General features: G+C 64.4%; 43 protein-coding genes and 2 pseudogenes (1 of these 45 only partly in view). 26 read left to right on the top strand and 19 right to left on the bottom strand.

Features of this window, described 5'->3' with window-relative positions; genetic code table 11:
• The first annotated feature begins 829 nt into the window (after positions 1-829).
• From HND55_15430 to HND55_15405, 6 genes and pseudogenes are all read left to right on the top strand, one after another.
• A pseudogene (locus tag HND55_15430) lies at positions 830-1597 on the top strand (ABC transporter permease subunit).
• 12 nt (positions 1598-1609) lie between these two features.
• Positions 1610-2591: pseudogene (locus tag HND55_15425) on the top strand (ATP-binding cassette domain-containing protein).
• Entirely contained in the window at positions 2591-3643 is a 1053-nt protein-coding gene (locus tag HND55_15420; protein ID QKK03920.1) for an ATP-binding cassette domain-containing protein, read from the top strand. Before HND55_15425 ends, HND55_15420 begins: the two are co-directional and overlap by 1 nt.
• On the top strand, positions 3640-4269 hold the full coding sequence (rsmG, locus tag HND55_15415) for a 16S rRNA (guanine(527)-N(7))-methyltransferase RsmG (protein QKK03919.1): 630 nt from the start codon (positions 3640-3642) through the stop codon (positions 4267-4269). The genes HND55_15420 and rsmG overlap by 4 nt, the downstream gene beginning before the upstream one ends.
• Entirely contained in the window at positions 4266-5048 is a 783-nt protein-coding gene (locus tag HND55_15410) for a ParA family protein (protein QKK03918.1), read from the top strand. Before rsmG ends, HND55_15410 begins: the two co-directional genes overlap by 4 nt.
• A 2-nt stretch (positions 5049-5050) precedes the next feature.
• Positions 5051-5938: a ParB/RepB/Spo0J family partition protein gene (locus tag HND55_15405; protein ID QKK03917.1), complete on the top strand. Its 888-nt coding sequence runs from the start codon at positions 5051-5053 to the stop codon at positions 5936-5938.
• 96 nt (positions 5939-6034) lie between these two features.
• Here HND55_15405 and HND55_15400 read toward each other — a convergent pair whose 3' ends face one another.
• From HND55_15400 to HND55_15390, 3 genes are read right to left on the bottom strand one after another with little or no spacing between them, the layout of a single operon-like run.
• The gene (locus tag HND55_15400; protein QKK03916.1) at positions 6035-6490 is read right to left on the bottom strand and encodes a hypothetical protein; all 456 of its coding nucleotides are present in this window, start codon (positions 6488-6490) and stop codon (positions 6035-6037) included.
• Positions 6471-6809: a hypothetical protein gene (locus HND55_15395; GenBank protein QKK03915.1), complete on the bottom strand. Its 339-nt coding sequence runs from the start codon at positions 6807-6809 to the stop codon at positions 6471-6473. Before HND55_15395 ends, HND55_15400 begins: the two co-directional genes overlap by 20 nt.
• Complete coding sequence (locus HND55_15390) at positions 6802-7326, bottom strand: sigma-70 family RNA polymerase sigma factor (GenBank protein ID QKK03914.1); 525 nt, start codon at positions 7324-7326, stop codon at positions 6802-6804. Before HND55_15390 ends, HND55_15395 begins: the two co-directional genes overlap by 8 nt.
• A 188-nt stretch (positions 7327-7514) precedes the next feature.
• On the opposite strand from HND55_15390, the gene HND55_15385 reads away from it, so the two are divergent.
• Positions 7515-9011 (top strand): hypothetical protein, encoded by a 1497-nt coding sequence (locus HND55_15385; GenBank protein QKK03913.1) that lies wholly within the window; start codon positions 7515-7517, stop codon positions 9009-9011.
• Between the two features lie 62 nt (positions 9012-9073).
• Here the strand turns inward: HND55_15385 and HND55_15380 are convergent, their stop codons facing one another.
• The gene (locus HND55_15380; protein ID QKK04152.1) at positions 9074-9235 is read right to left on the bottom strand and encodes a helix-turn-helix transcriptional regulator; all 162 of its coding nucleotides are present in this window, start codon (positions 9233-9235) and stop codon (positions 9074-9076) included.
• A 55-nt stretch (positions 9236-9290) separates the two neighbouring features.
• Positions 9291-9743: a hypothetical protein gene (locus HND55_15375; protein ID QKK03912.1), complete on the bottom strand. Its 453-nt coding sequence runs from the start codon at positions 9741-9743 to the stop codon at positions 9291-9293.
• A 173-nt stretch (positions 9744-9916) separates the two neighbouring features.
• Here HND55_15375 and HND55_15370 point away from each other — a divergent pair, with 173 nt between their 5' ends.
• The 13 genes from HND55_15370 to HND55_15310 all read left to right on the top strand — a co-directional run bounded on the left by HND55_15370 (position 9917) and on the right by HND55_15310 (position 19806).
• Positions 9917-10459 carry a sigma-70 family RNA polymerase sigma factor gene (locus tag HND55_15370; protein QKK03911.1) on the top strand — a complete coding sequence of 181 codons (543 nt, stop codon included), beginning with the start codon at positions 9917-9919 and terminating at the stop codon, positions 10457-10459.
• Positions 10452-10931, top strand: a complete 480-nt coding sequence (locus tag HND55_15365) for a hypothetical protein (GenBank protein ID QKK03910.1) — start codon at positions 10452-10454, stop codon at positions 10929-10931. The genes HND55_15370 and HND55_15365 overlap by 8 nt, the downstream gene beginning before the upstream one ends.
• On the top strand, positions 10819-12000 hold the full coding sequence (locus HND55_15360) for a PDZ domain-containing protein (GenBank protein QKK03909.1): 1182 nt from the start codon (positions 10819-10821) through the stop codon (positions 11998-12000). Before HND55_15365 ends, HND55_15360 begins: the two co-directional genes overlap by 113 nt.
• Positions 12001-12161: 161 nt before the next feature.
• Positions 12162-12557 (top strand): hypothetical protein, encoded by a 396-nt coding sequence (locus HND55_15355; GenBank protein ID QKK03908.1) that lies wholly within the window; start codon positions 12162-12164, stop codon positions 12555-12557.
• A gap of 31 nt (positions 12558-12588) precedes the next feature.
• On the top strand, positions 12589-13374 hold the full coding sequence (gene atpB / locus HND55_15350) for a F0F1 ATP synthase subunit A (GenBank protein ID QKK03907.1): 786 nt from the start codon (positions 12589-12591) through the stop codon (positions 13372-13374).
• Between the two features lie 52 nt (positions 13375-13426).
• The gene (gene atpE, locus HND55_15345) at positions 13427-13693 is read left to right on the top strand and encodes a F0F1 ATP synthase subunit C (GenBank protein ID QKK03906.1); all 267 of its coding nucleotides are present in this window, start codon (positions 13427-13429) and stop codon (positions 13691-13693) included.
• Between the two features lie 56 nt (positions 13694-13749).
• Positions 13750-14223, top strand: a complete 474-nt coding sequence (locus HND55_15340; GenBank protein ID QKK03905.1) for a F0F1 ATP synthase subunit B — start codon at positions 13750-13752, stop codon at positions 14221-14223.
• Between the two features lie 3 nt (positions 14224-14226).
• Positions 14227-14763, top strand: coding sequence for a F0F1 ATP synthase subunit delta (locus HND55_15335; protein QKK03904.1), 537 nt, complete (start codon positions 14227-14229; stop codon positions 14761-14763).
• Positions 14764-14832: 69 nt separating this feature from the next.
• Positions 14833-16380 carry a F0F1 ATP synthase subunit alpha gene (locus tag HND55_15330; protein ID QKK03903.1) on the top strand — a complete coding sequence of 516 codons (1548 nt, stop codon included), beginning with the start codon at positions 14833-14835 and terminating at the stop codon, positions 16378-16380.
• Between the two features lie 36 nt (positions 16381-16416).
• Positions 16417-17280 (top strand): F0F1 ATP synthase subunit gamma, encoded by an 864-nt coding sequence (gene atpG, locus HND55_15325; GenBank protein QKK03902.1) that lies wholly within the window; start codon positions 16417-16419, stop codon positions 17278-17280.
• Between the two features lie 82 nt (positions 17281-17362).
• Positions 17363-18754, top strand: a complete 1392-nt coding sequence (gene atpD, locus HND55_15320; protein QKK03901.1) for a F0F1 ATP synthase subunit beta — start codon at positions 17363-17365, stop codon at positions 18752-18754.
• On the top strand, positions 18755-19180 hold the full coding sequence (locus HND55_15315) for a F0F1 ATP synthase subunit epsilon (GenBank protein QKK03900.1): 426 nt from the start codon (positions 18755-18757) through the stop codon (positions 19178-19180).
• A 209-nt stretch (positions 19181-19389) separates the two neighbouring features.
• Positions 19390-19806, top strand: coding sequence for a DUF3465 domain-containing protein (locus tag HND55_15310; protein ID QKK03899.1), 417 nt, complete (start codon positions 19390-19392; stop codon positions 19804-19806).
• 12 nt (positions 19807-19818) lie between these two features.
• Here the strand turns inward: HND55_15310 and HND55_15305 are convergent, their stop codons facing one another.
• Positions 19819-20562 (bottom strand): hypothetical protein, encoded by a 744-nt coding sequence (locus HND55_15305; GenBank protein ID QKK03898.1) that lies wholly within the window; start codon positions 20560-20562, stop codon positions 19819-19821.
• Positions 20563-20751: 189 nt separating this feature from the next.
• On the bottom strand, positions 20752-21594 hold the full coding sequence (gene ttcA / locus HND55_15300) for a tRNA 2-thiocytidine(32) synthetase TtcA (GenBank protein ID QKK03897.1): 843 nt from the start codon (positions 21592-21594) through the stop codon (positions 20752-20754).
• Between the two features lie 64 nt (positions 21595-21658).
• Here ttcA and HND55_15295 point away from each other — a divergent pair, with 64 nt between their 5' ends.
• Entirely contained in the window at positions 21659-21862 is a 204-nt protein-coding gene (locus HND55_15295; GenBank protein QKK03896.1) for a DUF465 domain-containing protein, read from the top strand.
• A gap of 118 nt (positions 21863-21980) precedes the next feature.
• On the opposite strand, the gene plsB is transcribed toward HND55_15295, so the two are convergent.
• The 4 genes from plsB to uvrD form a co-directional block, all read right to left on the bottom strand.
• A complete protein-coding gene (gene plsB / locus HND55_15290) occupies positions 21981-24518 on the bottom strand; it encodes a glycerol-3-phosphate 1-O-acyltransferase PlsB (GenBank protein QKK03895.1) in 2538 nt (845 codons plus the stop codon).
• 201 nt (positions 24519-24719) lie between these two features.
• Positions 24720-25388: an orotidine-5'-phosphate decarboxylase gene (gene pyrF / locus HND55_15285; GenBank protein QKK03894.1), complete on the bottom strand. Its 669-nt coding sequence runs from the start codon at positions 25386-25388 to the stop codon at positions 24720-24722.
• Positions 25389-25426: 38 nt separating this feature from the next.
• A complete protein-coding gene (locus HND55_15280) occupies positions 25427-26269 on the bottom strand; it encodes an alpha/beta hydrolase (protein ID QKK03893.1) in 843 nt (280 codons plus the stop codon).
• Positions 26266-28431 carry a DNA helicase II gene (uvrD, locus tag HND55_15275; protein ID QKK03892.1) on the bottom strand — a complete coding sequence of 722 codons (2166 nt, stop codon included), beginning with the start codon at positions 28429-28431 and terminating at the stop codon, positions 26266-26268. Before uvrD ends, HND55_15280 begins: the two co-directional genes overlap by 4 nt.
• 171 nt (positions 28432-28602) lie before the next feature.
• Here uvrD and HND55_15270 point away from each other — a divergent pair, with 171 nt between their 5' ends.
• Positions 28603-28932, top strand: a complete 330-nt coding sequence (locus HND55_15270; protein QKK03891.1) for a BlaI/MecI/CopY family transcriptional regulator — start codon at positions 28603-28605, stop codon at positions 28930-28932.
• Complete coding sequence (locus HND55_15265; GenBank protein ID QKK03890.1) at positions 28929-30260, top strand: TonB family protein; 1332 nt, start codon at positions 28929-28931, stop codon at positions 30258-30260. The genes HND55_15270 and HND55_15265 overlap by 4 nt, the downstream gene beginning before the upstream one ends.
• Positions 30261-30322: 62 nt before the next feature.
• On the opposite strand, the gene purD is transcribed toward HND55_15265, so the two are convergent.
• The 7 genes from purD to HND55_15230 form a co-directional block, all read right to left on the bottom strand.
• Entirely contained in the window at positions 30323-31615 is a 1293-nt protein-coding gene (gene purD / locus HND55_15260; protein ID QKK03889.1) for a phosphoribosylamine--glycine ligase, read from the bottom strand.
• A gap of 212 nt (positions 31616-31827) precedes the next feature.
• Positions 31828-33369: a bifunctional phosphoribosylaminoimidazolecarboxamide formyltransferase/IMP cyclohydrolase gene (gene purH, locus HND55_15255; GenBank protein ID QKK03888.1), complete on the bottom strand. Its 1542-nt coding sequence runs from the start codon at positions 33367-33369 to the stop codon at positions 31828-31830.
• A gap of 6 nt (positions 33370-33375) precedes the next feature.
• Positions 33376-33600, bottom strand: a complete 225-nt coding sequence (locus HND55_15250; GenBank protein ID QKK04151.1) for a Fis family transcriptional regulator — start codon at positions 33598-33600, stop codon at positions 33376-33378.
• Between the two features lie 135 nt (positions 33601-33735).
• A complete protein-coding gene (locus tag HND55_15245) occupies positions 33736-34482 on the bottom strand; it encodes a DUF3426 domain-containing protein (protein ID QKK03887.1) in 747 nt (248 codons plus the stop codon).
• Positions 34483-34492: 10 nt separating this feature from the next.
• A complete protein-coding gene (locus HND55_15240) occupies positions 34493-35110 on the bottom strand; it encodes a DUF4124 domain-containing protein (GenBank protein ID QKK03886.1) in 618 nt (205 codons plus the stop codon).
• A 5-nt stretch (positions 35111-35115) separates the two neighbouring features.
• Positions 35116-35754: an orotate phosphoribosyltransferase gene (gene pyrE / locus HND55_15235; GenBank protein QKK04150.1), complete on the bottom strand. Its 639-nt coding sequence runs from the start codon at positions 35752-35754 to the stop codon at positions 35116-35118.
• 146 nt (positions 35755-35900) lie between these two features.
• A complete protein-coding gene (locus HND55_15230) occupies positions 35901-36413 on the bottom strand; it encodes a hypothetical protein (protein ID QKK03885.1) in 513 nt (170 codons plus the stop codon).
• A gap of 455 nt (positions 36414-36868) precedes the next feature.
• On the opposite strand from HND55_15230, the gene xth reads away from it, so the two are divergent.
• Together xth and HND55_15220 are read left to right on the top strand one after the other, a co-directional pair.
• Positions 36869-37636 (top strand): exodeoxyribonuclease III, encoded by a 768-nt coding sequence (xth, locus tag HND55_15225; GenBank protein ID QKK03884.1) that lies wholly within the window; start codon positions 36869-36871, stop codon positions 37634-37636.
• The gene (locus HND55_15220) at positions 37626-38966 is read left to right on the top strand and encodes an AmpG family muropeptide MFS transporter (GenBank protein QKK03883.1); all 1341 of its coding nucleotides are present in this window, start codon (positions 37626-37628) and stop codon (positions 38964-38966) included. The genes xth and HND55_15220 overlap by 11 nt, the downstream gene beginning before the upstream one ends.
• 27 nt (positions 38967-38993) lie before the next feature.
• Here the strand turns inward: HND55_15220 and HND55_15215 are convergent, their stop codons facing one another.
• A complete protein-coding gene (locus HND55_15215; protein ID QKK03882.1) occupies positions 38994-41501 on the bottom strand; it encodes a hypothetical protein in 2508 nt (835 codons plus the stop codon).
• Positions 41502-41723: 222 nt separating this feature from the next.
• On the opposite strand from HND55_15215, the gene HND55_15210 reads away from it, so the two are divergent.
• Positions 41724-42447, top strand: partial view of a hypothetical protein gene (locus HND55_15210; protein ID QKK03881.1) — the 5' end (the start) only. Its footprint extends 1520 nt past the window's final position; the window shows 724 of its 2244 coding nt (coding positions 1-724); the start codon lies at positions 41724-41726; its stop codon lies off the right edge, out of view.

Below are 42447 nucleotides of genomic sequence, written 5' to 3'. Positions count from 1 at the left end.
TCTGGGGCTCATCTGCGCCAGATCGCTGCCCTTGCTGGCTGGTGTCGGCTTATTGCGTTCCTGGTCGTGCTGGCGACAGAACTGCCGTCGGATTTATGCGGTGATGGAGAGCGTGGCCATGATTTGCATTTTCCGGTGCCCTAATCCCCGTCACAGCACCTGCCGTTGATTCCCGGGTGCCTTTGCCATCACGCTGGGCTGAGCTACCGGCCGGCGGCTGGGCGTTCCAGCCCTCGATCGCAGCATGGTGCGGCCGGCAGTGGACCTTGGGCCTGCCGTTATGGTGGCCTATATCGCACATTGCCGCAGATCGATGATCAGGGTGCGCCAGATCGAGCTTTATCCGGCACGGTGCAGCGCCACGCGCGGCATGCCGGAAAGGTGGCCATTTTGACGGCATGCGCTCCGGCCTGCTTTTCTGCCGGTTCTCCCTACCTAGGCCCGGCCGCCGCCGCCATCGTGACCGGGCTCGGTCCTGGTCGGCACCCGCATCTTTACCATACCCAAGCCGGTTGGCTCCTATTTCGTTCAGGGCGCACTCAACCGCGACTACACCTGGTGATGGGCGTGGTCGGTCTTTACGGTGTGTTGATCAGGTCCTGTTCCGAACTTCATGGTCTGCTCATCTGCTCTATGCCTGGCTGGATCCGCGCATTCGCTGTATGACGACGAGCTGGAGTCCTGGACATGAACGAGGTGACCTGGGATGCCTTCGATCAGGCGCTGGACCGGCGCGAGAAAGTCAAGGGCCGTTCGCTGTATGTCGACGCCCTGGCACCGGCTGCTCAGGAACAAGGCGGCCGTGGCCGGGCTGGTTATCCTGATCGTCATGATCACACTGGTGAGTATTGGACCAGTGCTCAGCGACTGGGATCACGAGATTCCAGACTGGGAGCACTACTCGACGCCGCCGTCACTCGAAACCGGCCATGCATTCGGCACCGATGCGCTCGGCCGGGATCTGTTCGTGCGCACCATGATCGGCGGTCGCATCTCACTGCTGGTGGGCCTGATCGCGACCCTGGTCTCGCTGGTCATTGGCGTGAGCTGGGGTGCGTTTACCGGCTACGTCGGCGGGCGCGTCGACAACGTGATGATGCGGATCGTCGATGCTGTCTATGCGATGCCGTTCATGTTTTTCGTCATCTTGCTGATGGTGGTGTTCGGGCGCAATATCTTCCTGATCTTCATTGCCATCGGCGCAATCAACTGGCTGGATATGGCGCGCATTGTCAGGGGCCAGACGCTGAGCCTGAAAAACAAGGATTTTGTCGAGGCCGCGCGCGCTGCGGTGCCACGGAATGGCAGGTTATCCGCCGTCATATCGTGCCCAATCTGCTGGGTGTCGTGATCGTCTATGTGACCCTGACCATCCCGCAGGTGATCCTGGTCGAGAGCTTCCTGAGTTTTCTCGGCCTGGGCGTGCAGGAACCGCTGACGTCCTGGGGCGCGCTGGTCAACGAGGGCGCGCAGGAACTTGAAACCGCACCGTGGTCGCTGCTTTTCCCGGCCAGCTTTCTGGCGCTGACGCTGTTTGCCTTCAACTTCCTTGGCGATGGGCTCAGGGGACGCGCTCGACCCGAAGGATCGGCTATGAGGACGAGTTGTCATGGCGCTGCTTGAAGTCAGGAACCTCAGCGTTGCATTCGACACCCCCGACGGCGTGGTGCACGCCGTCAACGGCATCAGCTTCGATCTCGAACCCGGCGAAACGCTGGGCCTGGTCGGTGAGTCGGGCTCAGGCAAGACCCAGACGGCGCTGGCGTTAATAGGCCTGTTGGCCGAGAACGGCCATGCCAGCGGTTCGGTGAAGTTCCGTGGCCAGGAGCTCCTCGGCATGTCGCTGCAGGAATTCACGCGTGTGCGCGGCTCGAAGATCTCGATGATCTTCCAGGACCCGGTCAGTTCGCTCAATCCCTACATGTCGATAGGCGATCAGCTCGTCGAAGTGCTGACTCACCACCGCAATCTCAAACGCCGCGGCGCCCGGGAACGCGCCATCGAAATGCTGCGGCTGGTCCGGCTGAGCGATCCGGAACAGCGCATGCGCCAGTTCCCCCACGAGCTCTCGGGTGGTATGTGCCAGCGCGTGATGATCGCCATGGGGCTGCTGTGCCAGCCTGACCTGCTGATCGCCGATGAGCCGACCACGGCGCTGGATGTCACCGTGCAGTCGCAGATCAACTCGCTGATGGGTGAGCTGTCCGAGCAGTCGTCGACCGCCATCCTGCTGATCACTCACGACCTCGGCGTGGTCGCCGGGCTGTGTAATCGCGTGCTGGTGATGTACGCCGGCCAGGAAATGGAAATGGCCGACGTCGAGTCGCTGTTTGCTGATCCGCAACACCCCCTATACCGAGGGTCTGCTGGCGTCGGTGCCGCGTCTGGATCGCGATGACTCCGGCATACTGCACGCCATTCCAGGCAATCCGCCCAACCTGCTGGAAGTGCCTGACGGCTGCCCGTTTCGGGATCGCTGTGCCTACGCCTGGGACAAGTGCCGCGAGTTGCCCCCGTTCGAGCCAGTGTCCGACGGTCGTTTCAAGCGCTGCCATCTCGACACTTTGCCGACGAAGCAGGAGGCCGGCTGATGCGCAACCCCGTCTTGCAGGTGCGTGACCTGGCCGTTCACTTCCGTGCTGATGCCGGCGGCTGGCTCAGGCATGACTATCGCACCGTGCGAGCGGTTGACGGGATCGATTTCGAGGTGTTCCCCGCCGAGACCCTGGGCATCGTCGGCGAGTCGGGCTGCGGCAAATCAACGCTGGCCCGGGCGTTACTGGGGCTGCAGCGCCCGAAGCGCGGCGAGATCATCTGGCTGGGAGAGGATCTGGCGCAGATGAGCGAGGAGCAGTTCCGGCGCAAGCGGCGCGAGATACAGCTGATCTTTCAGGATCCGCAAGGCTCGCTCGATCCGCGAATGACCATTGGTGTCATTATTGCCGAGCCCCTGCGTACCTTCTATCCGTCGATGTCACGGCTGCAGGTGCGTGAGCGCGTGACCGGTATCATGAAGCTGGTTGGTCTGCGCTCCGACCAGATCAACCGCTACCCGCACGAGTTTTCCGGCGGCCAGTGCCAGCGCGTTGGCATCGCCCGGGCGCTGGTGGTCAACCCCCGTCTGGTGGTCTGCGACGAACCGGTCAGCGCACTGGATGTGTCGATACAGGCCCAGATCGTCAACCTGCTCAAAGACCTTCAGAAGAAGCTTCAGCTGTCGCTGATCTTCATTGCTCATGATCTGTCCATCGTGCGCCACGTTTCCGACCGGGTGCTGGTGATGTACATGGGCAAGGTGATGGAGCTGGCGGATCGCGAGCAGATTTACCATGAGCCGCGCCACCCCTACACCCGGGCGCTGATCGAGTCGGTGCCGATTCCCGATCCGGTGGCCGAGCGCGCGCGCGCCCGGCGCGCGCTTGCCGGCGACATCCCCTCGCCACTCGATCCGCCTTCCGGCTGCGTGTTTCGCACCCGCTGTCCCTACGCCACCCAGCGCTGCAGCGATGAGGTGCCTGAGCTCGAGACCCTCGAGGGCGGGCACCGGGTGGCCTGTCACCACCACCGCGAGCTGCCGCCGCCCAATCTGCCCGGCACCGGGCCGGCCTTGTCCGACGAGACCGGGAAGAGCGCCAAATCGTGAGTTCCATCGAGCTCGATGCGCGGCTCAGGCGCGGTCTGGCCGTTCTCGGGGTGATGCTGGAGACGGCCCAGCACAAGCATCTGCTCGACTACCTGGCTCTGCTTGCGCGCTGGAACCGGGCCTATAATCTGACCGCGGTCAGCGCGCTGCCGATGATGGTTGATCGCCATTTGCTCGACAGCCTGAGCATCCTGCCGTGGCTTCGCGGCAGCCGTGTGCTGGATGCCGGGACTGGTGCCGGCCTGCCGGGAGTGCCGCTGGCCATTGCCTGTCCGCAACGGCATTTCGTGCTGGTCGACAGCAGCGGCAAGAAGATCCGCTTTCTCAACCAGGTGCGCCGGGAATTGCGGCTGAATAACATCGAACCGATCCAGGCAAGACTGGAAACACTGTCGCTGGAGCCGCCGCCAGACTGCGTGGTGGCCCGTGCGCTGGCGCCGCTGCCGCGCCTGGTTGACCAGCTTGGCCATCTGCTTGATGCTGGCGCAACCCTGTTGGCGATGAAGGGTCGATTGCCGTTTGCCGAGTGCCAGGCCCTGTCCAACGCGTACAATGTCGAGCCTATTGAACTGGACGTTCCCGGCGCGGGTGGCGCCCGCAGCTTGATCATCGTGGACCAATCATGACCGAAAAACGGGCCCGTATCGTGGCCGTGACCAATCAGAAGGGCGGCGTGGGCAAGACCACCACGGCACTTAATCTGGCCGCTGGCCTGGCCGAACTCAAACGGCGGGTGCTGCTGATCGATATCGATCCGCAGGGCAACGCCACCACCGGTTCCGGCATCGAGCTGGGTGAACAGGATGACACCCTGTGTGACGTGCTGCTGGGAGACTGTCGCCTGGCCGAGGCGATCGTGCCGGTGCCCGCCATGGGTTTCGATCTGGTGCCGGCCAACGGCGACCTGACCGCTGCCGAAGTGGCGCTGATGGAGCGCGAGGATCGGGCGGGCGTTCTGCGCGAGGCGCTGGCCGGCGAGGCCGGCCGCTACCACCACGTCATCATCGACTGCCCGCCAGCCCTCAACGTGCTTACGCTCAACGCGCTGACGGCGGCCGACCGGGTGCTCATCCCGATGCAGTGCGAGTACTATGCGCTGGAAGGGCTGACCGCGCTGCTCAACACCATCGAGCAGATTCAGGGTTCGGTCAACCCGGGACTGGAAATCGAGGGGCTGGTACGCACCATGTACGACGTTCGCAACAATCTCTCCGGCGCAGTCTCGCGTCAGCTGCACGAGCATTTCGGCAGCAAGCTCTACGAGACGGTGGTGCCGCGAAACGTGCGCGTGGCCGAGGCGCCGAGCTATGGTCAGTCGGTCATCCAGTACGACCCCGACTCGCGCGGCGCCATCGCCTACCTGGGCCTGGCCGGCGAATACCTGCGGCGCCAGGGGGTGCAGTGACCATGGCTGCCTCGCGCAAGAAAAAACCGCTCGGTCGCGGGTTGGACTCCCTGCTTGGCAAGACCCGCGCTGCGGCCGAGAGTGCCAGCCTGGACGGCCAGCTTGAGGGGCTCAGGGAGCTGTCTCTCGACGTCATCGAGCCGGGGCGCTACCAGCCCCGGTCTGCCATGGACCCGGACCGGCTGCAGGAGCTGGCCGACTCGATCCGGGTGCAGGGGCTGGTCCAGCCGGTCGTCGTTCGTCCGTTGGCCCAGCCTGGCCGCTTTGAACTGATCGCGGGAGAACGGCGCTGGCGCGCTTCGCGCATGGCCGGACTGAACACCATTCCCGCGCTGGTGCGTGAGATCGCCGACGAGGCCACGCTGGCGCTGGCGCTCATCGAAAACATCCAGCGCGAGGATCTCAATCCGCTCGAAGAAGCCGGTGCGATCCGCCGCCTGATCGACGAGTTCGAACTGACCCATGAACAGGCGGCGCGTTCAGTCGGCCGCTCCCGTGCGGCGGTGACCAACCTGCTTCGGTTGCTGGAGCTGGCGCCGGAGGTTCGCGAGCTGGTCGACCGACGTGAGCTCGATATGGGACATGCGCGTGCCCTGCTCACCCTGGAGCGCGCCGACCAGATCCGCGCGGCGCGCGAGGTGGTCGACAAAGACCTGTCGGTACGCCAGACCGAGGCCCTGGTGCGGCGCATGCGCGAAGGCCAGCCCGAGGCGAAGAAATCGAAGCCCGAGCGCAAGTCGGCCGATATCGAACGCCTGGAACAGGAGCTGACCGAAACCCTCTGTGCGCCGGTCAGCGTCAAGCACTTGAGCTCGGGCAAGGGCCAGGTCACCATCCGCTACACCAGTCTCGACGAACTCGACGGCCTGCTGGAACGGTTTCGGCGGTAAGCCGCTGCGCCCCGCCGGCACGACTGATACACAGTGACACCGTCCCACCGCTGGCCGGTTCAGCCGGCGCTTCGCCGAGTGGTTCGTTGCGGCCGCTCAGTCAACGGCTTCGAGCAGCTGCTGGCGCTGTTTGTCGGTAAGCAGTTGGTTGACCCGAAGCCACATTGCGAAGTGTCGATGCTTGATGCGGCTTTCCAGTGACAGGACCCGGTCGAAATGCTCAAGAATCGCTGCTTCGTCTGACAGGCCGGACCGGATCGTCTCGATCAGCCGTTCCTGGGCGGCGATCAGGTCCAGCTCCAGGTCGGTGATGTCTGCGCGGGAGCGGCGCACGATTTCGCGCAAACGGGTTTGATGTGCCGGGGACAGATCGATGGCGTCCGCTTTCCGGACGACGGTCTCCGGCGCAGCCATGTGCATCCTGAGCGCCATTTCGAGACTGGACGATTGAGCGGGCTGCGTCACTGACAGCAACAGCAGCAGCGGCAGGGCCGAGAGGAGACGGGCACGGCGGGCGAGCCGAGGCCCGTCGTCAGAGGTCGGGCTGGTCATGGACTGTTTTCTCCGTATTGACAGTATGAATAGACGGTGTGCGCGACAGATCGTCTCGTCGGGCATCGGCCAGCAGAAAATCGGTCGGGCCGGAAAACGGGCCGGTTTCAAGTCGCAACGGCTCGGGCCCGGTGGTGGCCAGCCAGGCGATTGCCGCGAGCGCCATGGCCGCTGCCGTGGACCAGCTCAGACGCCAGGCCCGGCGATGCTGCGGCATTGACTGCGGTGTCAGCACGCGCTCCAGCGGCGCCACCAGGTGGTCGGTGTTGGTTCGAAGTGCCTGAAAATGGCGTTTGATCATCCGGCTGTTGTCATCCATCGGCGTAGCCTTTGAGCAGACGGGCGAGCTTTTGTTTTCCGCGTGCGTAGTGCGTCCGCGCGGTGCCAACCGGCAGCTGCATGACAGCGGCAGCCTGCGCGATGGTCATGTCGCAGTAAAAAACCAGGGTCAGGCATTCGCGCTGCCTTGCCGACAATTGCCACAGCGACTGGCGGACCAATCGCGCTGCCTGCCGGGTTGCGAGCTCGGCGTCGGGGTGATCGGAAACGTCTGGCGTCCGGTTTGCCGGATTCAGGACCCAGCGCTTGAGCCTGCGCAATGACTCGTTGGCGCAGTTCCGGATGACACCGAACAGCCAGGTGCGAAAAGTGCTCTGCCCGTTGAAACGCGCCTTGCCGTTGAGTACACGTTCATAAGCCGTATGCAGCACGTCCTCGGCCTCGTCCCGGTTCCAGTGACAGCATGCCAGCGCCCAGTGCATGGCGTCTTGGTGATGGCTGTTCAGCAGCGCACGAATCTCATCGGGCTCGGCGCCCTGCTTTGGGTCCATGTTCATGAGTGCTGCGGCCTCGTCGACGATAGGACAACGTGAGCGATGACTGAATCCGTGCTGGCCGGTGTTGCCGGCGCTGTCCTATCGATCATGGTCAGCGGTCACCCAAATCTGACCCCACCCGGAATGAGTTGATCATGATTGGATGTGTCCGTCGCTGCTGGTGTCGAGATTGCCTGCATGGACAAGTATTGTGGGCTCTGGTCCTGCTGCCAGTCTACTGTCTGGGCGGGCCGGCCCCCGAGCCGCCGTGCGGCGACCCTTACGGGTCCACTGCCGGGCGCGTGGCCATTCAGGGGGCCATGCTCAGTGGTGATCGAGATCGTGTTCAGCATGCGATCGATACCGCCAAGCGTGCCCGCGGCCAACGTGTAGGGTGCCCGGAAATCGCCTACGCCCAGGCCCGTTCCCGGCCGAATGTTCGTCCACCCGATGCTGCCGACATTGGCGCCGTATGGTATGCGCAATACCAAACCCGGCTGCCCGATCTGGCGCCGGGTTGTCCGTTGCCCGGACGGGCGCTGGCGCCGATTGCACTGGCGGCATGGCAAGCCGGGGCGCAGCATGCGCCAAGTCCGGAGGAAACGGCAAGTCTGATACGTATTGCCGATTTCTATCGCGATCAGCAGTACACGCCCGAGCATGCGCCTGAACCCCTGGTTGCTGATGCAGGCGTCTATGGCTACTACTTCTCTGAAGGCGACTACAGGTGCGAGCTGACCGGCGTGGCCGGTGAAATCACCGAACAGATGTGTGCCGGGTTTCCGAATAGCTGTCCGCGCTATGACGGCGGGCGCTTCGCCGGGTTGCGCTTCGCGGTTCGAGATCATGTCTGGATTGACGCCGACGGTGCAGTCGCCGTTCGCGGCGATATCGGCGGTTCAGCATTTGATACCGGATGGGTCGGCAGCATGATGATCGAGGCCGCAGTGCGGGTCGATGACACGGTCCGCGCGCTGGCCTACGCCGAATCCGCTCTGCTGGCCGGCGATTGGGCCGCCTCCCAGCCGCTGTCGGCCAACCACAACTACACGGCCAAGACCATCTGGTTGCTGGCCCAACTGTACGAATGGACCGGCCGCGCGGAATTTCGCGAGGCAATGGTTGACCGGCTGGAGCGAAACCTTGTCCCGGGTGTGTTGATGGATCAGGACGGCGATGGCGTCGTTGACGGAACGGACGGCATGCGCTTTGCCGACCTGGCGGCGGTTGCTCGCCGGCCTGGCCGGATGTGGGACGGGCACAATGCGCTGCCCTGGTATCACAGCATGAACGCCTGGGCAATGGTTGCTGCCTACACCGCCCTGCGGGATCGCGGCAATCGGCGACTTGCGGCGCGCTACCGGCCCTACGCCGTGGCCATGATCGACAACCTGGCTGCGGAATTCGTCGAGCTGGGGATTCCGGTCGGACAGCGCGTTGCCTGGAGTGACATTCCGTTCTCCCTGCTGATGGCGATCCATCGAATCGCTCAATATGAGGATGATCCGCATCCGCTGTGGGATCAGGCCGTGGCAGCAATCTGGAACGCTGGCGTGCTGGATGCGGAGCCGGGTTCGCACGGTTTCAATCTGACTTTCTACGAACAGGTGCTGCTCAGGGTGCCGTATCGGTCGCTGGTCGAACGCGCTGACATCGGTCGCCGCGACCGGACAAGACGCGGTTCCTTGGTCCCGGCGCCGCCGTGAACCGGCATCGCGCCCGATCTGGTGCGTGCAGCACCGGCGGCGATGAGTTCGGCACACGCCTGTCAGGCCTCACCGGTCAGCCAGAACGCCGATTCGACCGGCTGGCCGAAGATGCGAGCGATCTTCAGCGCCACTTCCAGCGACGGGTTGTAGCGCCCGGACTCGATGGCGATGATGGTCTGGCGCGAGACGCCGACCGCCTCGGCCAGCTGCTGCTGCGTCATGCCTTCCCCGCGCTGGCGCAGTTCGCGCACCCGGTTGGTAATGCTTCCGGCCACGTCAGATGCCCCGCCGGTGGAACCAGACGGTGAGCGCCAGCTCGACCACGGTCGACAGGAACACCGCGGCCATCAGGCCGTTGGCAATGATCACCGGCGCCTGCCAGAGCGGGTCCCCGACCATGCCGCCGCCAATGATCATGAACACGACCGAGACCACGGCGACACCGAGCACGATGCCGCTGATGTGGCCGGCCCGCCAGGCGATCAGGCGATCTCGCTCGTCTTCGTCCGCGGCCCTGCCTCCCGAGATGGCCGCGACGATGAGGTGAAAGCCCACCAGCACGACGGTCAGCAGGACGGTGAAGCCCACCGCCAGCCCGAACAGTGAGGCCATGTGCAGCTGCTCGGCGCGCCACAGATTGATCACGGAAGAAAAATACAGCGCGCCGATCACCAGCAGGCTGGCCAGGGTGCCCCAGGCGCTCTTTTCCTGAAACGACATCGAAGGCATGGTTTGCTCCATTGCATGAACCCGAAAAGGTTCGTTGATGTAAAGTATGCTTTACTTAATGTAATGCTGACTTTACTTTATGTCAAGCAGGCTTTACTTCTTCAGGTGGCTTCCCCGGCGTTACTGCCCGTCGGCTGCGACCTTTTCGACCGCCGGGACGTCTATAGACCGACATGAGCCTCTCCAGCCCCATCGACGACCTGGCCCTGGCGGCGCTCAAGCGGCGCTGTCGTCGCACGCAGGAGCGTGTCTACCGCCAGTACTCGCAGCCGGCCTGGACCCTGGCGGTTCGACTCAGCGGCTGCGAGGCGCGCGCCTGGGATGCGGTCCAGCAGGCTTTCGTGCTGGCCTTCGAGCGTGTCGGCCAGCTCAGGCAGGCCGAGCAGTTCGGTTTCTGGTTTCGCCGCATCCTGGTCAACCAGGTCATGGACCAGCATCGCCGGCAGGCCGGTGAGCAGCCGCAGGTCGAGGAGGCCTCGGTGTCCCGGGATCACGACTCGGTCCTCGATCTGGAACGGGCCTTCGGGATGCTCGATCCGCGCGACCGCCAGGTCGTCTGGCTGCACGACGCCGAAGGCATGAAGCACGCCGAGATCGCCGAGCTGGCCGGGCAGACCGTGTCCTGGTCGAAGTCGAGGTTGGCGCGTGCGCGCGAGAAGCTCAGGAATCGATTAGCGGCTGGCGAGGAGTCGGCCAGGAGCATGGAACATGGATGAACCCATTGATTTGACCCGGCTGGAGCGATCCGGTCCGCCTGACGACCTCTGGCCGGCTATTGCCGACGAGTTGGACCGGCGCGGGAAACGACGCCTGGTCCGGCGCCTCTCGGCGCTGGCCGCAGCCATTTCCGTGATCGTTCTGGCAAGCGTGTTTGTCGGTTTGCCGGCGCCCCCGGCCGGCGTGCAGCAGGCTGCGACGGGGTCGAGCAAGGTAACGCTGGCCCAATTGCAGGCCACCTCGGCCTGGCTAGAAGCCCGCCTGTCCGATCAGCGCCGGAGCGTGGTCGACGGTACCGAACTCGAGTCGCTGCTCTGGCTGGAGGCCGAGCTGGCCTGGCTGGACGAACAGCTGGCGCATGCCCCGACCGACCCTGAATTGTGGCGGCAGCGCATTGAACTGCTGGCCGAACTCAATCAGCGCTACGCCGACGGCGGCTGGCGACACGACATGCTGCTGGCCAGAATCTGAACCTAAATCCACTTCCACAGGAGTACTGACAATGCAGAAACGACTGATTGCCCTGACGTTCTTGATGCTGGTCTCGCCGGCCATGCTGATGGCACAGGTCGACGCCGACGCCGCCACGACCCCCGAGCAAGCCGCCGAGCAAGAGGACCTGAGGGCCGAGCTTGAGCAGGCCCGGCGCGACGTGGCCGAGGCCGCCCGGAAACTGGCACATCTCCAGCGCAAACTGGCCGACACGGAAGCCATTGATATCCGCGTCGAGCGGCTCAGAGCGCTCGACGACATGGAAGGCGAACTGGCCAGACTGGAAGAGCATATCCATCGCCGGGTCGTCCGGGGTCTGGGCATGGGGCGGGCTCGCCTGGGCGTGCTGCTGGGTGGTGAGGCCGATGCCAATCAAATCGTCGCGGTCACGCCCGGCAGCGGCGCCGACAAGGCCGGTATCCGGTCCGGTGACCGGCTGATCGCCATCAATGGCCAGGAGGTCGATGCATCGCGGCCCGACAGCTTGCGTGAACCGATGGAAGGCGTCGAGGCCGGCGACACCGTTCCGGTCGAGATCGAGCGCGATGGCGAACGCATCAGCCTGGACGTCACGGTCTCCTCTGCTGCCCGTGATATCCGCGTACTCACGCATGACATCAAAGGCCCGCCCCGCCCGGCAGCGCCGGGCGCGCCACAGATGGATCGGGAAGTGTGGGTGCTCGAAAGACAGGGTGATTTCATTCCCAAGCCACCGCTGCCCCCGGGCCTGCCCGGACGGGTCGGCCACAGCGACATGATTAGCAATCATGCCGGTCTCGAGCGCTACTTCGGCACGGCCGATGGCGTGGTGGTGCTGCGGATCGATTCCGGTAACGAGCTCGGCCTCGAAGATGGCGATGTCGTGCTCAGCATTGACGGCGAGGCGGTTTCGAGGCCGGTTGACATCGCCCTGGCGTTGCTGGGCCGCAGCGGTGAGACGGCGAGCCTGGAGGTGATGCGTGATGGTGAGCGGATCACGATTGAGGCCGAACTGACAGAGCCGCAGGCCGGGTTTCCCCTCACCCTCGAGATCATCCAGGGGCTCTGAGCCTCACCTGCGGCCGGCAATTGGCTTGCCGCCTGCTTTCTGACCCTGCTATAATCGACAGGATTTGTGGCCACCGGTGATGCTTCGGGCATCGGCGGTGGCTTTTTTGCCGAAGTGACGATCGTGGGTGGGTCCGGAGACGCGTCGGCGGAGCCGGTTGAATGTGGCAAAGGACCGGACTGGTGCAGGAGAGATTTGCCCACACCGTGGCCTGGCTGCTCCGCGTGCAGGCGATGCTCAGCGTGATCGGCGCGCTCATCTTCGGCCTGCTGGTCAGCGTCGAGCAGGGACTGGCCGTACTGGTCGGCGGTGGCATCGGCGTGATGCTGACAGCAGTCAGTGCGCTACGGGCCGGTGCGGGCTCGAGCAGTGCCGAGCCGTCGCGGATGATGGCAGCGTTCTATCGTGCCATGGCGCTCAAGCTGGTGCTGGCGGCGGTGCTGTTCATCGTCGTCGCCAAGTGGTTCGCCGGCTACTTTGTGCCGATACTGACTGGATACGTGGCCACCGTGCTGGCTTACTGGATTGCGCTGCTGCGCCTGGGGCGCACAGCCTGAGTGATGATTTGAGAGCAAGGACGACCTGATCGTGAGTTTTGCAGTCGCAGCAGCCGGAACTTCGCCGACCGAATACGTTTCGCACCACCTCGAGCATCTCAAGGTGGGCGAGGGGCTGTGGACTTTCCACGTCGACACGCTGTTCTTCTCGGTGGTTCTGGGCGCCGCCATGCTGTTGTTCATGTGGCTGGCTGCCCGCCGGGCCACGGCCGGCGTGCCAGGCAAGCTGCAGAATTTCGTCGAGGTGCTGGTCGATTTCGTCGACAACTCGGTCAAGGAAAGCTTCCACGGCCCGCGCCAGTTCGTCGCCCCGCTGGCGCTGACGATCTTCGTGTGGGTGTTCCTGTGGAACGTCATGGACCTGATCCCGGTCGACTACCTGCCGTTGCTCGCGAGCACGATGGGACTGGATTACCTGCGCGTGGTGCCGTCGGCCGACGTCAACGCGCCGTTCGCCCTGTCGCTGTCGGTACTGGCGCTGATCCTGATTTACTCGGTCAAGGGCAAGGGCCTGGCCGGCTTCGGCAAGGAAATGTTGTTCCATCCCTTCGGCAAGAACCCGCTGCTGTGGCCGGCCAACATCCTGCTCAACCTCGTCGAGCTGATCGCCAAGCCGGTTTCTCTGGCGCTGCGACTGTTCGGCAACCTGTATGCCGCCGAGCTGATCTTCATCCTGATTGCCATGCTGCCGTGGTGGATCCAGTTTATCCCCGGCGGCGCCTGGGCAGTGTTCCACATTCTCGTGGTGCCGCTGCAGGCCTTCATTTTCATGACGCTGACGATTGTCTATCTGTCGCTGGCGTATGAAGAACACTGATTCGATCATTACGCAACCCAAGCTCAAACAGCACTAAACCAGGAGAACGAAAGTGGAAGTAATTGCACAAATCCAGGCCAGCACCGCCATTGCCGTCGGTCTGATCTTTGCCTTTGCCGCCCTTGGTACCGGTATCGGCTTCGGCCTGCTTGGCGGCAAGTTTCTCGAAGGCGCCAGCCGCCAGCCGGAGCTGGCCGGTATGCTGCAGGTGCGCATGTTCATCATCGCCGGTCTGCTCGACGCCCTGTCGATCATCGGTGTGGCGTTTGCCGCCCTGCTGCTGTTCGCCAACCCGCTGCTGGCTGCCCTGGGCAGCTGATCGGCGCGAGTGACCATCGACCTCAAACCAATCGCGGATAACTGCAGGGGAACGCTATGGATGTCTCGCTAGGCACCCTGATCGGCCAGGCCGGCACCTTCCTGGTGCTGGTGCTGGTCACGATGAAGTACGTCTGGCCGCCGCTGACTCAGGCCATGGAAGAGCGCCGGCGCAAGATCGCCGAGGGTCTGGCGCATTCTGAAGAAGCCGAGCAGGCGCTGGACAAGGCCAACGCTGAGGCCGAGCAGATCATTCGCGAGGCGCGCCGTAAAGCAGGCGAAGTCATCGAACAGGCCAGTCAGCGCGGTAATCAGCTCATCGAACAGGCCAAGCAGGATGCCATTGCCGAGCGCGATCGGCAGGTGCAGGCGGCCGAGGCGGAAATTCGCCAGGCGACCAACCAGGCCCGGGAAGCGCTGCGCGAGCGCGTCGCCGAGCTGGCCATGGCCGGCGCTGGCCGCGTCATCGAGAAAGAGATTGACGACAAACAGCATCGCGAGATGCTCGACAAGCTGGCCGCGGAGCTGTAATTCATGCTCAATCGGACGACACTCGCCCGGCCCTATGCCCGTGCCGCCTTCGAGGCGGCGCGCAATGCCAATGCGATTGATCGCTGGAGCGAAGCGCTTGCGTTGGCCTCCGAGATTGCCGGTACGGACGAACTCCACTACCTCTCCGGTGACCCGCGAGTCGGTGGCGAACGACTCCTGGAACTGATCTCCAGCGTCGGCCAGGACAAGTTTGACGAGTCGTTTATCAACTTTCTGAAGGTGGTCATCGCCAACGGCCGCCTCGAGTTGATGCCTGATATCGCCTCGCAGTACGAGCAGTACCGGCGCGAGTCCGAGCATCGCATCAAGGTCGAGGTATTTTCGGCCAGGCCGATGGACTGCCCGGAATCGGACAAGCTCGCGGAGCGCCTCAAGGCGCGATTCGGACGAGAGGTGGAGTTGCATGTCGAAGTCGACGAGTCCCTGATCGGCGGCGCGGTCATCCGTGCCGGCGACAAGGTGATCGACGGCAGCGTACGCGGCCGTCTCGAGCAGCTGGGCCGGCGAATCAACGCCTGAAACGAATCGGTCGCGACCGCCTGACGGGTCGGTGACCGGAATGAATTGAATGTTCAAGGATTGCAAAAAATGCAGCAGACCCTAAACCCGACTGAAATTTCCGAACTGATTCGCAAGCGCGTCGAGCAGTTCGAAGTCTCCTCCGAAGCGCGCACCGAAGGTACGGTGGTGAGCGTGTCCGACGGCATCTGCCGCCTGCACGGCCTGGACGACGCCATGCAGGGCGAGATGATCGAGTTTCCGGGCGACACCTATGGCCTGGCGCTCAATCTCGAGCGCGATTCGGTCGGCGCCGTCGTGATGGGCAACTACACCCACATCAACGAAGGCGACACGGTCCGCTGCACCGGACGCATCCTCGAAGTGCCGGTGGGCGAAGCCCTGCTCGGCCGCGTGGTGGACTCGCTGGGCAACCCGATCGACGGCAACGGCCCGATCGACACCGACCACAGCGAGCCGATCGAGAAGATCGCGCCGGGCGTGATCGCCCGCCAGAGCGTCGACCAGCCGGTCCAGACCGGACTGAAGTCGATCGATTCGATGGTGCCGATCGGCCGCGGTCAGCGCGAGCTGATCATCGGTGACCGCCAGACCGGCAAGACGGCCGTGGCGATCGACGCGATCATCAACCAGAAGGGCAAGGGCATCAAGTGCGTGTACGTTGCCATTGGTCAGAAGGCGTCCTCGGTGGCCGCCGTGGTACGCAAGCTCGAAGAACACGGCGCGATGGAACACACCATCGTGGTGGCCGCCAACGCGTCCGACTCGGCCGCGCTGCAGTACATCGCCCCCTATGCCGGCTGCGCTATGGGCGAGTACTTCCGGGATCGCGGCGAAGACGCCCTGATCGTCTACGACGACCTGACCAAGCAGGCCTGGGCCTATCGCCAGGTTTCCCTGCTGTTGCGTCGTCCGCCGGGCCGTGAAGCCTACCCGGGCGACGTTTTCTATCTCCATTCGCGTCTGCTCGAGCGCGCCTCGCGCGTGAACGCCGATTTCGTCGAGAAGAAGACCAACGGCGAGGTCAAGGGCAAGACCGGTTCCCTGACCGCCCTGCCGATCATCGAGACCCAGGCCGGCGATGTGTCCGCGTTCGTGCCGACCAACGTCATCTCGATTACCGACGGCCAGATCTTTTTGGAGACCGACTTGTTCAACGCCGGCATCCGTCCGGCCATCAACGCCGGCCTGTCGGTCTCGCGCGTTGGTGGCTCGGCCCAGACCAAAGTCATCAAGAAGCTCGGCGGCGGTGTGCGCCTGGCGCTGGCCCAGTATCGCGAGCTGGCGGCCTTCTCGCAGTTCGCCTCCGATCTCGACGAGTCGACCCGCAAGCAGCTCGAGCGCGGCCAGCGCATCACCGAGCTGATGAAGCAGCCGCAGTACACGCCGCTGTCGGTGGCCGAAATGGCGGTCAGCCTGTTTGCCGGCAACGAGGGCTATCTCGATGATCTGCCGCTGAACAAGGTCACGGACTTCGAGGCCGCGCTGCGCGACTACATGAACAGCAGCCACGCAGACCTGATGAACAGGATCAACGACAAGGGCGACTGGAACGACGAGCTCAAGGACGAGCTCAAGGCCGCCTGCGACGAGTTCAAGAAGACGGGCAGCTGGTAAGCGGCTTCAAAGAGCCAACAGGACACTGAGAGTCATATGAGCGGATCAAGAGAAATCGTCGGCCAGATCAAGAGCGTCAAGAACACGCGCAAGGTCACCCGTGCGCTCGAGATGGTCTCGGCCAGCAAGATCCGCAAGGCCACCGATCGCATGGAGGCCTCGCGGCCCTACGCGCGCATGATGCGCCAGGTCATCGGCCACCTGGCCCATGCCAACCCCGAGTACCGCCACCCCTTCACGGTCGAGCGAGAAAACATCAAGCGTGTGGCCTATGTGGTGATCGCGACCGACCGTGGCCTGTGCGGCGGCCTGAACAACAACCTGTTCCGCACCCTGCTGGGCGAGTTCCGCCAGTGGCAGGAGCAGGACGTGGGCGTCACCACGGTGCTGATCGGTCGCAAGGCGGCGCAGTTCTTCCGGCGCCTGAAGGTGGACGTTTCGGCGGCCACCCAGGACCTGGGCGAGCGGCCGCGGCTCGAGGACCTGATCGGCTCGATCAAGGTGGTGCTTGACGGCTACCGGGAAGGCGAGATCGATCGCGTCTACCTGTGCTACAACCAGTTCATTAACACGATGACCCAGAAGTCCGTGGCCGAGCCGGTGCTGCCGCTGCCGCCGACCGAGGACGAGCCCATGTTGAAGTACTGGGACTACCTCTACGAGCCCGATGCCGAACAGCTGCTCGATGACGTGCTCACGCGCTACGTCGAGTCGCTGGTCTACCAGGCGGCGCTGGAGAACGTGGCCAGCGAACAGGCCGCGCGCATGGTCGCCATGAAAAGCGCGTCGGACAACGCCAGCGACCTGATCGACGATTTGCAGCTGGCCTACAACAAGGCGCGGCAGGCCTCGATCACGCAGGAGATTTCAGAGATTGTCGGCGGTGCCGCCGCGGTCTGACCGCGCGCCAGGCACTTGAGATAAATTGAAAATGCGGCTGGGTTCAAAACGGGCGCAGCCATCCAAACACTGAGGTTGAAGCATGAGTTCCGGAAAGATTGTTCAGATTATCGGCGCCGTCGTGGACGTGGAGTACCCGCGTGGCGAAGTGCCCAACGTCTACGACGCCCTGACCGTTGACGGCAAGGACTTGATGCTGGAAGTCCAGCAGCAGCTCGGCGACGGCGTGGTGCGCACCATCGCGCTGGGCTCGACCGACGGTCTGACCCGTCATCTGCCGGTCACCAACACGGGCAAGCCGATCAGCGTGCCGGTCGGCATGCAGACCCTGGGCCGGATCATGGACGTGATGGGCAACCCGATCGACGAGGCCGGCGAGATCGGCGAAGACGAGCGCTGGCCGATTCACCGCCAGGCGCCGGCCTTCGACGAGCAGGCGGCCAGCAACGAACTGCTCGAGACCGGCATCAAGGTCATCGACCTGATCTGCCCGTTCGCCAAGGGCGGCAAGGTCGGCCTGTTCGGCGGCGCCGGCGTGGGCAAGACGGTCAACATGCTCGAGCTCATCCGCAACATCGCCATCGAGCACTCCGGCTACTCGGTGTTCGCGGGCGTGGGTGAGCGCACCCGCGAGGGCAACGACTTCTACCACGAGATGAAGGACTCCAACGTCCTCGACAAGGTTGCGCTGGTGTTCGGTCAGATGAACGAGCCGCCGGGCAACCGTCTGCGCGTGGCCCTGTCGGGCCTGACCATCGCTGAATATTTTCGCGACGAAGGCCGCGACGTGCTGATGTTCATCGACAACATCTACCGCTACACCCTGGCCGGCACCGAGGTCTCCGCGCTGCTCGGCCGCATGCCCTCGGCAGTGGGTTACCAGCCGACCCTGGCCGAGGAAATGGGCGCCCTGCAGGAGCGCATCACCTCGACCAAGACCGGCTCGATCACCTCGATTCAGGCCGTCTATGTCCCGGCCGATGACCTCACCGACCCGTCGCCGGCCACGACCTTCGCCCACCTCGACGCGACCGTGGTGCTGTCGCGCCAGATCGCCGAGCTGGGCATCTACCCGGCCGTCGACCCGCTCGACTCGACTTCGCGCCAGCTCGACCCGCTGGTGGTCGGCCAGGAACACTACGACGTCGCGCGCAAGGTGCAGGGCACGCTGCAGCGCTACAAGGAACTCAAGGACATCATCGCCATCCTCGGCATGGACGAGCTGAGCGAAGAGGACAAACTGACCGTCGCCCGCGCGCGCAAGGTCGAGCGCTTCTTCTCGCAGCCGTTCTTCGTCGCCGAAGTGTTCACCGGCTCGCCGGGCGTCTACGTGTCGCTCAAGGACACGATCCGCGGCTTCAAGGGCATCGTCGACGGCGAGTACGACCACCTGCCCGAGCAGGCCTTCTACATGGTCGGCACCATCGAGGAGGCCGTGGAGAAGGGCGAGAAGATGGCCGAGAAGGCAGCATAAATGGCCTCCACGATTCACTGCGACATCGTCAGCGCCGAGGCCGAGATCTTCTCGGGCGAGGCCGCCATGGTCGTGGTTACCGGCGAGGAGGGCGAACTGGGCATCGCGCCACGGCATGCCCCGCTGCTGACCCGGCTCAAGCCCGGCCAGGTTCGGGTGATGCTGCCCGAAGGCGGCGAGGAGTTCTACTACATCTCCGGCGGACTGCTCGAAGTCCAGCCGCACGTAGTGACCGTGCTTTCCGACACCGCCCTGCGCGCCGGCGACCTGGACGAAGCCGCCGCGCTCAAGGCCAAGGAAGAGGCCGAACGCGCGCTGTCGGATCGCTCCGCCGACATGGAAGTCGCCCAGGCCCAGGCCCAGCTGGCCGAAGCGATGGCACAGCTCGCCGCACTGGAGCGGATGCGCAAACAGCTCAAGCGCTGACCGCCCGGGCCAGGGCGCAGCCGCCGGACACCGGCTGGCTGCTTGTGCAGGCAAGTCGTTTCGGGTTGTCCCCCTGGCGCACAGCTTTCTGCCTCGGGGCTGTCGGCCTGAGCAAGGGCCGGTCAAGCACTGACCAGTCCTTTGAGCCCGTTGATTTTTTCCTGTGGATAAATCTGCTATTCTTCAGGAAAATCAACAAGGGGTAGTCTATGGTCACGACATCTCGCGTCGTTTTGATCATATTGATGGTCTGTGGCGTGGCCGGCTGTGGCGGTGGCGAAGACCTGCCGCCCAATGACCGGCTGCTCGCCGCTTTCGAGGAGGGCCGCACGGGCGTCTGGGTCAGCGGTCACGGCGTGGTTGCGCAGGCTATCGGTGACGAAACCATTGCCGGTGAGCCACATCAGCGCATGGTCGTGCGCGTTGGCGACCAGCAGCTTGCCGTGATCATTCGTCACTCGCTGAGCCAGTCGGACCGTATTCCGCTCAGTGACGGCGATACCATCGCTTTTCAGGGGCGCTACCAGTTCAACGGCCGGGGCGGCGTGATTTCACACACTTACCATGACCCTGAACAGCCCGGTAGTGGCGGATGGATCCGCCACCAGGGGCAGGTTTACGACTGATTCATCGACCGCTCAGGGCGAGTCGCCGCTGAACCTGATCGGCTCGGCGCCGATGACCTGCCCGGTGCGCGCTGTTTCGTGGATGTAGAGCTCGACGTCGCGCTCGAACTGCAGCGTGCCCTCGACGACCGTATCCGCGCCGATGACCACGCGCGGCAGCCTGCTGCTTGAGTTGCTGCCCGACGGGCGACGCACGTAGACATCGCCGGCGATACGCGTACCGTCAAGAAGCTCGATCGAGCCATTAGCGCCGCTCACGCCGGCTGCTTCGGTGCCAACCAGTTCGATGCTGCCGTTGGTCGTCTCGACCTCGCCGGTGATCACGCTCCCCGTCCCGGTGCGAATACGGCCGTTGGCGGTCTGGATGTCGCCGTCCACGTGCACCTCGGCACCGGTCTCGACCGGGCCGTTCGTGCTGACGACGCCGCCCTCGACCCGTACGCTGTCGGCCAGTCGAATGCGGCCGTTGGTATTGCCAATGGCGCCGGTCCGGGCGCCGCTGGCAATGCTGATCGAGCCATTGGTGTTGCTGACCTGCCCGACCCGGGCGTTCTCGCTGATGCGCACCTGGCCGTTGACGTTGCGAATCTTGCCGTTGATCCGGCAGTCTCGGCCGATGGTGATCGAGCCGTTGATATTGGTGACGTTATCGTCAAGCTCGGTGCCGTCAGGAATGCTGACCGAGCGATTGACCGCTCCGCATCCTGCTGCCAGCAGGCCGAGAATAAGAAAAACCGAAAAAAGCCGATTGAACATGATGTTTCTCCGGGTTGTTCCGGATCAGACTAATCCGGGTTGCCCCGACTGCACCAGTGCCTGAAGTCACTGTCTGTCGACGATCAGGATGCCTCGGCCCTGCCTTGCGCTGGCTCGACGACCCGGCGCACTGGCCGCGCACTTATCGCGCGGTCGTTGCATCCGGCCGTCGCGCTCCGGACGAGCGGGTCAGCGCTTGCTGAGTGCGGCGAAATCGAACAGTTCCCGGTCAAACAGCTGCGACGATGCCACGCGACCCAGCGCGCGGAAGATCGACATTTTGCGACCGGGCTGGATCTGTTCCCATTCGGCCAGCATGTGCTTGATCTGCTGGCGCTGCAGATTGGCCTGGCTACCGCAAAGATTGCAGGGAATGATGGGATAGCCGCGTGCCTCGGCCAGGCGCTCCAGATCACGCTCCTGGCAATAGGCCAGCGGCCGGATGACCACGTTCTGGCCATCGTCGCTGAGCAGCTTCGGCGGCATGGCCTTGAGCGCCGCGCCGTGAAACAGGTTGAGGAAGAAGGTCTCGACGATGTCGTCGAGGTGGTGTCCCAGGGCGATTCGCGTCATTCCATGTCGTCGGGCGAACTCGTAGAGTGTGCCGCGACGTATCCTCGAGCACAGCCCGCAGGTCGTTTTGCCGTCGGGCACGACGCGCTGAACGATCGAGTAGGTGTCCTTTTCGATGACATGCCACTTCACGCCCAGTCCGTCAAGGTATTCGGGCAGGACATGGCTGGGGAAGCCCGGCTGTTTCTGGTCGAGGTTGACCGCGACCAGCTCGAAATCGATCGGGGCCGACTGCTGCAGCCACAGCAGCAGGTCGAGCATGGCGTAGGAGTCTTTTCCCCCGGACAGGCAGACCATGATCCGGTCGCCCGGCTCGATCATTTGAAAATCGGCAATTGCCTGGCCGACCTGGCGCCTGAGGCGCTTGATCAGCTTGTTGGTGTTATATTTCTCCTTGCGTGCCCGTGCCCCGGAAAGCGGTGCTTCGATCGCGGTCAAGGAAGGTATGCGGGCTGCCATCCGGCCTCGGCGACGTTGAGCTTTGGCCGGGCATTGTATAGCAATCACAGCGAGGCTTGCCGGGATGCCGACGGATCCTGCCGAGATCGAAAGGCGACTGCTGGCCTTGCGCCAGGAACATCGCGACCTGGACCAGGCGATAGCGCTGATTGCCGATCATCCGGCCACGGACCAGCTTCAGCTCAGGCGCCTGAAAAAACGCAAGCTCAGGCTGCGCGATCAGATCGCCTACTGGGAAAGCAAGCTGATACCGGATCTTGACGCCTGAACCTGGTGTATCCCCCTCACGCATTTTGCACCACGCGATCTGTGGCTTTTCCGACTGAAACGGCGCAGATGCGCGGTCTGGCGGTGTCGCAGTAAAGCGGGTGGTGAATCAGGCGGGTTTAGCGCTTGCCATCAGCCTTGTCGACCTCGAGCAGCTGCGGGGTGACCTGGATGATGGCGTGCCGGATTTCCTTGGCCAGGATCAGCTTGGCGTCGCGCGCGAAGGTTTCCAGCTTGCTGCCGAACATCAGCAGCCCATCATTGTCGCGGCCGAGAAAGCCGGTCTCGAACAGCGATTCGATGAACTGACGAAACAGCGTGCGATCGTAGAACTCGGGCGCCTCGAATTCGTGCAGCAGCGAGATGCGCTGGGCGCTGAGAATGCACAACTGCTCGAGCTGGCGCCGATGCAGGCGGCCGGAACCGTTCTTGACCAGGACTGCCACGGTAATGAAGTAGCGCTCGAAGGTCTGAAGCAGCGAGTGCCCGAGCAAGCGCAGGTAGTAGCTTTCATCGCTGCCACCCGGTGCGCGCGCCAGTACGTCACCGGACGACCGCAACAACCCGAGCTCGACCAGTGCTTCGATGCAGCGATCGACGACCGGGTCGATGTCCTCGGCCGGCCAGGCCAGAAACAGCTCGCGCCGAATGAACGGGTAAACGGTCCGGCTGAGATTGAGCAGGCGCCGACGCTTGACCCGCTGGGTGTTGAGAAAGCAGCAGGCAATCCAGGCGCTGATGGCCAGCAGGTGGGCGGAGTTGTTGCGGAAATAGGTCAGCAGCACCGCCCGTGTCGGGTCCGTCGAGATGATGCTGCCGAGGCGGTGCGGTTTGCGTTCGACGATACCCAGTTCGAGGCCGTATTCGATCACCTGGCCGGGGGTCATGCGGGTGACGGTAATGCGGTCGGAGTATGCGGTCAGGCGGATAACATCCTTGAGCAAGCCGATCATCCGTTCCAGATCGTCCTCGTCCAGGGCATGCTTGCGGCTGGCCAGGAGTGCGGTGGCGAGCAGGTTGACCGGATTGACGTCGGCCGTACAGTTGATGTTGACCATGATGCGCTCGGCCAGGTCATCGATCAGCCGGCTCAGCCACAGCGGTTTCTGGTTGCCGTTGGCCGATTCCTCGGCCCACTGGGGATGGTGTGCGTCGAGCAGTTCGTTGAGTTCGATGGGCGCGCCGAAACTGACGTTGACCTCGCCGTAGTTCTTGCGCAGGATGTTGATAATGTTGCGCAGGTCAGACAGCGATTCGGGTTTTTTCTGCCGGCCGGAGAGCTCGGAGATGTACGAGTTGCCCTCGGCCAGTCGCTCGTAGCCGATATAGACCGGCTGGAACAGGATGGGCCGGCCGGGATTGCGCAGGAAGGCGCGTACCGTGATCGAAAGCATGCCGGCACGTGGCGGCAGCAGGCGACCCGTGCGTGATCGCGTGCCTTCAATGAAATACTCCAGTGCCACGCCGCGATCGAGGATCAGGGTCACGTACTGGTTGAATACGGCGGCATAGAGCGGCTGGGAGCGAAAGGAGCGGCGCAGGAAAAAGGCGCCGCCACGCCGCAGCAGCGGGCCAATCAGCGGCATGTTGAGGTTGACGCCGGCGGCAATATGCGGCGGCACGAATCCCCGGTGATAGAGGATGTAGGACAATAGCATGTAGTCCATGTGGCTGCGGTGGCAGGGCACGTAGACGATCTCGTGGCCGCCTGCAAGCTCGCGGAACGCGCTGAAATGGTGTACCGCCACGCCCCGGTAGATGCGGCTCCAGAACCAGGTCAGCAGCAGATCGGCGATGCGCACGAAGGCGTAGGAATAGTCGGCGGCGATTTCGTGCGCGTACTTGCGCGCGATCAGCTCGGCCTTTTCCTCGCTGATGTCATCGCGGCGGGCCTTGGCCGCGATGGCCTGCTGCACGGGCTGGCTGCGGATGACGCGCTCGACCAGCGTGCGCCGGTGCGATCGGTCCGGACCGATGGCTGCGGTGCGCACGCGCTTGAAATGAACCCGCAGGAGACGACTGGCGCGGCCGACTGCCTGCGAGGGACTGTCTGTGTCGCGGAGCAGTTCACCCAGGCGAACCGGCTTGCCGAACTGGACCAGCGTCGCGCGCCCGTTGACCAGGGTGCTGAACAGACGGCGCAGGCGTCCGCCGACGCCCCAGTTCTCGGAGAACAGAATCTTGAAAATACTGTCTTCCTTGTCCGGCGCACGCCCGAGCAGCACGGTGACCGGCACGATCTGGGTCGCGTCGAGATCGCCGTCCGAGCCCGCCTTGATGAGCTGGCGCAGCATTTCGGGATGGCGCCGTCGCTGCGGCCGGCGAATGATGAAGCCGCCGAACCGACGGCTGGCGGTGTAGCTGCGCGGCAGCGTCACGCCGCCCCATTCAAACGCCGCGCTCGGCCGTGGCCAGCCGAGCTGCTGGCAGATCCGCTCGACAATCAGCAGCGAGGACAGTGCATAGGTGTCCAGCGCGTAGAACACCGGTCGTTCGGGGTCGATAGCGAGATCGGACAGTTCCTCGGGCAGCACCGTGGCGCGCACCCACCAGTGCAGGATGCGCTGCAGCAACGAGAGCCAGGCACGATGGATGGCGCCAAGCCAGCGGGTTGATGAACTCGCTTCAGTCATGTGCCAGCGGCCGGAAAACGGCATTGGAGTTTACCACCGCGTGTTGTTGTTCCGGCGGCAGATGAAAAAACCGGGCGACCTTCAAGGTGCGCCCGGTAACCGGTCAAACCGGAGAGGACTGTATTGATTGTTGATCGCAGAGGTCGCGTACAAATCCGCATCCCTCGATAAAAATCATAACCTAACCCGATACAATTAATCAATAGTTTGAATGAACTTTTATAACTAACTGAAAATGTAGCTTATTTCATCCTGAATTGCCGCTGCTGCGGCGCCTGGGTCGGCGGCATCGCGGATCGGTCGGCCAACGACGATCTGATCGGCGCCTGCGGCGAAGGCCTCGCGCACGCTCAGCGTACGCTTCTGTTCGTCGGCCCGGTTGGCGACCGGGCGGATTCCGGGACAGACAACCAGCAGGCGGTGATCGACCTCGCGGCGCAGCGCTGGCGCTTCCAGCCCGGAGGAGATGACGCCGGCACAACCCAGCGCGAGAGCCCGTCGCGCGCGCGATATCACCAGTTGTTCGACATCGCAGTCGAAGCCGAGATCATCCAGGTCGCCCTGGTCCAGGCTGGTCAGCACGGTGACCGCCAGGATTGCCATATCCCCGCGCTCGGCGAGCGCGGCCTCGAGGATGGCGTCATTGCCGTGAACGGTCAGGTAATCGACCTGGCGTCTGGCCAGCTGGGCCGTGGCGCGGGCCACCGTGGCCGGGATGTCGAACAGCTTCAAATCGGCGAATACGCGCTTGCCGCGTGCCCTGAGTTCGTCAGCCAGCTCGAAGTAGGCGCCGCTCAGAAACAGCTCCAGGCCAAGCTTGTAGAAGCGGACCTGTTCGCCCAGGGTATTGATCAGTCGACGTGCGGATTCTGCGTCGGGGTACGTCAAGCGCAAAGATCAGGCGCTCGTCCGGAAGGAGCCGGGTTCGGAGATTACTGGTCATGGTCTTCGATATGGGTCCTGATGGCCGCAGCGATACGCTCGGCCTGATGCATGTGCAGGTGATGTCCGCCGGGACAGCCGAGCGAGCGCTCGTTGCGCACCGCGGCTCGCCTGAGCTTCATCAGGCGTGGTTCCAGCAGGCCGCTGGGCGGGTCGGAATGGATGTTGAGGACCGGCGCCCGGATGGCCGCGATCAGGTCGAGAACCTGCGACTCGGTGCAGTAGCCCGGTGAGGGCCAGGTCAGGCGAAGATCGTGACCCCACTGCCAGCCGCCGTCAACCTCGATCAGGGCACGTTGCGCCAGCAATTCGGCGGCTGCCGGGTCGAGATCGCTGCCCTCGGCCCGTGCCGCGATGGCCGCCTTGCGGCTGGAATGCACGCGCCGAGGCCGCAATCGCGCACGCCGCACGGCACGCTGCCAGTTGGCCGCAGTGCGCTCGGCCGGTGCCGACAGCGGCCCCAGTCCTTCTATCAGGCTTAGTGATCGCACGCGATCGGGCGCGGCCGCAGCGACCACGGTCGCCACCGCACCACCCATTGAATGAGCCAGCAGATGGGCATCGTCCCAGGCGAGTTCGTCGAGCCATGCAAGCACGTCAAAAACGTACTGATTGAAGTTGTAGAACACTCCGTCCGGGCGCGGCGCCGAGCGACCGTGGCCCGGAAAGTCGATCGCGACGAGCTCGATCGTATCGAGGATCCCGGCCAGTGGCAGGAAGGAGTTGGCGTTGTCGAGCCAGCCGTGCAGCGCAAGGACGCGCGGGCCCGAGCGACCGCTGCGCCAGGCGGCGATACGGCCGCGGTCGAGCGTTACGGGTTCAGGTGCCCTCACTCGGCCGGCTCCAGATTGGCGTAGGCCAGCACCAGCCACTTCGGTCCGGCCTGCTCGAAATTGACCTGAACGCGCGCATTGGCGCCCTGGCCCTCGACACCAAGCACGATGCCGGTGCCAAAGCGCGCGTGGGAAACCGTGTCGCCCAGCGCCAGCCGATGGCCGCCCGCCGCGGCTGTCACGGCAGCGCAGGGGCCCGAGCCGGGACGGTGGTGATTGGGCCGGAGGATCTGGCACAGTGCCTCGGGAATCTCGTCGACGAAGCGTGACGGCCTGGACACCTGGGTCTGGCCGTGCAGCTGGCGCGATTCGGCATAGCTGACATAGAGTTGCCGCATGGCGCGGGTCATTCCGACGTAGCACAGTCGCCGTTCTTCGGACAGACGACCGGGCTCCTCGATCGATTTCCGGTGCGGGAAAAGCCCTTCCTCGAGGCCCGCCATGAACACCAGCGGAAACTCCAGGCCCTTGGCAGAGTGCAGGGTCATCAACTGCACGCAGTCCTGCCACTGCTCGCCCTGGTGCTCACCGGCTTCGAGGGCCGCCTGGGCCAGAAAAGAGGCCAGCGGACTGAGCCCGGCCTGTTCGTCCTCGGGCGACTGGCTGAAGGTCTCGGCGGCGCGCACCAGTTCCTCGAGGTTCTCTTCGCGCGCCTCGGCTCGATCCGGGGCTTCGCGCCGGCGATACCAGGCCGACAGCTCGGCGGCGCGCACGACCGCGTCCATGGTCTCGCCCAGGCCGGAATCGGCGGTCTGGCGGCCGAGGGTATCGATCAACTCCAGGAAGTGCCCGACCGCGCTGCCTGCGCGCGCAGGCAGCAGGCGCTGGTCGACCATCATCCGTGCTGCCCGAAACATCGAGCTGGCGCCGCTCTGGGCACGCTCGCGAATCAGGGCGACCGTCCGCTCGCCGATGCCACGCGCCGGAACATTGACCACGCGCTCGAAGGCGGCATCGTCATCGCGGTTATGGATCAGGCGCAGATAAGCCATCGCGTCCTTGATTTCGGCCCGCTCGAAAAAGCGCAGACCGCCGTAGACCCGGTACGGGATATCCTCGGCCAGCAGCTGCTGCTCGAACAGGCGCGACTGGGCGTTGGATCGATACAGCACAGCGATGTCGGCGGCTGATCCGTCCTGTTCGAGCCAGTCTTGAATGCGGGCGACGACAAATTCCGCCTCCTCTTCGGCGCTCCAGGCCGAGAAGACCCGTATCGGCTCGCCGCGCTCACCCTTCGTCCAGAGCTCTTTGCCCATGCGATCGTCGTTGCGCATGATAACTGCATTGGCCGCCTCGAGAATGGTCCCGGTCGAGCGGTAGTTCTGCTCCAGGCGAATGATGCGGGGTTCGAAATGGCGAACAAAATCGTTGACGTTTTCAACCCGCGCGCCGCGCCAGCCATAGATCGACTGGTCATCATCGCCGACCACGAACAACCGGTTGGACTGGCCTGCCAAAGTGCGCACCAGCGCGTACTGGAGCCGATTCGTGTCCTGGAATTCGTCGATCAGGATATGACCGAAACGCTGCTGATACTGCTGTCGCCGCTCCGGATGATCGCGCAGCAGTTCGAGCGCGCGCAACAGCAGTTCGGCGAAGTCGACCAGCCCGGCGCGCTGGCAATAGCTCTGGTAGTGCCGGTAGATCGTGACCTGACCCATCGCCTGCCGGTTGTCGAAAGGTTCGATGTCATCGGGACGGCGCCCTTCGTCCTTGTGGTGATTGATCAAGCCCTGCATCTGGCGCGCCGGGAATTCGCCTTCGTCGAGTTCCAGGTCGCGAATCACCCGCCGGATCAGCCGGTACTGGTCTTCGCTGTCGAGAATCTGGAACGTGTCGGACAGACCGGCCTCCTCAGCGTGCATGCGCAGCATGCGGTGACAGAGCCCGTGAAAGGTGCCGATCCACAGCCCGTCCGGGCGCATGTTGAGCAGGCGGCCGATTCGGCCACGCATCTCCCCGGCGGCCTTGTTGGTGAACGTGACGGCCATCAGCCCCATCGGGCTGATGTGGTGGACCTGGATGAGCCAGGCGATGCGGTGAACCAGCACCCGCGTCTTGCCCGAACCCGCCCCGGCCAGCACCAGAACGTGCCCGTCATCGGCGCTGACCGCCTCGCGCTGGGCATCGTTGAGCTCGTCGAGCAGGTGACTGACGTCCATGGGTCGGGCCGATGCAAGACAGATCGCTCATTCTAAACGCGGTGGCAGCAGCGCATCGGTCCGATTCCTGCGGTCGGTCGCCGTTGACATGACGGACTACATATGTCATCTTTAGTCTGGACTACATTTGTGGGCGACCAGGTGAATATCAGTCCTTCAGAAAGCCGGGTCATGGAAGTTCTTTGGCGCAACAGTCCACTCGAGTCGGGTGAGATCGCAGCGCGCCTGAGACCCGACACGCAATGGAGTCCCAAGACGGTGCGTACGCTCTTGGACCGTCTGGTGGCCAAGCGTGCCGTCGAGCGCACCAGGCGCGGGCGAAACTATTGCTATTCCCCGCGATTGTCCCGGCAGCAGTGGCTGCACCGGCAGACCGAAAGTCTGGTCAAAACCCACTGCGACGGCCGCCTGGCGCCACTGGTCGCCGCCTTCGCCCGGACCGAGCAGCTCAGTGATACGGATCGCGAGGAGATTCGCGCGCTGCTGGAGAAACTCTCATGAGTGAACTCGTGCTCGAATGGCTCGCCAGAGCCAGCCTGCTTGTCACGCTGCTCGTTCCGATGGCCTGGGCCTGCAGCGCGCTGTTGCGGCGATTCGTCGGCGCGCGCGCCGGCTATGCAGCCTGGATCCTCGTGTTGCCTGCGCTGACGCCCAGACTGTCCTTCCTGACCGGGCTCGCGCCATTCCCCGGCGCCGGCTTGATCGGGTCGGCCCGGCTCGAAACGTTTCGCGTCGGTGTCAACTCGAGCGCAGCAGCCTGGCCGTCGGGCCTGGTCTTGACGGTGTGGCTGGCTGGCGCCTTCGGGCTTGCCCTGTGGGCGGTTATGCGTCAGCGGCGTTTCGAGTCGATCCTGGATTCGGGTGCCGGGATTCCGGGCCGGGTTGACGACGAACGCCGGCGGCTTGCGCGACAGGGGCTGCCGGCATGGGTTGGCCTGCGTCTATCGGGCACTGTCCCGGGAGCGATGATTGTAGGCGCTTTTCCGCCCCGCCTTTACTTGCCGGCGGACGGGCGCGTACCCGACGAGGTCATCGCGCATGAGATTGCCCATATTCGCCACGGCGACCCCTTCTGGCGCGTTCTGGCATCAGCGCTGCGCTGCACGTTCTGGTTTCTTCCCTGGGTTCACTTCGCCTGGACGGAGCTGACCAGGGCGCAGGAGCTGGCGGCCGACGAGGCGGTGATTGCCCGTCTGGACCGGAAGCAAAAACGACACTACGCCGGCCTGCTGGCCGGCGCCTGCGGCGTGCGCGGGTCCGGGTCCGGGTCCGCACTGGGCTGGTCAAATCGGTCACTCGTCAAGGAGCGCATCAAGATGATGGCAATGAAACCCTGTTTTCCCCGGTCGCTGCGGGCCAGCCTCGTGCTCGTCGTCGTGGCAACCGTATCAGTCACCGTCGCAGTTGCAACCGCCGGTGCGGCAAACCCGGACCGGCAAGCCGGGCCAAACCAGGCACGCGAGCACTATGACCGGTCATCCGGGCAGCTGTCACCAGAGGCTGCAGAGGCGGAAGCGAAGTTACTGGCGATGCAGCAACGAGATCCGCTCGAAGGAGATCGCCTTGTACCAGTCGTTCGAATCCAGCCCCGCTACCCCAGGCAGGCGGCAGAGGACGGGGTGACCGGCCACGTGACAATGGAAGCAAGGCTTACCGAACACGGCCAGGTCATCGACATCGAAGTCCTCGAGTCCGAGCCCGCGGGTGTTTTCGATGCTGAAGCGGTCCAGGCCTTCAGCCAGTGGCGCTTCGTGCCGGTCTCTCCCGATGAATCCGGTCCGCCCGAACCCGTTCGCATCCGACAGGTCATCGAGTTTGTGCTCGACTAGTCGGGCTGATGTGCCTGGCTGCGATGCCGTGCACCACAGATCGGCAAGGATTCGGGCGGTACTCAGCCGCTGGCGGCCGGTCGCTGGATGGCCCTAAAGCCGATGTCGGTGCGGTAGAACGCGCCCTCGAAGCCGATCTGGGCGATCCACTGATAGGCGCGCGCCTGAGCGGTTTTCGGCGAGTCGCCAAGGGCGCACAATGCCAGGACGCGCCCGCCGGCGGTGACCACACGGCCCTCGTCGTCGAGCCGGGTGCCGGCGTGAAAGACCTTGACGTCCTCGGGAAAGTCGCCATCCAGGCCGGTGACCGGCATGCCCTTGTCGTAGCGGCCGGGATAGCCGCCGGCAGCCATCACCACGGCCAGGGCGGTGCGCTCGTCCCAGCGCAGCTCGATTTCGCCGAGCCGGCCGGCAAGGGCCTGCCCGATGATCCCGGCCAGGTCGGATTCAAGCCGCATCAGGATCGGTTGGGTCTCCGGGTCGCCGAAGCGAACGTTGAATTCGAGCACCTTCGGCCCGGTTGCCGTCAGCATGACGCCGGCGTAGAGAAAGCCGGTAAACGGACAGCCGCTCTGGGCCAGTCCGGCAAGCGTTGGCCTGATGATGTCGTCCATGATGGTCTTGTGCATGGGCGCATCGACCGCCGGTGCCGGCGAATACGCGCCCATGCCGCCCGTGTTGGGGCCGAGGTCGCCGTCGTCGCGGCGCTTGTGGTCCTGGCTGGAGACCAGCGGCAGCACCTGGGTGCCGCTGGCGACGACGATGAAGCTGGCTTCTTCCCCGACCAGGAATTCCTCGATGACGACCCGGCTTCCGGCCGCTCCAAACGCGGCGCCGGAAAGCATGTCGTGGAGGGTTGCGCGTGCGCTCTGCTCGTCTTCGACGATGACCACGCCCTTTCCGGCCGCGAGCCCGTCGGCCTTGAGCACCACCGGCAATCCGCTGGCGCGAATGAACTTCATGCCCTCCTCGACCGACTCGACCACGGCATAGCCGGCTGTCGGGATGCCGTGGTCCGCCATGAACTGTTTGGCAAAGGCCTTGGATGACTCCAGCCGTGCGGCATCGCGCCGCGGTCCGAAGCAGGCCAGGCCGGCGCTCTCAAAGCGATCGACGATGCCGGCAGCCAGCGGCGCCTCGGGGCCGATGACGGTCAGCGCCACCCGCTCTTCGCGGGCCAGCATCAGCAAGCCGTCAATGTCTTCCGCGTCAACCTCGGCATTGCGCACGCCGGCCTCGCGGGCCGTGCCGGCATTGCCGGGTGCCACGATCACCTCATCGACCCGCTCCGATTGCGCCAGCTTCCAGGCCAGCGCATGCTCGCGACCCCCGCTTCCGACAACCAGGATTTTCATGGACTGAACTCGGGCTTTGTGTTCGGCATCATTGTAGTCGGGAGATTCTAGCCCGCATTATTCATGAATTCACTCGCGCCCTTGCTTGCGCCTTGTCCGCACAGCGGATTTTCCTCCCTCGGAAATACAGCCTGGTATTCCGCTCGGTCGGAAAATCCGCTGTGCGAACAAACCCCTGCGCAATCATCGCGGCGATTCATGAATAATGCGGGCTAGTGTCTGAAGTGGCGCCGGCCGGTCAGGAGCATGGCGATATTGTGCCGGTTGCAGGCGTCGATGACTTCGCTGTCGCGTTTCGAGCCGCCTGGCTGAATGATCGCGCGGATACCGCGTTCGGCGGCGGCCTCGATGCTGTCGGCGAACGGGAAGAAGGCGTCTGAGGCCATGACCGCGCCGTCGAGTGACAGGCCAGCCGCGTCGGCCTTGAGCGCGGCAAAACGAGCCGCATCGACCCGGCTCATCTGACCGGCCCCGATACCGAGCGTGGCGCTGTCGCGCGCGTAGACAATGGCGTTCGAGCGCACCAGACGCACGGCCGACCAGGCAAAGCGCAGGTCATCGAGCTCGGCGTGATCGGGCGCACGTTCTGTCACCACGTCCATTCGCGGCACGGTCTGCCAGTCGTCGGCCGACTGCACCAGCCAGCCGCCGTCGATGGCGCGCAGCTCAAGCGGCGGCGGTGCGGCGTCGCCGGGAGTCAGGACGCGCAGGTTGGGCTTGGCGGCCAGTTGTGCGCGCGCCTGGGCACTGACTGCCGGCGCGATCAACACCTCCACGAATTGCCCGAGCAGACCCTCGGTCAATTCGGCGTCGACTTCGCGATTGACCGCGATGATGCCGCCAAACGCGGAGGTCGGATCACAGGCGAGCGCCTTTTTCCAGGACTCGACCAGAGTGGGGCCGCAGGCGGCGCCGCAGGGGTTGGTGTGTTTGACGATGACGCAGGCCGGTGATTGGCCCAGGCTTCTCACGCCGGCCCAGGCGGCGTCGGCGTCGAGCAGGTTGTTGTAGCTCAGCGGTTTTCCCTGCAGCGGCTGGCAGCCGGCCAGGCCACGGGCCTCCTGGCCGCGGACCCGGTAGACGCCGGCGGCCTGATGCGGGTTTTCCCCGTAACGCAGTGACTGGATGGTGTCGAGCGTGAGGTTGATTCTCGCCGGCAGCTCGCTGTCGGCGTCGTGGTCCGAGAGCCACTGGCTGATCTGGCCGTCGTAGGCGCAGGTGTGTGCAAAGGCACGCGTGGCCAGCTCGCGGCGCGCCGGTTCCCCAGGCAGTTCCGGCAGCGCGTCGATCAGGGACGGGTAATCGCCCGGGTCACACAGCACGCAGACCTCGCGGTAGTTCTTGGCCGCTGCCCGCAGCAGAGCCGGGCCGCCAATGTCGATGTTCTCGACCGCCTCGCCCAGGGTGCAGTCAGGACGTGCCACGGTCGCGGCGAACGGGTAGAGGTTGACCACCACGATATCGATGCGCTCGATACCGTGTTCGGTCATCACCTCGGCATCGATTTCGCGCCGGCCAAGAATACCGCCGTGGATCTTCGGGTGCAGTGTCTTGACCCGGCCGCCCATGATCTCCGGGAAACCGGTCAGCTCGCTGACCTGGGTGACCGCCAGGCCCGCCTCGCACAGCGCCCGTGCGCTGCCTCCGGTCGAGAGCAGGCCGAAGCCGGCCTCAACCAGGGCGTTGGCGAGTTCGACCAGCCCGCGCTTGTCGGATACGCTCAGCAGCGCCCAACGACGGTGAGTTGCGGCCATACAAGGTCAGTCCAGCTGGTATCGGCGAACGCGATTGCGCAGCGTCGTGCGGGTAATCCCGAGCATTTCGGCCGCACGGGACTGATTGCCGTCGGCGTGGACGAGCACGGTCTCGATCAGGGAACGCTCCACTTCGTTCATGACCAGCTTATGCAGGTTATCCGGCTGAGTCTCGCCCATGTCGTCGAAGTACCGCCTGACAACATGGCGAACGACATCAGCCAGGCGCATCTCCTGATCCGTGGCGGTGGCAGACAACACTCAGTCCCTCTTGATGAAAACGGTTGCAGGCGAGCCTGACGGCGGGCCTGTAACCATAGCATAATCGTCGCCCTGCCCGGGTGGTCCGGTGTCGATCCTGGCTGTTCAGCCGGCCGGGAGGAAGCGAATCTGGAAGCCGGAGGGCCGCGTGGTGCCGATAACGAACTCCATCAGCAGTGGCACCATGATCTCGGGCCTGAGGCCGTCGTCGATTGCGTCGGTGCTATGCAGGTACTGTTCCGGATGAACGCGCTGGGCGGCAAGCACCTGCTGGCTGCCATCGTAGAACCGCAGCTCGATGACTGGAAACGGCAGCGCGACGGTGGTCTGATTGCGCAGCGTTGCGCTGACGATGACCGCGTCGTCAAGGCTGGGGTGCGGGTGCATGTCGCGCGACAGGATCTGGATTGCATCGTTGGGGTCGAGCGCGCTGCTGTCGACTGGAGCGTCGCGCAACCAGGCCGCCACCGGGGATCCGGGCGTTTGCCATAGCTGCCAGAACTGGATCAGCGCAACGATGAGCAAGACCACCGTAGCAGCAGGCCACATCCAGGCCCGGCTTCCGGTGGCGGGTTCTTCGGTCTCGAAGCCCGCCGGCAGGTCTTCTTCGGGGCCGAAGGGATTGACCTCCATCGGCAGCTCGGCCTGAACCAGCTCCGGATTGTCGAGCATGGGTGGCATGCCGCTGCCGCTCAACGGCACATCGTTGTCATCCGGATGCTCGGCAAACAGCTCGGAGAGTGAATTGAAGGTTTTGCCACAGTTGCCGCAGCGTACCACTCCGGCGGCTTCAGCCAGGCTGCCCGCATTGAGCGTGTAGACCGCCTGGCAGGCAGGGCAGCGGGTAAACACCGGCGCTGCCTCAACCGTCTTCCGCGCTACCGGTCAGCGCCCGGTATCGCTCAAGATCGGCCAGCAGTCGCTCACGCGTTCGCTCCTCACGCTGATTGAGCGCGTCGAGATCACTGCGCAGGCGGCGCAGCTCGTCACGTGTCTCGCTGATGGACGCCTGCAGCGGCTGCGGAACCGGGTTGCCCTGACGGGAGTGATTGGCCGCCTGGCCAATGAGTGATTCGAAGCGGCTCTCGACCAGGTTGACCGCCATGCGAATGGAGGTGCGCTGGCTGTTGATGCTGGTCATCTGTGTCTCCAGCGTGTCGATCAGGTCCTGTTCACTGGAGTAAGTCGCCAGCAGCATGCGGTCCCGGGTTTGCTGGGTGCGCTGCTCGGCCTCCTGACGCGCCTGCTCGGCCCGCAGCTCCCGGCGACGCTTCAGCTCCTCTGGCGGCAGGGCAGGCTCGACGCGTTCGCGTACGGTGCCGTCGGGCCCAAGTCGCTCGTAGCCGTAATCAGCGAACTCGGGCGGCACGGACTGGCCGTAATGGGTCTCGCCGTTCTCGTCGACCCAGCGATAGACCGACTGTGCCAGAACGGGACCGGCAGCGGTCAGCATCAGTAAAAGCAGCAGGCGAATCTTCATGACCATCACGCGCCGTAACGATTTCGATAGCCTATCATGGCCTCCAGCGGCTTGTTGGCTCCCCGTTCATCGAGCCATGTCACCAGATCGTCAAGCGCGGCAATGCTGATGACGGCCAGACCGTCGGCCCGTATTGCGTCGGCGGCGGAGCGCTCGTCCCGGCCGCGTTCCTGGCGATCGAGCGCGATCGCGATGCCGGCGGCTATGGCACCGCCCGATTCGATCAGGTCAATCGACTCCCGGATCGAGGTGCCGGCCGAAATCACGTCGTCGACGATCAGCACGCGTCCGCGCAATGGCGCACCGACCAGATGACCGCCTTCGCCGTGATCCTTGGCCTCCTTGCGGTTGTAGGCAAACGGCACGTCGATGCCGTGGTCGCGTGCGAAGCTCACGGCGATGGCGGTCACCAGCGGAATGCCCTTGTAGGCCGGGCCATAGAGCATATCGAAGGGGGTGGGGTCAGCCAGGATGGCTTCGGCATAGCAGCTCGACAGCGTCGCGATGGCCGAACCGGTGCTGAATTGGCCGGCATTGAAAAAATACGGGCTCTGGCGACCGGATTTAAGCATGAACGCGCCGAAGCGCAGGGCTTCGACGCGATGGGCGAGTTCAAGAAACCGGGCGGTCCAGGGCTTGAGCATCTCGCCGCTCATTCTAGCCTGTCAGGGCAGCCCGCATCCGGAATGTTGCGGCGCCGGGAACACCGGGCCAGTCGACTCGACCGACTCCGGAGCACGACAGACCCGCCGCTGCCCGGGCGGCAGTCCCGGGCAGCGGCTTGTTGTCGTCAGGGAATGTCCTTGCGACCGGCGTCGGAGTACATGATGCTGCGCAGGTGGCGCTGGGCCCACTCCTGTTCTGAGCGCCATTCGTCGACCGACTTGCATTCGGTGACCTTGAAGTTGGTGCCCACCTTATGCCGGCGACGACACAGTACCTGGGTCTCGTCACGCCCGACCACCACTTTCTCGAGACGGGCGTGCAGGTTGAACAGGCGTGCCTGGGCATCGCCGTTCATCGATTCGACGCTGTCGTAGCGCGCCAGCAGGCGATCAAGGCTTTGCCGGACTTCGGCGAAATCCGCAAGATCGCGATCGTTGAATTCGCGCAGTTCGCCCTGGGTGATGGCCGCATCGAGCTCGGTCAGAAATTCCCGATACTCGGAAATCGAGATCTCGGTGGGGTTGAGCATGGACGTATCGGAGTCGGCTTCCGGCCGTGTCTGCTGGGCGCCGCAGGCAGCCAGCATGAACACCAGGCAGACGATCATCAGGGCGTTGAGAGATGAAAAGCGGGTCATGGGTGGAGCTCCTGTTAATATACGATCTTAATCGTACGAATGAATTAATCTTTTGTCAACCCGACCCGTGCCGGGTCTCGGTGTGCGGACTTCCGGAGCTATGAGACCGTCAGGGAGCCTCTGAACAACTCTGCGCGGAGCGCGTTTCTGTCGCAAATGCCGCAGATCGTGTGGTGCGACTCGAGTGACAGTAGCCGTAGCTGCGGCCGAGGGGCGCAACGCGCGAGATGCGGCATTTGCGGCGAAACCCTGCGGGACGGGGCTTTGCGGGCGACCCGCTGCGTTTCGGCTCACTCATTTGGAATGACCAAACCACGCTCGCCGAAGCCACATCGGGTCATCCCGCAAAGATCCGTCGCGCCCGCGCAGAGTTGTTCGGAGGCTCCTTAGTAAATGCTGTCTGGCACGGCAAGGGCGCGGTAACATGAGCCGCTCTCGTCGAGGTCTCGCCACTCATGCGTGTCATCACGTTCAACGCCAACGGCATTCGCGCTGCCCATCGCAAGGGATTCTTCGACTGGCTGGGCAGGCAGGACGCCGATCTGGTCTGCATTCAGGAGACCAAGGCCCAGCACTGGCAGCTGCTCGGTCGCGACTTCTTTCCGGTTGGCTACCACTGCTATTACCACGACGCCCGGAAGAAAGGTTACTCCGGTGTGGCCCTGTATTCGCGGCAGCAGCCGGTGCGCGTTGTCTACGGCCTGGGCTGGGAGGAGTTCGACCGCGAGGGCCGCTGGCTGCAGGCCGACTTTTCCAGTCTGAGCGTGGTATCTCTCTACCTGCCTTCGGGCACCTCGAAAGAGGAGCGCCAGCAGTTCAAGTACCGCTGTATGGAGCGCCTGCAGCCGCATCTGGAAGAACTGGCCAGGCACGATCGTGAGTACGTGATCTGCGGCGACTGGAACATCGCGCACCGGGAAATCGATTTGAAGAACTGGAAGGCCAACCAGAAGAATTCGGGTTTTCTGCCCGAAGAGCGCGCCTGGCTCGACGAGGTGTTCGGGCCGGTCGGCCTGGTCGACGTTTTCCGGACGATCGACCCCGATCCGGATCGCTACACCTGGTGGTCGCAGCGCGGCCGGGCCCGCGAGAACAACGTGGGCTGGCGCATCGACTACCAGGTCGCCACGGCCGGTCTGGCCGGTCGCGCCCGGTTGGCCGAGATCTACACCGGCGAGAACTTCTCCGACCATGCGCCGCTGGTCATCGACTATGACGACTGAACCCGGGTCCGATCGCTGGCAGCGTGCCTGGGCGGTCTACAAGCGGCCAAGCGTTCTGCGCATGCTCCCCCTGGGCTTTTCAGCGGGCCTGCCGTACATGCTGGTGTTTTCAACCCTGACCGCCTGGTTGCGTGACGAGGGCGTGTCGCGCACGGCGATCGGCTTTTTTGCCTGGATCGGCATCACCTACTCGATCAAGGTCCTGTGGTCGCCGGTGGTTGACCGGATTCGCTTGCCGCTGCTGACCCGCGCGTTCGGCCAGCGCCGCGGATGGATGCTGCTGGCGCAGCTTGGCATCATGTGCGGACTGGCCGGTATGGCGCTGACCGACCCGCTCTCGCAGCTTGCCCAGATCGCCGTGCTGGCGCTGCTGGTCGCCTTCTGCGCCGCCACGCAGGACATCACCATCGACGCCTTCCGCATCGAGTCCGACGCCGACGAGTTCCAGGCTGCGCTCGCGGCAACCTACGTGCTTGGCTACCGCCTGGCGCTGCTGGCCACCGGCGCCGGGGCGCTCTACATTGCCGATTTTGCCAGCTGGACCCTGGCCTACCTGTGCATGAGTGCACTGGTGCTGGTGGGTATGGGGGCGGTGCTGACCTCGCCCGAACCGACCTCGCTGGAACGGCTGGATATTGAGCGCGATCCGCTGGTCCAGGCCTACCGGCAGCGTTCACGCCTGTCGGGCTGGCCACAGGATGTGGTTGCGTGGATCACCGGTGCCGTGGTCGCGCCGCTGACCGATTTCCTGCGCCGCAACGGCTGGCTGGCTCTGCCGATCCTGGCCCTGGTCGGACTGTTCAAGGTCTCCGACATTTCGATGGCTGCCATGGCCAATCCGCTGTATCTGGACCTGGGCTTCAGCCTCAGCCAGATCGCCACCGTGACCAACGTATTCGGGATCGCCATGACCATCCTGGGCGGGCTGATCGGCGGTGTGCTGGTGGCGCGTTTCGGGATGATGCCGATGCTGCTGGCGGCTGCCATCGCGGTGGCGGTGACCAATCTGCTGTTTGCCTGGCTGGCGACCATCGGTCCGCAACTCTGGGCGCTGGTCATGACCATCGGCGCGGACAATCTGGCCAACGGGCTGTCGGCGACGGTGTTCATCGCCTGGCTGTCGTCGCTGGTCTCAAGACGCTACACGGCGACCCAGTACGCGTTGTTCAGCTCCTTCATGACCCTGCCGGGCAAGCTGCTCGGCGGGCCTTCGGGCTGGATCGTCGACCAGGCCGGCTACGTGGTCTTCTTTGTCTACGCCTCGGCCCTGGGCATTCCGGCCATAGTGCTGATTATCTGGCTGATGGTAGATCGGTCCCGGGCCGCCTGAACGGCCCGGGCGGTTCGCTGACGATGCTCAGGGCTGTTCGAACCGGTCGCTGAAAACGCCGTCGATGAAGAATTCGTAGGCACCCATGTCGGCCCGGCCGTTGAACGCGCGCGGAAACGGCGCAGTGCGCTGATCGTGGCTGACCGAGGTGACCGGGTTGGCGGCATCGATGGCCGGCGAGGTCTCCGCCAGCGCCCGGGTGGGCGTGGGGCCGCCGTTTCCGGCCAGCGCTTCGAGCTGGGCGCTGTACCCGGTGATATTGCCGCTGCCGGCCGGCAGGCCGGCAGCGGGCGCCTGGATCAGCGAGTAGTCCAGGTAGCGATTGCCGCCGCCGATGATCGCCAGGTCAAGTGCGCCGTACGGCCCGGTGTTGTCGGAAAAGATGGAGTTCTCGACGGTGACATCGGTGACCGCGCTGTCAAGCACGGCGCCGCCGGGTTGCGCAATGCCCTGAAGCTGGATGCCGCCGGGCTCCACGGGCCCGGTGGGTCCGGTGGCGACGTTGTGGCTGACGGTGATGAAGTCGGCCACGATGCCGCCGGCCAGCAGACCACCCGCTGTTTCCGCCTCGTTGCCGGTAATCGTCACGTTGGTCAGCTGCGGCGGTGAGCCGGGCGGGCCCGCAACCATCAGTCCGCCGGCGACAATGGCGGTGTTGTCCACGAAGGTCGAATAGCCGATGCTGGCGCCGCATTCACCCACATAGGCTCCACCACCATAATTGGCGCTGTTGCCGGCGATGATCGAACCACTGACGCTGGCGAAATAGCAGCCGGGTGAGACCATATAGATGCCGCCTCCGTTGTAGTTGGCCTGGTTGTTGGTGACAGTGCTGTACTTGACCAGGAGTTCGCCGCCGTACGTGCCCGCGCCGCCGGAGGCCGGCGCGCTGTTGTCTGAAATGATCGAATACCCCGCGGCGGCGATTCCGCCGTAAAGAGACAGGATCCCGCCGCCGCCCTGGCTTGCCTGGTTGGCCGCAATCGTGCCGTAGGTGGCCAGGACCAGGCCGCCCGAGGTGATGCCCCGGTCGGGCATGGATCCTGTTTTTGCCGCGACGGGTGTGGGCAGAAGGCCGGCCTGCAGTCCCCCGCCGGTTCCGGCCTGGTTTAACGCGACCGTGCTTTCATACAGGCCAATGGAGCCGCCGTCGAAGGCCAGTCCACCGCCACCCGCGCCAGTGTATGCGGTGTTGCCGACCAGCAGGGTGTCGTAGTAAAGCCGGGCCTCGCCATCGCTGAACGCGGCGACGGCCCCGCCGCCGCCGTAGCTTCCGCCGCCATCGCCGCGCAGTTCGGCAAAGCTGCCGGCCTGGCGTATCGGTCCACCCCCGCCCCCGCTGATCTGGTTGTAGGCGAACACCGAATAGATCGCACCCAGTTCGCTGTAGTCGTATTTCACTGCCGCGCCACCGCCGTAGCGCGACGACTGGTTGAATACGACGTCGACGTCGGTCAGGACGGCTGAGCCCGGACCGTACAGCGCGGTCGAGAGGCCGCGACCGCTGCCGAAGGCATTGGGTTCCGGCACCACCACTCCGCCATAGGTCGATCCGACCAGCAGCCCGCCACCGTCGTAGGCGGCCTGGTTGCTGCTGACGCTCGATCCGGACACGGTAATCGAGGCTTGCGCCCCGATCGCGATACCGCCCCCGGCGGCTGCATCGTTGCCGCTGATGATGCTGTCGGCAATACTCGCCGTGGCGCTGTCGCCAAAGGCCAGGCCGCCGCCGAATGTGGCACCGTTGTCGTTAATCGTTGCGCCCTCGATCAGGGCGTCGACCGTGCCGAAGACGGCAATCGCGCCACCAGTCTGCCCGGCCGTGTTGTAGTAGAACTGCGAGTTTTCGACGACCAGGGACGGTGATCCGAAGGCGAGCAGAGCGCCGCCGGCTTGCCCGGTTGCTGGAACTCCGCCCCGCAGGATGGCGCCCACCGAATTCGATTCGAACCGGCAGTTGTTTACCGACAGCGAGGAATAGATCGCGCTGACCGCGCCACCGTAGGCCGAGCTGCCGGCATTATTGCCGGTGATCACGCAGTCTCCGAGCGCCACGCTGGCGCCGAATATCGCTGCGACTGCCGCGCCGCCGTATGGGTCGTTGACGTAGCCGTCGGTCAGCGTTAGACCCGTGAGTGACATGGACGCGCCCGGATTGACACCGAGGATGCGCGTGGTGTCATTGCCGCTGATCGTGATCTCCGTCGCGCCGGGGCCGGTGATGGTGATCTCGCTCTGGACAAGCAGCAACGTGGCTTCGGTCAGTAACAGCGTGCCGCTGAGGCTCGAATCGAAGACGATCTCATCGGCGCCGCTGCCGGCGGTGCAGCCGGAAACAGCGGTGTCGGCATTGGCCGCCGCAACGGCGTCGCGCAGCGTGCATTGACCAGCAAGGCTGCCGTCGTCGAGCGTGTCAACCGTAATGGTGGCTGCCTGCAGTCCCGATGCGCCCAGCGCCAGGCTGACGGCTGCGCTCAGCGGAGCCATCGTGGGCTTGAGCTGCTGCTTGAGCAGATACTTGGCGTGTTGTGTCATGACCGTTTTCCCCTCGAGTAAGACGTCTGGCCCGATTGCCCTGTGCCGGTTTGTTGATCCTGGTGCGCCAGGGCCTCGATACAGGCAGTTTTAACATACCGGGTTTGGGCGTTCCAGTGTTCGGGCCGGCGTCGAGCGCCGGTACGAATTGGCCCGGGCGGGGCGATCGGTCATAATAGGTTGGCTTCAACCATCTGACGCGTGAAAACCTGAGCTTCCGCCATGGGTGACGCCCCACCGCACGCGCGCGTTCAATACCGGTTTGGTCACTGGACTCTCGATCCAGACCAGCGCCTGTTGCTTGACTCGGCGACGCCGGTGTTCCTTCAGGGCCAGACCTTTGATCTGCTGTTGTATCTGGTGCGCAATCCCGGTCGGGTTGTCGGCAAGGACGAACTGCTGAAAGGGGCCTGGGGACACAGCTGTCTGACCGATTCGGCGATCACCCAGGCGGTTCGCCGCCTGCGCAAGGCACTGGGCGACAGCGGCCGCCGCCAGTCCATCATTCGAACGGTTCACGGCCGTGGTTTCGAGTTTCTGCCGTCCGTGCAGGTCGACGTTTGCCAGCCCCGGCCACCGGACGGCGGCTGGACGTGGCCCCGCCTCGCCCCTGTGCTGGCTGGGTTTCTCATCGTTGCGGTGCTGGTCGTTCTCGGCGTTGTGTGGCGCCCCGGGCACACACCATCGACCGTTGCCGCCAAAGCGCCTGCATGGCGCCTGCTGATCGAGCCGCTTGAAGGCCTTGCCGGTATTGATGAAGAGTGGCAATGGCTGGTCGAGGGGCTGCCGGCCACCGTTGAAGCGCTTCTGCGGGACCATCCTGCCATGGAAATACTCGGATCGGCAGCGGTTCCCGAGCTGCTTGAACTGCCCCCGGGCCAGCGGGCGCGGGGCGCCGGCGCCGATCTGTATCTGACCATGCGGCTTGACCGAATCGATGGTCGCT

The organism is Pseudomonadota bacterium (assembly GCA_013285445.1).
Lineage (GTDB): Bacteria > Pseudomonadota > Gammaproteobacteria > Xanthomonadales > Wenzhouxiangellaceae > Wenzhouxiangella.
This window is presented reverse-complemented; position numbering and strand designations above follow the sequence as displayed.

Coding starts and splice junctions, on each gene's coding strand:
- HND55_15405 (QKK03917.1), top strand. CDS start 5,051: ATGGCTGCCTCGCGCAAGAAAAAACCGCTCGGTCGCGGGTTGGACTCC.
- HND55_15250 (QKK04151.1), bottom strand. CDS start 33,600: ATGCGCCTGGCTGATGTCGTTCGCCATGTTGTCAGGCGGTACTTCGAC.
- HND55_15420 (QKK03920.1), top strand. CDS start 2,591: ATGCGCAACCCCGTCTTGCAGGTGCGTGACCTGGCCGTTCACTTCCGT.
- HND55_15270 (QKK03891.1), top strand. CDS start 28,603: ATGGAAGTTCTTTGGCGCAACAGTCCACTCGAGTCGGGTGAGATCGCA.
- HND55_15240 (QKK03886.1), bottom strand. CDS start 35,110: ATGAAGATTCGCCTGCTGCTTTTACTGATGCTGACCGCTGCCGGTCCC.
- purD (QKK03889.1), bottom strand. CDS start 31,615: ATGAAAATCCTGGTTGTCGGAAGCGGGGGTCGCGAGCATGCGCTGGCC.
- pyrE (QKK04150.1), bottom strand. CDS start 35,754: ATGCTCAAGCCCTGGACCGCCCGGTTTCTTGAACTCGCCCATCGCGTC.
- HND55_15355 (QKK03908.1), top strand. CDS start 12,162: ATGTGGCAAAGGACCGGACTGGTGCAGGAGAGATTTGCCCACACCGTG.
- atpG (QKK03902.1), top strand. CDS start 16,417: ATGAGCGGATCAAGAGAAATCGTCGGCCAGATCAAGAGCGTCAAGAAC.
- HND55_15315 (QKK03900.1), top strand. CDS start 18,755: ATGGCCTCCACGATTCACTGCGACATCGTCAGCGCCGAGGCCGAGATC.
- plsB (QKK03895.1), bottom strand. CDS start 24,518: ATGCCGTTTTCCGGCCGCTGGCACATGACTGAAGCGAGTTCATCAACC.
- purH (QKK03888.1), bottom strand. CDS start 33,369: ATGGCCGCAACTCACCGTCGTTGGGCGCTGCTGAGCGTATCCGACAAG.
- HND55_15340 (QKK03905.1), top strand. CDS start 13,750: ATGGATGTCTCGCTAGGCACCCTGATCGGCCAGGCCGGCACCTTCCTG.
- HND55_15295 (QKK03896.1), top strand. CDS start 21,659: ATGCCGACGGATCCTGCCGAGATCGAAAGGCGACTGCTGGCCTTGCGC.
- uvrD (QKK03892.1), bottom strand. CDS start 28,431: ATGGACGTCAGTCACCTGCTCGACGAGCTCAACGATGCCCAGCGCGAG.
- HND55_15265 (QKK03890.1), top strand. CDS start 28,929: ATGAGTGAACTCGTGCTCGAATGGCTCGCCAGAGCCAGCCTGCTTGTC.
- HND55_15230 (QKK03885.1), bottom strand. CDS start 36,413: ATGACCCGCTTTTCATCTCTCAACGCCCTGATGATCGTCTGCCTGGTG.
- xth (QKK03884.1), top strand. CDS start 36,869: ATGCGTGTCATCACGTTCAACGCCAACGGCATTCGCGCTGCCCATCGC.
- HND55_15400 (QKK03916.1), bottom strand. CDS start 6,490: ATGACCAGCCCGACCTCTGACGACGGGCCTCGGCTCGCCCGCCGTGCC.
- HND55_15215 (QKK03882.1), bottom strand. CDS start 41,501: ATGACACAACACGCCAAGTATCTGCTCAAGCAGCAGCTCAAGCCCACG.
- HND55_15305 (QKK03898.1), bottom strand. CDS start 20,562: ATGTTCAATCGGCTTTTTTCGGTTTTTCTTATTCTCGGCCTGCTGGCA.
- HND55_15380 (QKK04152.1), bottom strand. CDS start 9,235: ATGACGCAGCAGCAGCTGGCCGAGGCGGTCGGCGTCTCGCGCCAGACC.
- HND55_15335 (QKK03904.1), top strand. CDS start 14,227: ATGCTCAATCGGACGACACTCGCCCGGCCCTATGCCCGTGCCGCCTTC.
- HND55_15395 (QKK03915.1), bottom strand. CDS start 6,809: ATGGATGACAACAGCCGGATGATCAAACGCCATTTTCAGGCACTTCGA.
- atpD (QKK03901.1), top strand. CDS start 17,363: ATGAGTTCCGGAAAGATTGTTCAGATTATCGGCGCCGTCGTGGACGTG.
- HND55_15330 (QKK03903.1), top strand. CDS start 14,833: ATGCAGCAGACCCTAAACCCGACTGAAATTTCCGAACTGATTCGCAAG.
- HND55_15360 (QKK03909.1), top strand. CDS start 10,819: ATGCCCCGACCGACCCTGAATTGTGGCGGCAGCGCATTGAACTGCTGG.
- HND55_15410 (QKK03918.1), top strand. CDS start 4,266: ATGACCGAAAAACGGGCCCGTATCGTGGCCGTGACCAATCAGAAGGGC.
- HND55_15370 (QKK03911.1), top strand. CDS start 9,917: ATGAGCCTCTCCAGCCCCATCGACGACCTGGCCCTGGCGGCGCTCAAG.
- HND55_15310 (QKK03899.1), top strand. CDS start 19,390: ATGGTCACGACATCTCGCGTCGTTTTGATCATATTGATGGTCTGTGGC.
- HND55_15220 (QKK03883.1), top strand. CDS start 37,626: ATGACGACTGAACCCGGGTCCGATCGCTGGCAGCGTGCCTGGGCGGTC.
- ttcA (QKK03897.1), bottom strand. CDS start 21,594: ATGGCAGCCCGCATACCTTCCTTGACCGCGATCGAAGCACCGCTTTCC.
- HND55_15365 (QKK03910.1), top strand. CDS start 10,452: ATGGATGAACCCATTGATTTGACCCGGCTGGAGCGATCCGGTCCGCCT.
- HND55_15375 (QKK03912.1), bottom strand. CDS start 9,743: ATGCCTTCGATGTCGTTTCAGGAAAAGAGCGCCTGGGGCACCCTGGCC.
- HND55_15390 (QKK03914.1), bottom strand. CDS start 7,326: ATGAACATGGACCCAAAGCAGGGCGCCGAGCCCGATGAGATTCGTGCG.